Source organism: Streptomyces sp. BBFR51 (assembly GCF_044591655.1).
In the GTDB taxonomy this organism is placed as follows: Bacteria; Actinomycetota; Actinomycetes; order Streptomycetales; family Streptomycetaceae; genus Streptomyces.
Window position 1 is genome coordinate 7,841,346 of the sequence record NZ_CP172448.1, and the last position, 56,035, is coordinate 7,897,380.

At 72.2% G+C, this 56,035-nt stretch carries 54 protein-coding genes (2 of these 54 only partly in view); 32 read left to right on the top strand and 22 right to left on the bottom strand.

Going from position 1 to position 56,035, the window contains the following annotated elements; all coding sequences use genetic code 11:
* Positions 1-432 carry the final stretch of a sugar kinase gene (locus tag ACGH7X_RS35565; protein ID WP_399893524.1) on the top strand. The gene continues 558 nt to the left of window position 1, outside the view, so 432 of the gene's 990 nt are visible here — the last part of the coding sequence; its start codon lies off the left edge, out of view; the stop codon is at positions 430-432.
* A gap of 71 nt (positions 433-503) precedes the next feature.
* Here ACGH7X_RS35565 and ACGH7X_RS35570 read toward each other — a convergent pair whose 3' ends face one another.
* Together ACGH7X_RS35570 and ACGH7X_RS35575 are read right to left on the bottom strand one after the other, a co-directional pair.
* Entirely contained in the window at positions 504-1,154 is a 651-nt protein-coding gene (locus tag ACGH7X_RS35570; RefSeq protein ID WP_399893526.1) for a fascin domain-containing protein, read from the bottom strand.
* Positions 1,155-1,489: 335 nt separating this feature from the next.
* Positions 1,490-1,915 carry a hypothetical protein gene (locus ACGH7X_RS35575; protein ID WP_399893529.1) on the bottom strand — a complete coding sequence of 142 codons (426 nt, stop codon included), beginning with the start codon at positions 1,913-1,915 and terminating at the stop codon, positions 1,490-1,492.
* A 191-nt stretch (positions 1,916-2,106) separates the two neighbouring features.
* On the opposite strand from ACGH7X_RS35575, the gene ACGH7X_RS35580 reads away from it, so the two are divergent.
* On the top strand, positions 2,107-2,643 hold the full coding sequence (locus ACGH7X_RS35580) for a DUF2269 family protein (RefSeq protein ID WP_399893531.1): 537 nt from the start codon (positions 2,107-2,109) through the stop codon (positions 2,641-2,643).
* A 37-nt stretch (positions 2,644-2,680) separates the two neighbouring features.
* Complete coding sequence (locus ACGH7X_RS35585; protein ID WP_399893534.1) at positions 2,681-3,718, top strand: LacI family DNA-binding transcriptional regulator; 1,038 nt, start codon at positions 2,681-2,683, stop codon at positions 3,716-3,718.
* 68 nt (positions 3,719-3,786) lie between these two features.
* Here ACGH7X_RS35585 and ACGH7X_RS35590 read toward each other — a convergent pair whose 3' ends face one another.
* The 4 genes from ACGH7X_RS35590 to ACGH7X_RS35605 all read right to left on the bottom strand — a co-directional run bounded on the left by ACGH7X_RS35590 (position 3,787) and on the right by ACGH7X_RS35605 (position 8,242).
* Positions 3,787-4,656 carry a carbohydrate ABC transporter permease gene (locus ACGH7X_RS35590; RefSeq protein WP_399893536.1) on the bottom strand — a complete coding sequence of 290 codons (870 nt, stop codon included), beginning with the start codon at positions 4,654-4,656 and terminating at the stop codon, positions 3,787-3,789.
* Positions 4,646-5,608, bottom strand: a complete 963-nt coding sequence (locus ACGH7X_RS35595) for a carbohydrate ABC transporter permease (protein WP_399893539.1) — start codon at positions 5,606-5,608, stop codon at positions 4,646-4,648. Before ACGH7X_RS35595 ends, ACGH7X_RS35590 begins: the two co-directional genes overlap by 11 nt.
* Positions 5,605-6,984, bottom strand: a complete 1,380-nt coding sequence (locus tag ACGH7X_RS35600) for an ABC transporter substrate-binding protein (RefSeq protein WP_399893541.1) — start codon at positions 6,982-6,984, stop codon at positions 5,605-5,607. Before ACGH7X_RS35600 ends, ACGH7X_RS35595 begins: the two co-directional genes overlap by 4 nt.
* Positions 6,985-7,150: 166 nt before the next feature.
* On the bottom strand, positions 7,151-8,242 hold the full coding sequence (locus tag ACGH7X_RS35605) for a glycoside hydrolase family 172 protein (RefSeq protein ID WP_399893544.1): 1,092 nt from the start codon (positions 8,240-8,242) through the stop codon (positions 7,151-7,153).
* A gap of 274 nt (positions 8,243-8,516) precedes the next feature.
* Here ACGH7X_RS35605 and ACGH7X_RS35610 point away from each other — a divergent pair, with 274 nt between their 5' ends.
* The 7 genes from ACGH7X_RS35610 (at position 8,517) to ACGH7X_RS35640 (ending at position 16,371) form a co-directional block, all read left to right on the top strand.
* Positions 8,517-9,995 carry an FGGY-family carbohydrate kinase gene (locus ACGH7X_RS35610; RefSeq protein ID WP_399893547.1) on the top strand — a complete coding sequence of 493 codons (1,479 nt, stop codon included), beginning with the start codon at positions 8,517-8,519 and terminating at the stop codon, positions 9,993-9,995.
* Between the two features lie 78 nt (positions 9,996-10,073).
* Positions 10,074-11,708, top strand: coding sequence for a fucose isomerase (locus ACGH7X_RS35615; protein WP_399893550.1), 1,635 nt, complete (start codon positions 10,074-10,076; stop codon positions 11,706-11,708).
* Positions 11,709-11,812: 104 nt separating this feature from the next.
* Positions 11,813-11,977: a hypothetical protein gene (locus ACGH7X_RS35620; protein ID WP_399893553.1), complete on the top strand. Its 165-nt coding sequence runs from the start codon at positions 11,813-11,815 to the stop codon at positions 11,975-11,977.
* A 268-nt stretch (positions 11,978-12,245) separates the two neighbouring features.
* Entirely contained in the window at positions 12,246-13,466 is a 1,221-nt protein-coding gene (locus ACGH7X_RS35625; RefSeq protein ID WP_399893556.1) for an RNA-guided endonuclease InsQ/TnpB family protein, read from the top strand.
* A gap of 45 nt (positions 13,467-13,511) precedes the next feature.
* The gene (locus ACGH7X_RS35630; protein WP_399893559.1) at positions 13,512-14,603 is read left to right on the top strand and encodes a hypothetical protein; all 1,092 of its coding nucleotides are present in this window, start codon (positions 13,512-13,514) and stop codon (positions 14,601-14,603) included.
* 236 nt (positions 14,604-14,839) lie between these two features.
* The gene (locus ACGH7X_RS35635; protein WP_399893562.1) at positions 14,840-15,841 is read left to right on the top strand and encodes an NADPH:quinone reductase; all 1,002 of its coding nucleotides are present in this window, start codon (positions 14,840-14,842) and stop codon (positions 15,839-15,841) included.
* Positions 15,842-15,918: 77 nt separating this feature from the next.
* The gene (locus ACGH7X_RS35640; protein WP_399893565.1) at positions 15,919-16,371 is read left to right on the top strand and encodes a VOC family protein; all 453 of its coding nucleotides are present in this window, start codon (positions 15,919-15,921) and stop codon (positions 16,369-16,371) included.
* A gap of 34 nt (positions 16,372-16,405) precedes the next feature.
* Here the strand turns inward: ACGH7X_RS35640 and ACGH7X_RS35645 are convergent, their stop codons facing one another.
* Positions 16,406-17,206: a thioesterase family protein gene (locus ACGH7X_RS35645; RefSeq protein ID WP_399893568.1), complete on the bottom strand. Its 801-nt coding sequence runs from the start codon at positions 17,204-17,206 to the stop codon at positions 16,406-16,408.
* 245 nt (positions 17,207-17,451) lie between these two features.
* Between ACGH7X_RS35645 and ACGH7X_RS35650 the strand changes: the two genes are divergently transcribed.
* From ACGH7X_RS35650 to ACGH7X_RS35660, 3 genes are all read left to right on the top strand, one after another.
* The gene (locus ACGH7X_RS35650; protein ID WP_399897572.1) at positions 17,452-17,919 is read left to right on the top strand and encodes a hypothetical protein; all 468 of its coding nucleotides are present in this window, start codon (positions 17,452-17,454) and stop codon (positions 17,917-17,919) included.
* Positions 17,920-18,008: 89 nt separating this feature from the next.
* The gene (locus ACGH7X_RS35655) at positions 18,009-18,515 is read left to right on the top strand and encodes a MarR family winged helix-turn-helix transcriptional regulator (protein ID WP_399893570.1); all 507 of its coding nucleotides are present in this window, start codon (positions 18,009-18,011) and stop codon (positions 18,513-18,515) included.
* A gap of 141 nt (positions 18,516-18,656) precedes the next feature.
* Entirely contained in the window at positions 18,657-20,750 is a 2,094-nt protein-coding gene (locus ACGH7X_RS35660; RefSeq protein WP_399893573.1) for an MMPL family transporter, read from the top strand.
* 18 nt (positions 20,751-20,768) lie between these two features.
* Here the strand turns inward: ACGH7X_RS35660 and ACGH7X_RS35665 are convergent, their stop codons facing one another.
* Together ACGH7X_RS35665 and ACGH7X_RS35670 are read right to left on the bottom strand one after the other, a co-directional pair.
* Complete coding sequence (locus ACGH7X_RS35665; protein WP_399893576.1) at positions 20,769-21,194, bottom strand: TIGR03618 family F420-dependent PPOX class oxidoreductase; 426 nt, start codon at positions 21,192-21,194, stop codon at positions 20,769-20,771.
* Positions 21,195-21,339: 145 nt separating this feature from the next.
* Positions 21,340-21,582, bottom strand: a complete 243-nt coding sequence (locus ACGH7X_RS35670; RefSeq protein WP_399893579.1) for a hypothetical protein — start codon at positions 21,580-21,582, stop codon at positions 21,340-21,342.
* Positions 21,583-21,802: 220 nt separating this feature from the next.
* On the opposite strand from ACGH7X_RS35670, the gene ACGH7X_RS35675 reads away from it, so the two are divergent.
* The 7 genes from ACGH7X_RS35675 (at position 21,803) to ACGH7X_RS35705 (ending at position 27,609) form a co-directional block, all read left to right on the top strand.
* Positions 21,803-22,804, top strand: coding sequence for a mechanosensitive ion channel family protein (locus tag ACGH7X_RS35675; protein ID WP_399893581.1), 1,002 nt, complete (start codon positions 21,803-21,805; stop codon positions 22,802-22,804).
* A 157-nt stretch (positions 22,805-22,961) separates the two neighbouring features.
* Complete coding sequence (locus ACGH7X_RS35680) at positions 22,962-23,597, top strand: class I SAM-dependent methyltransferase (protein ID WP_399893584.1); 636 nt, start codon at positions 22,962-22,964, stop codon at positions 23,595-23,597.
* Positions 23,598-23,718: 121 nt separating this feature from the next.
* Positions 23,719-23,907, top strand: a complete 189-nt coding sequence (locus tag ACGH7X_RS35685) for a hypothetical protein (RefSeq protein WP_003978025.1) — start codon at positions 23,719-23,721, stop codon at positions 23,905-23,907.
* Between the two features lie 21 nt (positions 23,908-23,928).
* Positions 23,929-24,636, top strand: coding sequence for a hypothetical protein (locus tag ACGH7X_RS35690; RefSeq protein ID WP_399893587.1), 708 nt, complete (start codon positions 23,929-23,931; stop codon positions 24,634-24,636).
* Positions 24,633-25,598, top strand: coding sequence for a DUF6895 family protein (locus ACGH7X_RS35695; RefSeq protein WP_399893590.1), 966 nt, complete (start codon positions 24,633-24,635; stop codon positions 25,596-25,598). The genes ACGH7X_RS35690 and ACGH7X_RS35695 overlap by 4 nt, the downstream gene beginning before the upstream one ends.
* Positions 25,595-26,515, top strand: coding sequence for a DUF6895 family protein (locus tag ACGH7X_RS35700; protein ID WP_399893593.1), 921 nt, complete (start codon positions 25,595-25,597; stop codon positions 26,513-26,515). Before ACGH7X_RS35695 ends, ACGH7X_RS35700 begins: the two co-directional genes overlap by 4 nt.
* A complete protein-coding gene (locus tag ACGH7X_RS35705) occupies positions 26,512-27,609 on the top strand; it encodes a serine hydrolase domain-containing protein (protein WP_399893595.1) in 1,098 nt (365 codons plus the stop codon). Before ACGH7X_RS35700 ends, ACGH7X_RS35705 begins: the two co-directional genes overlap by 4 nt.
* Before the next feature lie 99 nt (positions 27,610-27,708).
* Here the strand turns inward: ACGH7X_RS35705 and ACGH7X_RS35710 are convergent, their stop codons facing one another.
* The 3 genes from ACGH7X_RS35710 to ACGH7X_RS35720 form a co-directional block, all read right to left on the bottom strand.
* Positions 27,709-29,082 carry a trypsin-like serine protease gene (locus ACGH7X_RS35710; protein ID WP_399893598.1) on the bottom strand — a complete coding sequence of 458 codons (1,374 nt, stop codon included), beginning with the start codon at positions 29,080-29,082 and terminating at the stop codon, positions 27,709-27,711.
* A 196-nt stretch (positions 29,083-29,278) separates the two neighbouring features.
* On the bottom strand, positions 29,279-30,940 hold the full coding sequence (locus tag ACGH7X_RS35715) for an alkaline phosphatase D family protein (RefSeq protein WP_399893601.1): 1,662 nt from the start codon (positions 30,938-30,940) through the stop codon (positions 29,279-29,281).
* Between the two features lie 154 nt (positions 30,941-31,094).
* Entirely contained in the window at positions 31,095-31,901 is an 807-nt protein-coding gene (locus ACGH7X_RS35720; protein WP_399893603.1) for a class I SAM-dependent DNA methyltransferase, read from the bottom strand.
* A 222-nt stretch (positions 31,902-32,123) separates the two neighbouring features.
* On the opposite strand from ACGH7X_RS35720, the gene ACGH7X_RS35725 reads away from it, so the two are divergent.
* The 3 genes from ACGH7X_RS35725 to ACGH7X_RS35735 all read left to right on the top strand — a co-directional run bounded on the left by ACGH7X_RS35725 (position 32,124) and on the right by ACGH7X_RS35735 (position 34,229).
* Positions 32,124-32,804 (top strand): transcriptional regulator, encoded by a 681-nt coding sequence (locus ACGH7X_RS35725; RefSeq protein ID WP_399893606.1) that lies wholly within the window; start codon positions 32,124-32,126, stop codon positions 32,802-32,804.
* 8 nt (positions 32,805-32,812) lie between these two features.
* Positions 32,813-33,790 carry a threonine/serine dehydratase gene (locus ACGH7X_RS35730; protein WP_399893608.1) on the top strand — a complete coding sequence of 326 codons (978 nt, stop codon included), beginning with the start codon at positions 32,813-32,815 and terminating at the stop codon, positions 33,788-33,790.
* Between the two features lie 79 nt (positions 33,791-33,869).
* Positions 33,870-34,229, top strand: coding sequence for a cupin domain-containing protein (locus tag ACGH7X_RS35735; protein WP_399893611.1), 360 nt, complete (start codon positions 33,870-33,872; stop codon positions 34,227-34,229).
* A 7-nt stretch (positions 34,230-34,236) separates the two neighbouring features.
* Here the strand turns inward: ACGH7X_RS35735 and ACGH7X_RS35740 are convergent, their stop codons facing one another.
* From ACGH7X_RS35740 to rhaI, 10 genes are all read right to left on the bottom strand, one after another.
* Positions 34,237-35,598 (bottom strand): VWA domain-containing protein, encoded by a 1,362-nt coding sequence (locus ACGH7X_RS35740; protein WP_399893614.1) that lies wholly within the window; start codon positions 35,596-35,598, stop codon positions 34,237-34,239.
* Positions 35,595-36,452, bottom strand: coding sequence for an AAA family ATPase (locus ACGH7X_RS35745; RefSeq protein WP_399893616.1), 858 nt, complete (start codon positions 36,450-36,452; stop codon positions 35,595-35,597). Before ACGH7X_RS35745 ends, ACGH7X_RS35740 begins: the two co-directional genes overlap by 4 nt.
* A gap of 128 nt (positions 36,453-36,580) precedes the next feature.
* Positions 36,581-37,891: an FtsX-like permease family protein gene (locus ACGH7X_RS35750; RefSeq protein WP_399893619.1), complete on the bottom strand. Its 1,311-nt coding sequence runs from the start codon at positions 37,889-37,891 to the stop codon at positions 36,581-36,583.
* 3 nt (positions 37,892-37,894) lie between these two features.
* Positions 37,895-38,686: an ABC transporter ATP-binding protein gene (locus ACGH7X_RS35755; protein WP_399897575.1), complete on the bottom strand. Its 792-nt coding sequence runs from the start codon at positions 38,684-38,686 to the stop codon at positions 37,895-37,897.
* Between the two features lie 181 nt (positions 38,687-38,867).
* On the bottom strand, positions 38,868-39,512 hold the full coding sequence (locus tag ACGH7X_RS35760; protein ID WP_399893621.1) for a lactate utilization protein C: 645 nt from the start codon (positions 39,510-39,512) through the stop codon (positions 38,868-38,870).
* Positions 39,509-41,002, bottom strand: a complete 1,494-nt coding sequence (locus tag ACGH7X_RS35765; protein ID WP_399893624.1) for a lactate utilization protein B — start codon at positions 41,000-41,002, stop codon at positions 39,509-39,511. Before ACGH7X_RS35765 ends, ACGH7X_RS35760 begins: the two co-directional genes overlap by 4 nt.
* Positions 40,999-41,754 carry a (Fe-S)-binding protein gene (locus tag ACGH7X_RS35770; RefSeq protein WP_399893627.1) on the bottom strand — a complete coding sequence of 252 codons (756 nt, stop codon included), beginning with the start codon at positions 41,752-41,754 and terminating at the stop codon, positions 40,999-41,001. The genes ACGH7X_RS35765 and ACGH7X_RS35770 overlap by 4 nt, the downstream gene beginning before the upstream one ends.
* Before the next feature lie 105 nt (positions 41,755-41,859).
* On the bottom strand, positions 41,860-43,314 hold the full coding sequence (locus tag ACGH7X_RS35775) for a rhamnulokinase family protein (RefSeq protein ID WP_399893629.1): 1,455 nt from the start codon (positions 43,312-43,314) through the stop codon (positions 41,860-41,862).
* Positions 43,311-45,350 (bottom strand): bifunctional aldolase/short-chain dehydrogenase, encoded by a 2,040-nt coding sequence (locus ACGH7X_RS35780; protein ID WP_399893632.1) that lies wholly within the window; start codon positions 45,348-45,350, stop codon positions 43,311-43,313. Before ACGH7X_RS35780 ends, ACGH7X_RS35775 begins: the two co-directional genes overlap by 4 nt.
* 145 nt (positions 45,351-45,495) lie before the next feature.
* Positions 45,496-46,656, bottom strand: a complete 1,161-nt coding sequence (gene rhaI / locus ACGH7X_RS35785; protein WP_399893635.1) for an L-rhamnose isomerase — start codon at positions 46,654-46,656, stop codon at positions 45,496-45,498.
* Positions 46,657-46,933: 277 nt separating this feature from the next.
* Here rhaI and ACGH7X_RS35790 point away from each other — a divergent pair, with 277 nt between their 5' ends.
* The 9 genes from ACGH7X_RS35790 to sigJ all read left to right on the top strand — a co-directional run.
* Positions 46,934-48,451 (top strand): sugar ABC transporter ATP-binding protein, encoded by a 1,518-nt coding sequence (locus tag ACGH7X_RS35790; RefSeq protein ID WP_399893638.1) that lies wholly within the window; start codon positions 46,934-46,936, stop codon positions 48,449-48,451.
* Positions 48,448-49,488 (top strand): ABC transporter permease, encoded by a 1,041-nt coding sequence (locus ACGH7X_RS35795; RefSeq protein ID WP_399893641.1) that lies wholly within the window; start codon positions 48,448-48,450, stop codon positions 49,486-49,488. The genes ACGH7X_RS35790 and ACGH7X_RS35795 overlap by 4 nt, the downstream gene beginning before the upstream one ends.
* Positions 49,481-50,512 carry an ABC transporter permease gene (locus ACGH7X_RS35800; protein ID WP_399893644.1) on the top strand — a complete coding sequence of 344 codons (1,032 nt, stop codon included), beginning with the start codon at positions 49,481-49,483 and terminating at the stop codon, positions 50,510-50,512. The genes ACGH7X_RS35795 and ACGH7X_RS35800 overlap by 8 nt, the downstream gene beginning before the upstream one ends.
* Before the next feature lie 40 nt (positions 50,513-50,552).
* Complete coding sequence (gene rhaS / locus ACGH7X_RS35805; protein WP_399893647.1) at positions 50,553-51,635, top strand: rhamnose ABC transporter substrate-binding protein; 1,083 nt, start codon at positions 50,553-50,555, stop codon at positions 51,633-51,635.
* 62 nt (positions 51,636-51,697) lie between these two features.
* Positions 51,698-52,018, top strand: a complete 321-nt coding sequence (locus ACGH7X_RS35810) for an L-rhamnose mutarotase (RefSeq protein WP_399893649.1) — start codon at positions 51,698-51,700, stop codon at positions 52,016-52,018.
* Positions 52,019-52,103: 85 nt separating this feature from the next.
* A complete protein-coding gene (locus ACGH7X_RS35815; RefSeq protein WP_399893652.1) occupies positions 52,104-53,129 on the top strand; it encodes a LacI family DNA-binding transcriptional regulator in 1,026 nt (341 codons plus the stop codon).
* 142 nt (positions 53,130-53,271) lie between these two features.
* Positions 53,272-54,573, top strand: a complete 1,302-nt coding sequence (locus ACGH7X_RS35820; protein ID WP_399893655.1) for an alpha/beta fold hydrolase — start codon at positions 53,272-53,274, stop codon at positions 54,571-54,573.
* A gap of 55 nt (positions 54,574-54,628) precedes the next feature.
* A complete protein-coding gene (locus tag ACGH7X_RS35825; protein ID WP_399893658.1) occupies positions 54,629-55,372 on the top strand; it encodes a PIG-L deacetylase family protein in 744 nt (247 codons plus the stop codon).
* 49 nt (positions 55,373-55,421) lie between these two features.
* A protein-coding gene (gene sigJ / locus ACGH7X_RS35830; RefSeq protein WP_399897578.1) for an RNA polymerase sigma factor SigJ crosses the window boundary here: on the top strand, positions 55,422-56,035 show its 5' portion. 307 nt of this gene lie beyond the right edge of the window; the window shows 614 of its 921 coding nt (coding positions 1-614); the start codon lies at positions 55,422-55,424; its stop codon lies beyond the right edge, outside the window.

Consider the following 56,035-nt stretch of genomic DNA (forward strand, 5'->3'; position numbering starts at 1 on the left):
GCCGCCACGGTGCTCCGGGACCTGGCCGACCGCGCCGACATCGCCTTCGTCGGCCTGGACGAGGCGCAGGACCTGTGGGGCGCCGATCTGACCGGCACGGACGTCCGCCGGCTGCTGAGCCGCCCGCGGATCCTCGTCGTCAAGGACGGCGGGCGGGGCGCCACCGCGTTCACCGAGCAGGGCGTGTGCACGGTGCCCGCCCTGGCCACGGAGGTCGTGGAGCCGGTCGGCGCGGGGGACGCGTTCGCCGCCGGATTCCTCGCCGGGCTGTGGAGGGGCGCGGACATCGGCCGCGCCCTGCGCCTCGGCCACATCACGGCCGCCTCCGCGCTGAAGGTCGTGGGGGACCACGGGCCCCTGCCGGACGAGGACACCGTCGGTGCCCTGCTGGCACTCACCGACCAGGAGTGGGGCGAGCGGTCCGGCCCGTGACGCGAAGCGCCCACCGGCGCCCGCGTTACGCGGGGCACCGGTGGGTCGCGACGGTCGGACGCGGTGGGGCGTCAGGCGCCGATGTCCCAGAGCACGAACTCCTCCCACGAGCCCGTGATCTCGGCGGAGCGGGCGCGCAGCGCGTACTGGAGCGAACCGGTGTAGCCGTTCTCCATGGTGACGAAGAGTCCGTTCAGCGTGGACTGGAGCGCATAGCGGTCCAGGTCCTCGTTGTAGAAGAGGACGAAGCGCTCCCAGCCGCCCACGCTCGTGGAGCGGGCGCGCAGTACGTTCTGCGCACTGCCGGTGTAGTTCTTCTCCACCGCCACGTAGCGGTTGTTCGCCAGCGACCGCAGGGCGTAGGTCTGGGTGGCCTCGTCCCACTCGAAGGCGTAGCTCTCCCAGGAGCCGCCGAACTCGGCCGAACGGGCCCGCTGGACACCGGCGTTCGGCGCGGCGTAGTTCACCTCGGTGGCCACGAAACGGTCGTTGCGGACCGACTGCACGGCCAGCAGTTCGGGCTCCTCGGCGGCGAGCGGGGCCCGCCGGGCGTCCGCGTCCCCGGTGAGCCGCGCCAGACCGGTGGCGTCCACGGCCTCCCAGCCGGCGGGTGCGCCGGCCGGGCGGTCGGCGTTCGGCGCGGCCGTGACCGCGGGGGCGGCCAGCGCGGAGGTCGCCAGCAGGGCGCTCAGGGACAGCAGGACGGAGGTCGTACGTCTCACGGGAATTCCTCGGCTTTCGTCACACGGATACCGGGGTGGCGAGACAATGAGCCCGCGCGAAACGGCACCTGGACATGACGGCGTCATTCCCCGAATTTCTCCGCACCCCCCACAGGCCGCGTTCGGTGCCCCTCCCCGGGCACGTAGGCAGCCGCCCCGCCGACTCGGCGAAGCGGCTTCAGCATAGTGATGTCGATGTACGACCCGGAACCGATCCGACCGCAATTCGGCGAGGTGGGACCGCAATCGCCCGGCATTACGGATTCCGTGGCCCCCCGTTAATTCCTCGGCAACGTGCCGTTACCGCGGCGGCCGCCGCACCGGACGGGGTGCGGTCAACACGACCTGCTCGTGGCTCCGTCGACGACGAAACCGATCCCGATGCCGAGCATCCAGGTGTCCTTCGCGAGGGCCGTGCCCTCCTGGGTCGGACGCAGACTGCCCTCCTCGCGCATTCCGGGGGTGCGCAGATACAGCCCCACAAGGCCGGCCGAGAAAGCGGTCAGGCCGATTCCCGCGAGGGCCGTCGGAACGACCGGAAGGAGAAGCGCAGCGCCGAGCGTGATCTCACCGGCGGAGAGCAGCCGGACGAAAGTCGAAGGCTGCAGTTTGCCGAGGAACGGATAGGTGTTCTTCGCCATTCCGTGCATCATGGCGGCGGTCTGCTCATCGGCCCCGCGCTTGGCCAGACCGGAGTTGAGGATGAAGGCCCCGGTGGCCAGGCGTGGGGCGACATGCCTGAGTTCGATGGGCAGACGCATGAGAACTCCTAGCGGCGTTTCGTGGAGATACGTCCCAGCCTAGGGTGCACCGGGGGCGTGCGCAGCGCGGGCGTCCGGTGCCTGCTCCGATCGGGGCACGGAGGCGCCCCGCCGCGTACGCCCGGGTCAGTACGCGGGGTTACTCCCGTCGCCGGACGACCCGGCGGCCGCCGACCGGCAGCGTGGACGGGGTGAAACTCAGCCGCCCCGCACGCCGGGCCTTCTTGGTCGTCCATGTCGTCGCCGCAGCCTGCTGGCTCGGGCTCACGCTCGGGCTGCTGGCGCTCGGCCTGACCGCGGCCACCACCGCCTCCCCGGTGACCGTGGAGGCCAGTGTCCGCTGCATGAAGCTGTTCGCCGACTGGCTGCTGCTTCCCCTCGCGCTGCTCACCCTGGCGAGCGGTCTGGTGCTGGCCCTGGGCACGTCCTGGGGGCTGGCCCGGCACCGGTGGGTGTTCACCAAGTTCTGGCTGACGCTGGCCACGACCACCGCCACGGTCTTCGCGCTGCGCCCCGGGGTGAACTCGGCGGTCGCCGCCGTGGCCGCCGGTGACTCGCTGCCCGACGCCGGGGACGTGCTGTTCGGACCGGTGGTCTCGCTGTCCGCCTATGTCCTCATGACGGTGATCTCGCTCCTCAAGCCCTGGGGGCTCACGCGGCGCGGTCGCCGGCTGCGGGCGCGTCCCGCGGGTGTCCGTCCCGCCCTCTCCCGCTCAGGCAAAGGGTGAAATCCTTTTCACGCGCAGGTAGGGTGAGCGGGTGGACATGACCCGGAGTGAGAGGACGCGGACGCAGGTGGTGACGATCCAGGACGTGGCGCGAGCCGCCGGAGTATCCCCGGCGACCGTCTCACGGGTCTTCAACGGCGGCAATGTCACTCCGGCCCGGGTCCAGTCCGTCCAACAGGCCGCGGCGGCGCTCGGCTTCGCGCCCAACAGGCTGGCGCGCTCGCTGCGCAAACAGCGCTCCAGCGTGATCGCCCTGATCATCCCGGACATCGAGAACCCGTTCTTCACCTCGCTCGCCCGGGGCGTCGAGGACGCCGCGCAGCGCACCAGTCTCTCGGTGGTGCTGTGCAACTCCGACGAGGACACCGACAAGGAGCGCCGCTACCTGGAGGTCGCCCTCGGCGAGCAGATGGCCGGCGTCATCGTGGCGGCGGCCTCCCAGGACGAGACGGACCTCGGCCCGCTGATCGCCCGCGGCGTCCCCGTCGTCGCCGTCGACCGCCGCCCCAGGGACGCCGAGGTGGACGCGGTCCGCCTCGACGACCGGCACGGGGGCGAGGCGGCCACCCGGCACCTGCTGCGCGCCGGATACCGCAGGATCGCCTGCATCACCGGACCGCAGGGCGCCTCGACCTCAGAGGAACGCCTGGCCGGTCACCGGCAGGCGCTGCGCGCCGAACTCGGGCCGCGGCCCGCGGACGACACCTACGTGCGCCACGCCGACTTCCGGGTCGAGGGCGGCCGCGCGGCGATGCGCGAACTGCTGTCCCTGCCCGAGCCGCCCGACGCGGTGTTCGTCGCCAACAACCTCATGACCATCGGCGTGCTCGACGCCCTGCGCGAGGCCGGCCGCACCCCGCCCGACACCGGTGTCCTCTCCTTCGGCGACGTCCCCTGGGCGTCGCTGGTGCGGCCGTCGCTGTCGGCGGTGGAACTGCCCGCCTACGAGCTGGGGCGCACCGCGGCCGACCTGCTGCTCCAGCGGATCGAGGGCGGCGAGGCGCCCCTGCAGACCGTGGTGCTGCGCACGTCGCTCCAGGTCCGGGAGAGCACCGGCGGCCCGGCCGGTCACTGAGCACACGCGAGCGGCGCCGCACCGGTCCCCTCGGCCGGTGCGGCGCCGCTCGCGTGTGCGGTGTCCGGCTACTTGATGCCGGACGTCTTGATGGACTCGACGATCTGCCGCTGGAAGACGAAGAAGAGGATCAGCATGGGCAGCGCGGCCACCGTCGCCGCCGCCAGGATGTAGTTCCAGTTCGACGTGTACTGCGTCTGGAACGAGGCGATGCCCAGCTGAACCACCGTCAGGTCCTGGTCGTTGGTGGCGACCAGCGGCCAGACGAAGGCGTTCCAGTTGGCGAGGAAGAAGAAGATCGCCAGCGCGGAGAGGATCGGCCGGGACATCGGCAGCACGATGTTCCAGTAGACCCGCCAGTGGCCGCAGCCGTCGATGACGGCCGCCTCCTCCAGCTCCTTGGGCAGGCCGAGATAGAACTGGCGCAGCAGGAAGATGCCGAAGGCGTTGAAGATCGCCGGGATGATCAGACCGGCGTAGCTGTCCAGCAGGCCCAGCTCACGGGCGACCAGGAACAGCGGGATCAGCACCACGGGCGCGGTGACCAGGAGGGTGGCGAAGATCGCGCCGAAGAGCTTCTCGCGTCCGGGGAAGCGCAGCCGGGCCAGCGCGTAGGCGGCCATCGAGTGGAAGAACAGGGCCGCGATCGTGATCATCGCCGAGATGAAGAAGCTGTTCCACAGGTAGCGCGCGAACGGCACCTCCGTGAAGACGTACACGAAGTTGTCGAAGGTGAAGTCCGTGGGGATCAGCTTGCCGTCGGTCACGGTGTCGCGCGTCTTGAAGGACGACGTGAGCATCCACAGCACGGGCAGGACGCTGATCACCGACAGGACGACGGCCAGAATCGTCAGCCCGGCGCGCGGGGAGAGCGGCCGGCGCCGGCCTGCCTTGGTGCCGGGCTCGCCGGTCCCGGTCGTCAGGGTGTCACTCGCCATCGTCGAACCTCCCGCCTCTCGTGAACTTGAAGATCACCGCGGAGACGGCGACCATGATCAGCACCAGGAACGAGCCCATGGCCGACGCGTAGCCGTACTCACCGAACCCGAAGGCCTGCTGGTAGATGTAGAAGATCGCCAGCGACGTGCCGTTGGCGGGTCCGCCGTTGGTCAGGACGAAGATCAGGTCGAGACCGCCGGTGATGGCGGCGACCGTGGACATCATCAGGACGAAGAAGCTGGTCGGACGCAGCAGCGGCCAGGTGATGGAGCGGAACTGGGTCCACGCGCCCGCGCCGTCGAGCTTCGCGGCCTCGTAGTACTCCTTGGGGATCTCCTGCAGACCCGACAGGAAGATGATCATGTAGTAGCCCATCATCACCCACACCATGACGGCGATGACGCAGCCGAGGGCGAGGTTCGGGCTGCCGAGCCAGGACTCGCCGTCGAAGCCGGCCGCCCGCATCGCCCGGTTGACCGCGCCGGTCTGCTCGTCGAGCAGGAACTTCCACAGCACGCCGACCACCACGAGGCTGATGACGTACGGCAGGAAGAGCGCGGTGCGGTAGACGCCCATGCCGGGCAGCTTCTGCTTGACCAGCAGGCCGAGCCCGAGGCTCACACAGAACAGCACGGGGACGAGGATCACGACGTACAGGCCCGTGATCTTCATGGAGTCCCAGAAGAGCGGGTCGTTCATCATCCGCTCGTAGTTGCCGAGCCCGATCCACTCGTAGCTGCCGAAGCCGCTGACCTGGAAGAAGCTCAGGGCGATGGACAGCACCATCGGGACGGCGACGAAGACCAGCAGCCCGAGGACGTCGGGGGCGAGGAAGAGGGCGGCGGCCAGCCACTCCCGGTGCTTGCGGCTGAGCCCGGGGCCTCTGGACGAGGCCGGTGCCTGCGCCGGGGCCGCGGCGGCCCGGCGCTCCTTCGCGGCGACGCTGCTCATATCAGGCTCGCCCCCTTGTAGCTCTTGGTGTAGGCGTTGATGGACTGGGTGGCCCGCTCGATCTCGTTCTCCACGCCGCGGCCGGCGAGCATGGAGCCCTGGATGGCGTCGGAGATCGCCTTGTAGACCACCGGGGGATAGCGCGGTTCGGCCCGGCCGCCCGGGAAGATCTCGTCCTTGAACTTGCGCATGACGTCCGAGTCGTAGCCGCCCTTGGCGGCGCCGCGCTCCAGGGCGCTGGCGCGGGGTGCCACGTCGGACTTGGCGCCGACGCACCAGTCGACCATCCGGTCGATGGAGTCGTCCTTCATGGACCCCAGCGCCCACACGCAGAACTCGGCCGCGGCCTGCGGGTTGCGGCCCTGCGCGTTGGCGCAGAAGGACCAGCCGCCCAGCGCGGTGACGTAGTCGCCGCCCGGGGGAGTGGGGAGCTTGAAGACGCCGTACGGGTAGTCGGGCGCGAACGCCTTGAAGCTGGAGACGTTCCAGATGCCCTGCTGCCACATGCCGACGTTGCCGCCCTTGAAACCGCCGATCACGTCGCCCGCGGCGGGCACGGTGCGCGGCGCGATGCCGTGGCGTACCGCGTCCTGCCACAGCCGGAGGGCCTGGCGGGTCCCCTTGGAGTCGAAGGCGACGTCGCCCCGCTTGTCGAGGACGTCGCCGCCGCCCTGCCACATCCACGGGTACCAGGTGAAGTTCTGGAAGTAGCCCGGGTTGGTCTCGAAGACGAGTCCGGCCGTGGTGCGGCCGCGCAGCTTGTCCCCGATGTCGAGCATCTGGTCCCAGGTGGTGGGGATGTCGGCCTCGGACAGGCCGGCCTTCTCCCACAGGCCCTCGGAGTAGAACATCGCCAGCGGCTCGACCTCCATCGGGAGGGCGTAGACCTTGCCGTCGACCTTGCGGCTGTCCAGCGTGGAGCCGAAGTCGTCGACGGCCGCCTTCTCCATGTGCGGCGTGAGGTCCTCGAGGACGCCTCCGTTGTAGTACCGCAGGAAGTCGCCGGGGGAGAGCATGAAGATGTCCGGGCCCTCGCCGGTGGCGAAGGCGGACGGCAGCTTGAATCCGTTGAGGTAGGTGGGCTGGGGCAGATAGACGAGGTCGATCTGCGCCTTGTGGGTGGCGTTCCACTTCCCGACCATGTCGGTGAACCACTTGGACTGCGCGTTGATCGCCGGGTCGGGCGAGCGCTGGGGTCCGTAGAAGTTCCAGAACTGGAGGTTGCCCCCCTTCGCCTGGGCCGAGCCGCAGCCGGTGAGCAGGGCCGGGGCCGCGACGGCCGCGCCGGTGCCCGCCATGGCGGTGAGGAAGCGGCGGCGTGAGGTGCCGGCCGGGGATGCGGCCGGCTGCCCGGCTTCGTTGCCGTGCTGGAGCATGCGTGCGCTCCTGTCGGAGTGGGATGGGCCTGGGAGAGCGGATCCTGGGGGGCGGGCCCGGGGTGTACGGCACTCGTCACGAGAACCGCTCACCCCGCGGACTGATCCTGGGATCCCGCGTCCGTGGACGCGGGGGTCTACTCGGGGTCGGACGGCCGAGCGGCGGTCAGTCCACCTCGAGCGTGAGGAGGTCCGGCGTGGCCGGAAGGGACGCGGAAGCCGGTGCGTCCAGGTAGAAGAGCGAGGTGCTGGCGATGTCGTCGCTGGTGTGCCGGTAGCGGTGCGGCAGGCCGTTGCCCTGTCCCGGGCCGATGCCGAGGCTCTGGACCGTGACGCGGAGGTCCTCGGCGAAACGGATGGGGTCCAGGACGTGCCAGCGGTACATCCCGAACCGCTGCTGGCTGCCGTACAGCCCGTCCGGGCGCAGGATCTGGTTCAGGCCCAGGTACGGGGTGGTGTACGCGGTGTAGCCCTGACCGGGGACGTCGAAGTTCCAGGCGCCGCCGAAGTAGTCCTCGGTGCCGGTGCCGCAGATCGTCGGGTACTCGTCGTCGCCGTCGAGGTAGAACTTCAGCTCGCCCTCGCCCCACCAGCCGGGGCTGTTGACGCCCCACGCCATGTACGTGCCCACGTAGCTGCCGGCGCCGGTGACGCCGTCGAGCAGGGTGTGCACCTCGCCGAACGGGACGGGGTGGCTGCGGCGCCACTGGGCGTGGAAGTAGGAGGCGTCCTCGCCGACCTCGTCCAGCTCGTAGTCCACCTGGTAGTAGAGCGTGACCTTCTCGGCGGTCAGGTTCTCCAGGGTGATGCGCGCCGCGCGGCGGAACGGCATCGGCCAGTACGCGTTGAAGCCGCCGTTGGGGTTCGCGGCGACGGGCACCGACGAGACCTGGCTGAAGGTGTTCCACCCGTTGCAGAAGAAGTCGCCGAGCGGGACCTCGACGGCCGGGGTGTCCTCGCCCTCCCAGTACATCCGCAGCAGCGTGCCGCGCCAGGCGCCGTGCGGGTCGGTGGTGCACCACAGGTGGCGGATGGTGCCGGGGCCCTCGATGTCGGCGAGCACCGCCGTCTCACCGGCGGGGATGTCGATGCTGGGAGAGATCTTCCAGCCCGGCCCGAGCCGGCTCGCCGCGACCGCTCCGGTGCCCTGGGTGGCCCGGCCGCCGCCGGCCCTGGCGCCGGTGAAGTTCTCGGCGCTGATGGAACGGCTCACGGCGCGCGTCCTGCGGGAGATGCCGTCGAGTCCAAAGGTCGTCATCGTGTCTTGCCCTCAAGGTGGAGTTGCGGAGCGCGCCGCGGGCCCTTCGGCCGTCGTGGGCGCGGGGAGGACGGGACGCCGTCGTCAAGGCGGCGCAACATCCCTGAAATCCATTTCACCGAAACGTAGAGCGGCCTCCAAGGGGTGTCAAGAGCTGAGACGGATGCACGGTTTCGCGCCCCGGACACCATGCCTGACCCGGTCTTCTGCGGACAACTCGCGCTTTGCGTGCGTTCCCTTGACGCTGAAATCGATTTCTGCAAACGTGCTCGCCATGCCTCGCAACGCAGTCATCGGTGTGGACATCGGCACCTCGAGCAGCAAGGGCGTACTCGTCGGCCTCGACGGCGTCCTGATCCGCTCGGCCGTACGGGAGCACACCCCCGCCAGGCCGGGCCCCGGCCGCTTCGAGATGGACGCCGCACTCTGGTGGGACGAGTTCACCGAGATCGCCCGGGAACTCACCGCCGCCGGCGACGTCACGGTGACCGCCGTCGGCGTCAGCGGCATGGGACCCTGCGTCCTGCTGACCGACGAACACGACACGCCGCTGCGCCCCGCGATCCTCTACGGGGTGGACACCCGCTCGGTCCGCCAGATCGAACGCCTCGAGGGACTGCTCGGCGCCGAGGAGATCATCCGCCGCGGCGGCTCCGCCCTGACCACCCAGGCGGCGGGGCCCAAGATCGCCTGGGTCGCGGAGGAGGAGCCCGAGCTGTACGCCCGGGCCCGCCGCCTCTACATGCCGAGTTCGTGGCTGGTCCGCAAGCTCACCGGCGCCTACGTACTGGACCACCACTCGGCCAGCCAGTGCACGCCGCTCTACGACACCCACGCCTGCGAGTGGTACGCCCCCTGGGCCGCCGAGGTCGCCCCCGGCATCGAACTGCCGCCGCTGCGCTGGTCCGGGGAGGCGGCGGGCACCCTCACCGCCGACGCCGCCCGGCGGACCGGCCTGCCCGCGGGCATCCCGGTCACGACCGGCACCATCGACGCCTGGGCGGAGGCCCTGAGCGTGGGCGCCCAGCGCACCGGCGACCTGATGCTGATGTACGGCACCACCATGTTCCTCGTCCATACCGTTCCCGAGCCCCTCACCAGTGAGTCCCTGTGGGGTACGGTCGGCGCGCTGCCCGGCACCCGCAACCTGGCCGGCGGCATGGCCACGTCAGGGGCGATCACCAACTGGCTGCGGGACCTGTTCGCCGACGGGGACCACGCCGGCCTGACCCGGCTCGCCACCGAGTCCGGCCCCGGGGCCAACGGCCTGCTGATGCTGCCCTACTTCTCCGGCGAGCGCACCCCGGTGATGGACCCGGACGCACGCGGTGTGATCGCGGGCCTGACGCTGTCCCACACCCGCGGCGACCTCTACCGGGCCGCCCTGGAGGCCATCGGCTTCGGCGTCCGGCACAACATCGAGGTCATCGAGGCGGCCGGCGGCGACATCCGCCGCGTGGTCGCCGTCGGCGGCGGTACCCAGGGCTCCCTGTGGACGCAGATCGTCTCCGACATCACCGGCCGCCCGCAGGAGCTGCGCACCACCACCATCGGCGCGAGCTACGGCGGTGCGCTGCTGGCCGCCGGGCTCGTCCAGGACGTCTGCGTCGACGACTGGAACCCGGTCCGCGCGACGGTGACACCGCGCGCCGAGCACACCAAGCGCTACGACGACCTCTACGCCCTCTACCGGCGGCTCTACCCGGCCACCTCGGACGTCGTCCACACCCTGGCGACGCTCCAGGACCGCTGACCGGCCGCCCCCCGTGACCGCTCGACCCGCTCGACCCGCCGGCCCATCACGGCCGGACGCACAACCTACGGAGACCGCATGACCGCGTACACCCTGCCCGTACTCCACCAGGCTCCGGCCGCCGAGCCGGCCACCGTCTACACCGTGACCAGCGGCGATCTCCGTCCCGCCGCCAACACCACCTGCTGGCCCACCCAGGAGAAGCTGGAGAACGACCTCGCGGCGGCCGTCACCGCCCTCGGCCGGAAGGTACGCCGCGGCCACCCGGTCGACGAGGCCAAGGGCCACGGCTTCATCGACAGCCAGCGCGCCGGCATCGAGGTCTTCAAGAACCTGCCCAAGGACGCCCCGCTGATCGTCGTCGAGGCCGTGTGGCAGTACAGCCACCACGTCCTGGCCGGACTGCGCGACCACCAGGGCCCGATCCTGGTCGTGGCCAACTGGAGCGGCGAGTTCCCCGGCCTGGTCGGCCTGCTGGGCCTGGCCGGCAGCCTCACCAAGGCGGGCATCGACTACTCCGTCCTGTGGAGCCCCGACTTCACCGACGACTGGGCGCGAGAGGGCCTGCGCACCTGGCTGGAGACGGGCACCCTCCCTCACGACACCGGCCATGTCCGTGCCCTTCCCGCGCTGGGGGAGGACGCCGAGACCGAACTCGGCACGGCGCTGGCCCGGCAGCTGCGCGAGGAGAAGGCGATCATCGGCGTCTTCGACGAGGGCTGCATGGGCATGTACAACGCCATCATCGACGACGAGTTCCTCAACCCGCTCGGCATCTACAAGGAACGCCTCTCGCAGAGCGCCCTGGTCGCGGAGATGAACAAGGTCTCCGACGCGGAGGCCCAGGCCGTCCGCACCTGGCTCGACGACGCCGGCATGACCTTCCACACCGGCACCGACGAGGCGACCGAGCTGACCGACGCCCAGCTGCTCAGCCAGTTCAAGATGTACATCGCCGCGCTGCGCATCTCCGACGACTTCGGGCTCGACGCGGTCGGCATCCAGTACCAGCAAGGCCTCAAGGACACCGTGCCCGCCAGCGACCTCGCCGAGGGCCTGCTCAACAACGTCCAGCGCCCTCCCGTGCTCAGCCGGGACGGCGCCCGCGAGCTGTACGCGGGCGCGCCGCTGCCGCACTTCAACGAGGTCGACGAGGGCGTCGCCGTCGACTCCCTGGTCACCAACCGCATCTGGACGGCGATGGGCCTGGACCCGGCCACCACGCTGCACGACATCCGCTGGGGCGAGGAGTACGACGGCCGCTTCGTCTGGGTCTTCGAGATCTCCGGCTCCGTCCCCGCCTCCCACCACGGCGGCTACGACAAGTCGTACAGCATGCGCCAGCCGCCGATGTTCTTCCCGCTCGGCGGCGGCACCCTCAGCGGTGTCTCCAAGCCGGGCGACATCGTCTGGTCGCGCGTCTTCCTGATGGACGGCCGCCTCCACGTGGACCTCGGCCGCGCGAGCGCCGTCGAACTGCCCGAGGAGGAGACGCGGCGCCGGCTGGACGCCACCAACCCGCAGTGGCCGATCATGCACGCGGTGCTGCACGGGGTCACCCGCGACCAGTTCATGGCCCGCCACCGCGCCAACCACCTCAACGTGGCCTACGCGCCCGACGCGGCCACCGCCGACAAGGCACTGCGCGCCAAGGCGGCCCTCTTCGCCGAGCTGGGCCTCGAGGTGCACCTGTGCGGGGACGTGGCGCTGTAGTACCCCTGCTCCCTGCTCCCGGCGTTCCGCCCGTCGTCCACGACGGGCGGAACACCCCCACGAACCCGAGGAGTCCCGTATGGCTGAAATGGCAGGTTCACGACATGAACGTGAGCGGGCCCGGCCGGGACACGGCCGCCGGACCGCCCCGACGCCTCCTGCTCCGCACGGAACTCGGCCTGACGGCGACCGGACTGGCCGCGGGCGCCGCGACCGCGGGCGCGGCATCGGCGAGCGTGACCCCCGTTAGCGCCGCCGCCGTCACCTGATTCTTGCGAGGAGGCTCCGGCGTTCACGCCGGGAGGAACCGCATCCGAGTATGGCGACGCGGAGCGTCGCCGAAGCCCGGATACGGGCGCGGAGTGCCCGTATGGCTACCAGCATGACCCGAGGCAAAGCGAACACGTGTGCCTGTGATCGCTGGTCGGGGTGGCGGTTGCGGGATAGGCGGGTGTGTGTGCGGCTGTCGTACGTATGGTCCTTCGCAAGGTTCGGGACGGCACAGTGTCCTGGCCGTGGCCGTGAGGGGGGGGCGAGATGGCGCAGGTGGGGGCCGATGAAAAGGGCGGGCATGCCCGGTACACGTACCGGTTGCGGGTGTCGTCGACTGCCCGTACCGCTCTGGAGGCGGAGTGGGGCCGGTGCCGCTGGCTGTGGAACGAGTGCGTCGCCAAGTCCAGGGCCGTGCACCTGCACAACAGGGCGACCGGCGAGAAGACCACGTGCGGCCCGGCGCAGCTGGACAGGATGCTGACCGGGGCCCGCGCCCGTACGCCGTGGCTGCGGGAGGGCTCGTGCGTTCCCCAGCAGCAGATCATCCGCGACTTCGGCCGCTCCCGTGCCAAGGCGCAGCAGGACATCGCCGGGCGTCTGCCCGTGGCGCGCCGGGCCGGGATGCCGACGTGGAAGACCAGGCGTGAGGCGTTGGCGACCCTGAACTACACCCGGCGCGGGTTCCGGCTGAAGGACGGCCGGTTGCACCTGGCGGGCGGGATCACCGTGTCGGTGGTGTGGTCGCGGGAGTTGCCGGCCGAACCGTCCTCGGTACGCGTCTACCAGGACAGCCTCGGGCACTGGTACGCCTCCTTCGTCGTCCCCGCCCACGTCCAGCCCCTGCCGAAGACCGGCCGCGTGCTCGGCGTCGACTGGGGTGTCAGGGAGACGGCGACCACGACGTCGGACGCGCACGACCTGCCGCACCCCGAGTATGGCGGGAGGATGCGGGTGAGACTGGCCCGGTACGACCGGATGATGGCCCGCCGCAGGCCGAAGAAGGGGACGTCCGGGTCGAGGGGCTACCGGACGGCGAAGACGCTGCGGGCGAAGGCCCACAAGAAGGTCGGCAGACAGCGTGCGGACACCGGCCGCAAGTGGGCGAAGAAGGTCGTCCGCAACCATGACGCCGTCGCGGTCGAGGACTTCTGCCCGAAGTTCCTGGCCAGGACAAACATGGCCCGCAAGGCTGCGGACGCCGCGATCGGTGCCACCAAGGCCGCTCTGATCGAGATGGGACGCAAACACGGGCGGGACATCCGCCTGGTCCACCCCGCGTACACCACGATGGACTGCGCGCGGTGCGGAGCGAGAGCCAAGCACGCACTGCCGCTGGGTGAACGCACCCACACCTGCACCGCCTGCGGAACCGTCTCCCCACGGGACAAGAACTCCGCACGCGTCATGCTCGTCCGGGCTGGTCTCAACCCGGCTGGTGCCGATGGCGGAAGACCTCCTGGAGCGCCGCTCCAGGAGGCAGCCTGAGCCAGGAATCCCCTCCCTTCACGGAGGGGAGGATTCAACACGGTCATGTTCCTCGACTACGGCAAGGACAACGCGAACAGCCCGGACGGGTCCGTCCACGCCCACGGCCTCGACCACAACTGGCGTGACACCTTCGACCCCGACCCGGACCCCACCGACCTCTACCTGGCCCGGGTGCCCGCCGACTCGGTCCAGGACCGGTCCACGTGGCAGTTCTACGCCGGTGACGGCGGCGGCACCGTGCGGTGGACGTCCGACATCGACCAGCGGGTGGCGGTCCTGCACGACCGGCGCGTCTACCAGAACGTGGGCACCCCGGGCCGCGTCAGGGACCTCAGCGTGATCAGCCAGGGCGGCGTCGTCTACAACAAGCCGCTGAACCGCTACCTCTACACCTCGTGGACGGAGTACACGTCCTCGTTCTACGAGGCGGCCAGCCCCTGGGGCCCGTGGAAGCGCTTCACCCCGAAGGACTTCGGCGGCTATCCCTGGACGCACACCAAGCACGGCGGCTACGCCACGACCATCCCGTCCAAGTACATCGCCGCCGACGGCAAGTCGATGTGGCTCCAGTCCAACGTCTGCCCCTGCGGCGGCGGTTACCCGGGCGGCGACTTCTGGGCGTACACGTACTCGCTGCGCAGGATGTCCCTCACCCCGTCCGAGCCCACCACGCCCGGCAACGCGCCGGACGGCTCGCGCAACCTCGCGCGTGAACCCGGCACCGTCCCGGTCGAGCGGGCCACGCACTTCGGCACCGCGGTCTACAACGACGGCAACCGGAGCCAGAACGAGGACGACTGGAACGACGAACGCAAGCCGACGAGTTGGTGGGGCTACACCTGGCCGCGCGAGTACCGCGTCAACCAGGTGGCGTACACGACCGGCACGATGTTCGGCGACGGCGGCTGGTTCGGCGCCGCGCCCCGGATCCAGGTCCGCCGCGACGGGGTCTGGACGGACGTCGAGGCCCAGCGCGTCACCCCCGCCTACCCGACGTCGTCGGCCGCCGGCACGAACCGGACCTACGTCTTCGACTTCGCCACCACCAGCGGCGACGGCGTACGCGTGATCGGAGGCAGCGGAGGCACGCAGACCTTCACCTCGATCGCCGAACTGGAGGCCTACCACCGTTAGGGGGTGTCGTTTGGATCTTGCCGGGGTCGCGGGGTCTGGCACGCCCATCTGCGGCGTTGTCGTCGGTTGTCGACGCTCCGCGTCGCCGCCCTCCTCCGCCTTGCAGCTGCACGCACCAGACCCCGCTCGGGTCGGCAACAACGCACCGTTGCCTGGAGCCGGCCTGATCCAAACGACACCCCCTGGCGGGGCGGCCCACGGCTGCGGCGCCACCGGATGGTTCGTAGCATGAGGCCATGAACGGCACAGTCCCCGACGTGATGCGGGCGGCGTACATCGACGCCGTCGGACCGGCCGACGCCATCCGCCACGGGGAACTGCCCGTGCCACCGGTGGGGCCCACGGACGTGCTCGTGCGGGTGGCGGTGGTCGCCGTCAACCCCGTGGACACCTTCGTGCGGTCCGGGGCGTACGCCACACCGCTTCCGTCGCCCTTCGTCGTCGGCCGTGACCTGGTGGGTGAGGTCGCGGTGGCCGGGCCGGGCGCCGCGGGCTTCACCGCCGGGCAGCGGGTGTGGTGCAACAGCCTGGGCCACGCGGGCCGGCAGGGCTCCTTCGCCCAGTACGCGACGGTCGCCGCGGAACGCCTCTACGCGGCGCCGCCCGGCGTCGACCCGGAACATCTCGTGGCCGCCGCCCACCCGGCGGCCTCCGCCTGGCTGGCACTGTTCCGGCACGGGCGGCTGCGGGCGGGGGAGAGCGTGTACGTCGGGGGCGGCGCCGGGAACGTGGGCGCGGCCGCGGTGGCACTCGCCTCCCGGGCCGGCGCCCGCGTCGTCGCCACGGCGCGAGCCGAGGACACCGCGGCGGTCCGGGAGCTGGGCGCCGCCGAGGTCCTCGACCACCGGGCGCCCGACCTCGACGAGCGCGTGCGCCGGGCCGCCCCCGACGGCTACGACGTGCACCTGGACACCTCCGGGCACGGGGTGCTCGCCGACGCCGTGGACTCGCTGGCGCGGGGCGGGCGCCTGGTCGCGATGGTGGGTCTGGGCGGAGGGGCCGCCGCACTGCCGGTCAGCCGGCTCTACACCAGGGACGCGAGCATCGTGGGCTTCGCCATCAGCAACGCCACGACCGCCGACCTCGCCGAGGCGGCGCGGGGCGTCGTGGGCGCGCTCGCGGACACGCCGTGGCGTCCGCGCATCGCCGACCGGCTGCCGCTGTCGATGACGGCCGAGGCCCACCGCAGGCTGGAGGCCGGGGAGGTACGGGGGCGTCTGGTCCTCACGCCTCCTTGATCGTCTTTCCGGCGCGGCGAGCGCGGTCCATGATGGAGCTGGTGGACAAACCCGTCACAAGAGCGTGAGGTCCGCGAATGCGCCGTGAAGACCTGCCCGCACCGGAGTCGGGCCTGCTGCTCACCCACTTCCTCACCGTGGCCGACGTGCCGCGCTCGCGTGCCTTCTACGCCGAGGTGCTCGGCGGCGAGGTCGTGCTCGCGGAGAACCCGTGCATCGTCAAACTGGCGAACAGCTGGCTCATCATGAACCCGGGCGGCGAACCGACGCCCGACAAACCCGACGTCACGCTGCGCCCGCCCGACGACCCGGGGACGGCCACGAGCTTCCTCAACATCCGGGTGGCCGACATCGAGCGCTGCTACCGCGAGTGGAGTGCGCTGGGCGCCGAGTTCCTCACCCCGCCGATCGACCGGAAGGCCGAGCTCCGGTGCTATCTGCGCGACCCCGACGGCTACCTGATCGAGGTCGGCCAGGCCACCGGACTGCTGACCGGCATCCTCGCCGATCCGCCCGCGGGCACGGGCTGACACGCGGGGCACGGCGTCCCGCGGCGCCGGACGCTCACGGCTGCGGACGCACGGTCAGCAGCTGCTGAGCGTGTCCCACCGGGCCGTCCACGTCGTGCAGCACGGTGCTGGTGATGCCCTGCCCGGTCGGCCCGAAGACGACGGTGGTGTCCAGGCCCGTCCAGCGGCCGTGCGGCGCGCGGTGCAGGTGCAGGGTCAGATCGACGTTCGGGAACATCCACTCGGCCGGTGACTGCCGTACCGCGATGCCGTTGGCGGTGTCGACCAGGGCGACGTACGAGGCCAGCGGGCTCGCGCTCTCCCCGGCGACCAGGTCGAGCCCGGTGGAGACCCAGGCGGTGGTGCGGCCCGGCCGGGGCGGGGCCAGCGGGCGTACGTCCAGGGAGGCGATGTAGCCGCCGGGCCACTGGGAGGCCATGGTCCAGGGCGCGAGCGTCTCCGGCGCGGTGAGCCGGTCGGCGCCGCCACCGGCGACGGCGCTCGTGTCCACGTCGGCGAGGAGCCAGGCCCTGGCCCGCGCCACGGACCGGCCCGCGATGAGCACGGTCGCCTCCACCAGCTCGATGGTGCGGCCCGGCCGGAGCGTCTCCACCCGTATCTCGCACTCGTCCAGCGCGGGGCGGCCGAGGATGTCGAAGCTGATCCGGCTCAGTGACATGTCCGCACCGGCACGGCCCGCCAGATGGCGGTCGACGGCGTGGACGATCAGACCCCCGAGCGGACTGAAGTGCTGCTCGTCCGCGCTCCACGCCCCGCCCGCGTGCGGGGTGGGCTTGTAGCGGTGCTCGTCGATGCGCTCGTAGTAGCTGTCCGGGGTCGCTGTGCTGGTGTTCAACGGGCTGCTCCTGGAACGACGACGGTGACGAGTGGGGGGCCCTGGACGCGGGCCGCCGGGGCCGCGACCAGGATAGTTCGGCGTTGAACGGGCCCGCGCCCGAGTGGTGCGGGCCCCGCCGGCGGCCCAGGCTGGTGCGGAGACGGAGGAGTACCGGCATGGCGAAGAAGCGCGACGAGAACCTCACCGGGCGCACCGAGGCCGGCGGTGCACAAGCCGTCCGCGCCGGAGAAGAAGTGGGCCCCATGGACGGCGACGACCCGCGCCGGCGCCCCGAGGGCGTGAGCGACGAGACGGTCGAGGCCCTCGGGTCCCTGTCCAAGGCGCTGGAGACGACCGAGTGCGCCCGCGGGCACCTGTTCGCCTTCCACCAGCTCACCGGTTCGGCGGACTTCGAACTCGACCGCACGGTCGAGCTGCTGCGCGCCGCCGGGCACCCGGAGTGGGCGGAGCGGGTGCGCACCGAGATCCTTGGCCGCAACGTCATCCCCGGACACTGGACGTACCAGGTCGTCGAGGCCTACGACCGCACGTACTACCAGGCGTTCAGGGATCTGGAACGCGAGGCGGCGGGGCGCCTCGCGGGGGGCCGCGAGCACCTGTACGAGGCGGAGCTCAAGGAGGCCCGCCGGACCCGGAACCACCCGGACCACACGTCCCGCCCCGACAGCCCCGGCACCCGCGCGCCGGACGGTGTCCAACCGCCCGGGTAGACGACGCGCCGGACCCCGGCCGCCTCGGCCCGCTCGGCGAAGGAGCGGACGCTCCCCGGCCCAGATCGAGCCTTCTATACGCTGATCGCGTGGCGACAGCGAACCAGCGCGGACAGCACGCGCACGAGCGGGGGACCGGCTCCGGCCCCGAGGCGGGCGACCTGCACGTTCTCGCCGCACAGCTGAGGCGGACGAACGGCGAGATCAACCGCCTCGTGCACGGCTTCGCCGGCACCCACGGGCTGCACGCCACCGACGTCCAGGCGCTCGCGGCGATCCTGGACGCGCGCGAGCCCATGACACCGGGGCGGCTGCGCGAGCACCTGGGGCTGACCTCGGGCGCGGTGACGGCGTGCGTGGACCGCCTGGAGCGGGCCGGGCACGTGCGCCGGGTCAGGGAGAGCGCCGACCGCCGGGTCGTCCACCTGCACTACGTGCCGGAGGCCCGGGAGGCGGCCCGGACGTACTTCCTTCCGCTGGCCGAGGCAGCCGCCGCCACCCGCTCGCGCTTCGACGACGGCGAACTTGCGGTCGTCGTCCGCTTCCTCGCGGCGCTGAACGAGGAACTGCGCCACGTGCGGTCGCACGAGGGCTGAATTCCCCGGCCGTGTCGCATCCCGGGGAGCGGCCGGGGAAGACGTCGGTGTGTCACGACGCCCCCCAAGTAACTCGATGATTGAGATTGTTTATGATCGAGTCACTTTCCGTGCCGCTGGAGACCTGGAGACCCGACACCGATGTCCGCCCCCTCCCGACGGGCCCGATGGCTCGTCCCCGCCCTCCTGCTCCTGGTCTGGCTCGGCATCGGCGGGGCGCTCGGACCGTACGCCGGAAAGCTCGGCGAGGTCGCCACCAACGACCGGGCCGCCTTCCTGCCCCGCAGCGCGGAGTCCACCCAGGTCATCGACGCGCAGCAGGCCTTCCAGCAGGACGAGACGCTGCCGGTGATCGTCGTGTGGACCGCCGACGACGGCGGCTCCGTCACCGGCCACCGGGCCCAGGCCACCCGCGCCCTCGCGTCGGTGGCGGGCGGGCCCGGGGTGGTCGGCCCCGCGTCGCCCGCGCTGCCCTCCGACGACGGCGAGGCACTCGAAGCCGTCGTCCAGCTGAGGCCCGACCTCGGCGACGCACTGCCCGACGCCCTGGCGCGCATCGGCGACGCCGCCGAGCAGGTGCCCGGTACGCGGGCGCAACTGGCCGGTCCCGCGGCCTCCCAGGCGGACCTCTCCGACGCCTTCTCGGGCATCGACGGACTGCTGCTGGGCGTCGCGCTGATCACCGTGCTGGTGATCCTGCTCCTCGTCTACCGAAGTGTCCTGCTGCCCCTGGTCATCATCCTCGGCGCCGTCTTCGCCCTGGGCCTGGCCTGCGCGATCGTCTACGCGCTCGCCGAGCGCGACGTCGTACGCGTCGACGGGCAGGTCCAGGGCATCCTCTCCATCCTGGTCATCGGCGCCGCCACCGACTACGCACTGCTGCTCACCGCCCGCTTCCGCGAGGAACTGGCCCGCCAACCGGACCGTTTCGCCGCCGTACGCGCCGCTCTGCGCGCCTCCTGGGGGGCCGTCGTCGCCAGCGCGGCGACCGTCGCCCTCGCCCTGCTGGCGCTGCTGCTGAGCGACCTGACCAACAACCGCGCGCTCGGACCCGTCGGCGCCATCGGCATCGTCTGCGCCGTGCTGAGCACGCTCACCTTCCTGCCCGCCGTCCTGGTCCTGCTCGGCCGGGCCGCCTACTGGCCGGCGAGGCCCGTACGGACCGGCGACCCGGAGGCCGGGCACCGGCTCTGGCACCGCGTCGCCGAACTGGTGGACCGGGCCCCGCGCCGCATCTGGGCGATCTCGCTGGCCGCGCTGCTCGCCTGCGCCGCCTTCGCGCCCACGCTGACCTCGAAGGGCGTGCCCCTGGACGAGATCTTCGTGAACGACACCCCGTCGGTCGCCGCGCAGGAGACCCTGGCCCGGCACTTCCCCGGCGGCTCCGGCAACCCGGCCGTGATCATCGCCGAGGCCGACCGGCTGGACCCCGTCCTCGCGGCCACCCGCGACACCCGCGGCGTCGCCTCCGCGGCACCGGTGACCGCCGCCGGCCGCCCCGGCGGCGGTGAGCCCAAGGTGGTCGACGGCCGGGTGCGGATCGACGCGACGCTCCAGGCGCCGGCCGACAGCGACGCCGCCAAGAGCGCGGTGGCCCGCCTCAGGTCGGCCGTCCACGACGTGCCCGGCGCGGACGCCCTCGTCGGCGGCTACACCGCCCAGCAGTACGACACCCAGCGCACCGCGGAACAGGACCGCACGCTCATCGTGCCCGTGGTCCTCGCCATCATCCTGGTCATCCTGATCGCCCTGCTGCGTTCCCTGCTGATGCCCGTGCTGCTGGTGGCCACGGTGGCACTGAACTTCCTGGCCACGCTGGGCGTCTCGAGCCGGGTCTTCACCCACGTGTTCGGTTTCAGCGGCACCGACGCCTCCGTCCCGCTGTACGGGTTCGTCTTCCTGGTCGCCCTCGGCGTGGACTACAACATCTTCCTCATGTCCCGGGTCCGCCAGGAGGCGCTGCACCACGGGGTGCGAGAGGGCATCCTGCGCGGTCTGACCGCCACCGGCGGCGTGATCACCTCGGCCGGGGTCGTGCTCGCCGCCACCTTCGCCGCGCTCGGGGTGATCCCGCTGGCCTTCCTGGTGCAGATCGCCTTCATCGTGGCGTTCGGCGTCCTGCTGGACACGCTGGTGGTGCGCTCCCTGCTGGTCCCGGCGCTCGCCCGCGACATCGGCGCCGTCGCCTGGTGGCCCGGACGACTCGGGCGCCGGACCCCGGCCGGGGAGGGGTGACACGCCCCGCCGGGGACGTCACGCGTCCGGAGGTCCCGCGAGGGGGCGCACCGTGCCGAGGAAGCGCCGTACGTCGATCTCGATGACCACCCGCTCCGGGTTCGCCCGGGGCTGCCGGTAGCGGGCCGCGTACCGGACCTCCGCGTCGCGCACCGCCCCGGCGTCGTCCCGCACGGAGGCGACGCCCTCCAGCGTGGACCAGCGTCGGCCCTCCACCTGCCCCACGGCGACGAGGGCACCCTCGGCCCGCCGCACATTTCGTGCCTTCGCGGTGTCCCGGCTCGTGATGACCCGCGCCGTGCGGGTGGCGTGGTCGTACGTCACCCCCACCGGGACCAGGTGCGGCGTTCCGTCGGCCCGCCGCGTCGACAGGAAGCACACCCGGCGCTCCTGCCAGAACCGGACGAACTCCTCGTCCGCGTCGTGCCGTTCCCCGGTGTCCATCCGATCTCCTCGCGTGCGCTGTCTGCGACCCGTCCGGGACAGCATCGCCCGGCGGACCGCACGCCCGCTCGCCGGGGTCCGCGCGAACGCGCACCCGGGGCGTGGAACGGACGGGGAGCGGGCGGGGAGCGGGCGGGGAACGGACTCAGGCGGCGTCCCGGTCGGACGCCGGCAGCTCGGCCGGTCCGGGGCGCCGGTCCGGTGAGTCGTGGGTGGGGGAGTCGTGAGCCGGGGAGTCGTGGCCCCCGCCGCCCGGAAGGAGACGCAGATGCCGGCGCCGGGCGTGCCGGGGCGGCCCAGGATCACCGAACAGCCGGTCCTCCATGTACGTCATGGTGAACAACAGCAGCGCCAGTCCGGGCAGTAGTACGACGGCAACGGTAACCACGCCGTTCCCCTCCGCTGTGGGATGACCTCCTGCGAGTGCCCCGGCGGGCGGCGGTGATAGCCGGTCACGAGTGAAGATGACGTAACTGTCGGACATAAGGCGCAAGTGAGGTAACGGGTGATGGGTGACCCCGACGGGCCGGGCGTCATGTTCGGCCGGTGCCTGGGTAGGCGGCTCCGACGGCAGACAAGTCGTCCCGAGAAACGGAGCAGCAGAGTCGATGTCGCACACCTCCCCACCCGCCGAGCCGGTCACGAATCCGCAGCTGGCGGCCTCGTGGTCGAACTGGATCGGCGACCACACCACGGCACTGATCGGGATACCGCTGCGCATCGCGCTCATCGTCGTGATCCTGCTGGTGGTGCGCGCGGTGGCCAAGCGGGCCATCACCCGCGTCGTCCAGCGGGTCCTGGAACCGTCGGCGGGCGAGACCGACCGGAGCCGTCCCCGCAGGCCCACCCGAGGCGCGGCCGTCCTGCACCGCGACCGGAGCCGGGCGCGGCAACGCCGCGAACAGCGGGCCCGCACCATCGGCTCGGTGCTCAGCAGCGCCGTGACCATCGTGCTGTTCATGGTCGGCGTGGCCATGGTGCTCGACCAGGTCGGCATCGCCCTCGGCCCGCTGCTGGCCAGCGCCGGAGTGGTCGGCCTGGCGATCGGATTCGGTGCCCAGAGCCTCGTCGCCGACTACCTGTCCGGCCTGTTCATCATGGTCGAGGACCAGTACGGCGTCGGCGACTCGGTCGACCTCGGAGAGGCCGTCGGCGAGGTGGAGCACGTCGGCCTGCGGCTGACCCACGTGCGCGACCTCAACGGCGGTCTGTGGCACATCCGCAACGGCGAGATCCTGCGGGTCCGCAACGACAGCCAGGAATGGGCGCGTGCCGTCCTGGACGTCGCCGTGGCCCACGACGCGAACCTCGACACCGTCTACCGAGTGCTGGAGGACACCGGCCGCGCGCTGCGCGAGGAGCCGGACTTCGCGGACGTACTGCTGGAGGACCCCACGGTGTGGGGCGTGCAGTCCCTGGACGCGGAGGGCGTGCTCGTGCGCCTCGCGGTCAAGACCGTGCCGCTCCAGCAGTGGGGCGTCACCCGCGAGCTGCGCCGCCGGGTCAAGGACGCGCTCGACCAGGCGGGCGTCGAGATCCCTTTCCCGCGGCGCGCGGTATGGGTGCGCGCGGACGCCTCGGAGGGCGAGTCGGACGCGCTGACAGGCTGATGCCCTGATGCCCTGATGCCCTGACGCCAGAAACCGGGTTTGCCGAACCGGCAAAGAACTTTGGTGTCCCCTGCCCGGCCGGTGCAGCCTGCACGCGGGGCGCGCGGACCGTCGTGCGCCCGCCGAGCAGCCGACCGCGCCCGCCCCAGGAGGCACCATGACCGACACCCCCGCGCAGGCTCCCGCCGCGGAGTTCTGGGAAGCCCGCTACCGGGACACCGACCGCGTCTGGAGCGGGCGCCCCAACGAACTGCTGGTCCGCGAGGCGAGCGACCTGGCGCCCGGCAGAGCGCTGGACCTCGGCTGCGGCGAAGGGGCGGACGCCGTGTGGCTGGCCTCGCGGGGCTGGCGGGTCACCGGCGTGGACATCTCCGCCACCGCGCTGGAACGCGCCGCCGGGCACGCCGCCGAGGCCGGGGTCGGTGACCGCGTCGCCTGGGAACGTCATGAGCTGGGACGGTCGTTCCCCGGGGGTTCCTTCGACCTGGTGAGCGCCCACTACCTGCAGTCCCCGGTCGCGCTCGACCAGCGGGCCGTCCTGGACGCCGCCGCGCGGGCCGTGGCGGACGGGGGCTCCCTGCTCCTCGTCATGCACGCCGGCTGGCCCTCCTGGCAGACCGAACCGCCCTTCGACGCGGTCTTCCCCACCCTGGAGGGCGTCCTCGCCGAACTCGCCCTGCCGCAGGGCGAGTGGACCGTCGAGACCAGCCGTACCGTCCGCCGGCCGAGCGTCTCGCCGGACGGCCTCGAAGGTTTCCGCGAGGACAACGTCTGGCGCCTGCGCCGGGCATGACGCCTGCCCGATTTGTTGAAGAAGTTATCTTCTGAGAATTTTGAGAAGAGAGGCATGCTTTGTGACTTCCCGGACACCCTTGGGTGTGAAGGCCATTTGGCTACCAGAGGGAGATGGTGAAATGCCTTCCAAGGACAAGGTGCTCGAGGAAGTCACCCGCACCGAGAACATCGACATCGACGCGGCACTCGACCCCGCCGAGCCCGACGGAGTCTTCCGCGACAGCCGCGAGTGCGCCGCGCTCGCCCTGCAGTCCGGAGGCACCAGCCTGCTGCTCTCGCCCCCGACCCCGCGCCCGAAGAAGGGCTGACGGACCGACGGGAGCAATGAGATGGAGCAGTCGAGCACGTCGGCCCTGCTACAGGGAACGGTGCTGGAACTCGCTTCCGACGTGGTCTCCGCTCTTCGGAGCGGAGACCACGTGCGAGCGGGGAGCACCCTGACGGGAGGCGGCGCCGGCGAGGGCGTCGCACGGGCGGCGGTACGCGTTCTGGGCGCCGACACGCTGTTGCCCGGCGTCCTGTTGCGCGTTCCCCCCGACCCCGCACAACTCGCCGTGTTCAAGGACGCCGTGGCGGCCCATCCGCCGCGCGAAGACGCGGCACCCACCGTCGTATGGAGCCACTGGGCCATGGCCCGCGCCCTGCGCCGGACCGAACAGCCCCTGACCGGCCCGCTCGCCGACGAGCCGGGCGCCGAACCCGGCGCCGACTGGCTCGACGACGCCGGCTGGCAGTTCCTGACCCACCAGCTCGCCGTCCTCGCCCCGCTCGCGCTGCCCGGCGAGGAGTGCGCCGTGACCCGTGCGGCACGCCGCCGTCCCGTGGACGTCGCCCGCGGCTTCGTACGGGCGGTACGCCGCCGCGACTGGCAGCAGGCGGCCGGCGCCGGACGCTGGCTCACACTGCTCGACGGCGTGCCCGACACCCTCGGCCTCGAGGCGGGCCTCGACTTCGTACGCCTCATGGGCGGCTCGGACCCGCGGGTGGCCCTGCAACTGGAGGCGGCGAGGCTGATGCCGGCCGGAGTCCTCCTGTGAGCGTCCGTGACGTCGAGGAGGTCGAGGAGGCCGCACTGGATTGGGTGTGGGCCCACCGCGACCGCTTCGCGCTCGGCGACGACGCGCTGGCGGCCGACGGCCAGGTCAACCGGACGTGGAAACCCCTGGGCGAGCTGACCCAGGTCTGCGCGTCCGTCTCCCTGTGCACCCCACCCGGGGACCCGCTGCACACCCGCGTGTCCGAGCTGCTGGACTTCGCCTGGCAGCAGACCCACCGGGGCGAACTCTTCCCGCTCATGCAGTCGCTCGAACCGTTCGCCACCTACCCGCTGGAGGTGTACGCCGCCTTCGCCTCCGCCGGATTCCGGCACCCCGGCTACGAGGCGTCCGCCGCCGTCGTGGCCCGCACCCGAGGCTGGCGGCTGACCGAGCAGTACCCCACCCGCCGGCTCGGTGTGATCGAGGCCGAGCGGCGCAGCGGCATCCACCCGCACGGGCACGTCCCGCAGGCACTGGGCCGCACCTGGCTGGGCGGCCTGCCGGAACCGTGGACCTTCGAACGCGCGGCCGGTTACGCGCTGACCCACGTCGTCTTCCACCTCACCGAGTGGGGGCGCGCCGCCCAGGGTGTGCCGGCGGACCTGGCGGACTATCTGCTGCACTGGCTGCCGCCCTGGCTCGACACCTGCCTGGAGGCCCGGATGTGGGACCTCAGCTGTGAGCTGCTGGCGGTGGCGGCGAGCCTGCCGCGCCCGCCCGGGCCGGCCGTCCTCGAGGACGCCTGGCACCGGGTCGCGGCCGCCCAGGACATCTCCGGCGCGGTCCCCGAGGAGGGCGCCGCCCAGGACGCCGCCGGGGCGGACCCGGGACCGGACCCCTACGACTTCACCGACTGCTACCACTCCACCCTGATGGCCGCGTTCGCCGCGTCCCTCGCCACCGCGCGTCCGCGGGGGACGCGGGACGCCGGACAACACGCCGGACAAGGAGTGCCGGGATGACGGACACCCGCCTGATCCACCGCGTCGGAGCCGGTGCCCTGGAGTGGCTGTGGGCCCACCGCGACGGCTTCCGGCTGGAGCCGGACGTGGACCCCGAGATCGGTTTCCTGGAGCGCTTCAAGCCGATCGGCGAACTCGCCCTCATCTGCACGGTGCTCTTCCGCGAGGGCGTCGCCGGATCCCGGCAGGCCCAGCTCGCACGCCAACTGCTCGACCACACCTGGCGCGAGACCCTGGACGGCGGCCGCATGCTGGTGCGCGGCCAGCGCGTCGAGCCCTTCTCGCCCGTCCCCTTCGAGGTGTACCTGCCGTTCAGGGAACTGGGCTACAGCCAGCCCGAGGTGGAACGGGCCACGCTCCTCAACCACCGGCTGGACAGCTGGACGCGCTTCCCGGTGACGCCGACCCGGCGCCTGGGCCTGTCCGCCTTCCAGCGCCGCTTCGGCCTGACCGCACGGCCGCCCGAGGCCGACCTGGTCGCCACCACCTGGCTGGCCGGCACCCCCGAGCCGTGGACGGTCGAGGGCCACACCGCGTACGACATCACGCACACGGTCTTCCACCTCACCGACTGGGGCGAGAACCCCGGCGGGCTGCCGCCCTCCGTCGCCGACTACCTCGCCACCTGGCTCCCGGTCTGGATCGACGACTGGCTGGACCTCGAACGCTGGGACCTGCTCGGCGAACTCCTCGTCGTGGACGCCTGTCTGCCCCGGCCCACCCTCGACGAGGCCGCCTGGCAGGGCTTCGCCGCCGCGCAGCAGCCCGACGGCGCCATGCCCGCCGCACGCACGATGCCCGAGGGCGACCCCGACACGGTGTTCGACATGGTCTACCACCCGACGCTGGTCGCCGCCTTCGCCTCCCTGCTGGCCACGTCCCGCGCGCTCACCGAGCTGGCGCACACCGCGTCGTGACGGGCCGTCGCACGCCCTGGCCGGGCGCACCCGCCGACGAGGAGGAGTACGCCCCGCCACGGTCCGTTGCGTCGGTGTCCGCACCGGCCGACGAGGCGGCGCTGCGCGAGCGGCTGGCCGCAGCCGTCGACGCCTGCGACGCACCCGACGTCGTCTTCGCCGTCTCCCGACGCGGCCGGCGCGTCCTGTGCGGCGGCGGCACCGCCGAGCCGCCCGCCGTCCCCCGCGAGGACCTGCGCTACGAGATCGGGTCGGCGTCCAAGACGTTCACCGCGCTGCTGCTGACGCGCCTGATCCGGCGCGGTGTGCTCACCGGCGGCGAGACGGCCGTCACCTGCCTCGACCCCGGCCGGCCCGCCGGCCCGCACCCCGTGACGCTCGCCCACCTCATCACCCACACGTCGGGGCTGCCCGCCCTGCCGGCCGACTTCGTGCGCCGGGGCCTGTCCGCCTGGCGCACCAACCCCTACGCCCGCTACCCGGCCGAACTGCTGACCGACGCCTTCCTGAGCCATCGGCCCCGGCACCGCCCCGGAACCCGCTGGCACTACTCCAACTACGGCGTCTCCGTGCTCGGCCAGGCGATCGCCGCGACCACCGGCACCGCCTGGGAGGACCTGATCACCGGTCAGGTCCTGCGCGCGCTCGGCCTCAGCGGTACCGCCCTGCGCGCGGAGGGTCCCGAGACCGACGCCGTGGGGCACCGCAAGGACGGCCGCACTCCCGTGCCCGCCTTCGACGCGGGCGGCTTCCAGGCGGCCGGAGCCGTCCGGTCCACCCCGAACGACCTGCTCACCTTCCTCGAGGCCCACCTGGACCCGGCCCGCTCACCGGCAGCCGGCGCCCTGCGGGCGGTACGCGTACCGGTGCTCGCGCGGGGACTTGGGCACCGCCACGTGCACACCGTGGGATGGTTCCGGCACCCCACGGACGGCGGACCGATGTACTTCCACAGCGGCGCCACCCTGGGCCAGCAGGCCTTCCTCGGCTTCCGGCCCGACACGGACACGGCCCTGGCCGCGGTGTGCTCCCGGCGGTTCCGCGCCCGGGACCCGTTCATCGCCACCGCCTACGGGCTCCTCGCCGACGGATAGCGGCGGGACACGCGTGGGCGCGGGACATGCGTCGGCGCGGGGCCGCGTCGAGCGGCCCCGCGCCGTACGTCCGCACCCGGGCGGCCGTCCGTCCGCCCGTCAGACCCGCTGCCACAGGGCCGGCGTGCTCGCCGGCGACCCGACGCCCTGCGCCTGGTGGCTCTGCAGACACCGGTAGCGCGCGCCGTCGTAGGACACGGTGGTGCCGACCTCGTAGACGCGGCCCGCGGCCCACGCGTCCGCCGCCGCGTTGTCCTGCGGAGCGGGAGTCTGCTCCGCGGCTGAGGTGGTCTTCAGGGTGAGGCCGAAGTCGCTGAGCAGCGGATTGATCGGCTGGTAGAAGGTGGTCCCGCCGTTCGTGCAGTCGCCGGAGCCGCCGGACGTGGTGCCCTGCGCCTGGGTCCCGGAGACGAACGGCCCGCCGGAGTCGCCGGGTTCGGCGCACACCGTCGTCTCGGTGAGCCCGTCGACGGTGCCCTCCGGGTAGGTGACACTCGTGTCGTGCTGCTGGACCGTGCCGCAGTGCCACCCCGTGGTCGAGCCGGAACGGCACACCGAGGCACCCACGAGCGCTTCCACCGACCCGGCGATCTGGATCTTCTCGCCGTCCTGCGCCTTCACGTCCGGCGTGGCGGTCCAGTCCGAGTTGACGCCCACCCAGGCCATGTCCTTGCCGGGGAAGGTGGAGGCCTGGAAGGTGCCCTGGTCGGCCTCGTTGAACCCGGTGGTGGTGGCGCCCGGGTCGCCGCAGTGCCCGGCCGTGGCGAAGCCCTCCTGGTCGTCCTTGGTGACGGAGAAGCCGATGGAGCAGCGGGCCTGGTCGTTGATGTAGTAGGCGTCACCGCCCACGAGGTCCTCCAGCACCCGCGGCTGGTCCGGCGAGACACGGACGCCCACACCCTGGCCGGTCACCCGGGCCGCCTCCAGGAAGGCGGTCGCGGCCGACTCGCTGGTGGCCTGGACCGTGACCCGGTTGGTCCTCACGTCGACGTACCAGACCGGCGTCTGCCGGGTCCGGGTACGGACGGCGGCGGCGTCCAGCTTCTCCTTGACCGCGCGCAGTTCGGCCAGGTTCTTGCCGACGACGGCCGCCTTGGCGCCCTGGGCCTCGATGGCGGCGGTGTCCGCGGAGTCGGTGGTGGCGACGGTCAGCTCGGCGGCGGTCGCGCCGTCGACCCAGGCCCCCGCGAAGCGGTCGCCCAGCGTGTTGCGCAGCATGCCCGCGCGGGTGCCCGCCTCCGCCTCGTTGACCAGCCGGGCCGCCGCCTGCTTCGGCGTCAGCCCCAGGTCGCGCTCCATCGCGCGCAGCATCCGCGCCGGCGGAGCACCGGTGCCGGTGGTCCGGGCGGCGGGCTGCGGCCCGGGGGCGGGCGGCGGGGCGGCCGACGCGGCCGAGGGGAGTGCGGTCAGGACCAGGGCGCCGAGCGCGGTCAGGGCTGCGCGGCGGCTGCGCGCGGCATGTCTGCCGACCATGCGATGTGCCTCCTTCGAGGGCTGTACGAGACAGCGGGGATCAGTGGGTGACCGTGGGACACGGTGTGAGTGCGACGAAGTCACAGGCCTTGCCGGAAAGATCCGCGGCGATGCGGGAGGCCCGCCTCTTTCCCGCGATGGGGGACGCCTTGGGCGGCAAGTGCAGTACGCGGGCGTACAGCCGCGTGTTCCGGGATCAGGCGGGTTTCAGTCCCGGTTCGCCCGCCTCGGTGACGAAGGACGCGGCCGTGGTGACGGCGGCGCCGGGCGTGCTGATGGCGGGGACCGTCCGGAAGTCGAGGTGGGTCGCCAGGCGGCCGAGTTCGGCCCGGACGTAGCCGCGGTTGCCGTTGTAGAACTTCATGTGCGGGTTGGCCCGCAGGTACAGGTCCCAGTTGGCGGGCTGCGCCACGCCGTCCCGGCCGCTGGCCACCGAGGTGCAGGTGACCTCGGTGGCGACGGTGGCGGACGCCGGGTCGTCGAAGTCCTCCTTGACGTCGAGGGCGTAGCCCACGTGCACGTCGCCGGTGAGGATCAGCCAGTTGTCGACGCCGGCGGCCTTCGCTCCGGCGACGACCCGGTCGCGCGAGGCGCGATAGCCGTCCCAGGCGTCCATCGAGAGCGCGGCGTCGGCCGTCACGTCGAACTTGCGCTGGGAGAAGCAGACCTGCTGGGGCATCACGTTCCACAGCGCGGTCGAGCCCTTCCAGCCGTCCAGCAGCCACTGCTCCTGCGCGGCGCCGGTGATGGTGCGCGCCGGATCGTCCGACTCGGCTCCGGGAGCGTGCGGCCGGTCGTCGTAGGCCTGGTCGGAGCGGTACTGGCGGGTGTCGAGGATGTCGAACTGCGCGAGCGTGCCCCAGTGCAGCCGGCGGTACAGCCGCGCGTCGGGACCCTGCGGCAGCTGGGCGGCGCGCAGCGGCTGGTTCTCCCAGAACGCGCGGTAGGCGGCGGCCCGGCGCAGCAGGAACTCCTCCGGCGGGATGTCGTTCTCCGGGATGCCGCCGGCGTAGTTGTTCTCGGTCTCGTGGTCGTCCCAGGCGACGACGAACGGGTGCGCGGCATGCGCGGCCCGCAGGTCGTCGTCGGCCTTGTAGAGCGAGTAGCGCAGCCGGTAGTCCGCGAGGGTCATCGTCTCGCGGTTGAACACGTCGGGCAGCGTGATGTCGGTGTAACGGCGCTCCCCGCCCTCCGAGTTGACCGCGTACTCGTACAGGTAGTCGCCGAGGTGGAACACCACGTCGACGTCGTCCTGGGCGACATGGCGCAGCACGGTGTAGTAGCCGTCCATGTAGGCCTGGCAGGCGACCGCCGCGAGCTTCAGCGACGAGGTGGCGCTGCCCGCCGCGGGCGCGGTGCGGGTGCGGCCCGCGGGGCTGAGCCAGGCGCCGGCGCGGAAGCGGTAGTAGTAGACCGTCCCGGGTGTCAGGCCCTTCACGTCGACGTGCACGCTGTGCGCGTACTCGGCGTGGGCGTCGGCGGTGCCCCGGAACAGGACGGCCGCGAAGTGCTCGTCGAGAGCCATCTCCCACTCGACCGCGACCCGCTCCGTGCCCATCCCGCCGTCCTCGAGGAACGGCTCGGGCGCCAGCCTGGTCCACAGCAGCACCGAGTCCGGCAGCGGATCGCCGGAGGCGACGCCCAGGGTGAAGGGGTCCTTGCTGATCCGTGCGGCGCGTTCGGGGGCGGCGACCGCGCCGCGGGCCGGCAGGTTGGTGGAGAAGGCGAGCGCGGCGGCGGCCGCGGTCACCGTGAGGAAGCGCCGGCGGCCGAGGTGCCGGGCGGCGGCGCCCATCACGGCGTCGTGCGGGGAGAAGGCGTGCTCGGCCAGTGCGCTGGGACGGCCCGTGGGCGCCATCTGGTGTCCTCTCGTACGGGGCGTGGCTGTCCGTACCGGGGACCTGTCGCGCGACGGCGTGGCCCCCGGATGCGCGGACCCCGCATGTTAAGCAGACAAAACGCCTGAAACGGGCAGGGCTTGCGGAGTGATCACACAGGAGGAGGTACGCGGCCTACGGCAGCGGCGGCAGCGGCGATCGGCTGACCCGGATCTTGGACTGGCCGTGCGGCCGCTTCTCCCAATCCTCCATGAACCGCGCGTGCAGACCGTGCTGGGCGGCCAGCGTGAGCAGGGTGTCCGTCCGGTAGTAGAAGTCCTCGCGCAGCACCTGGTGCTCGGTGCCCTCCGTGCGGTCGAAGGTGAAGTCGAAGAACCCGGTGTCGGTCAGGACGCGGCCGACGTGCCGGAGGCACTCGTCGACGACGCTCAGCGGCGAGTGCGAGAAGACGCTGTGGGCGTGGACGACGTCGAAGTGGTCGTCGGGCAGGAACTCCAGCCGGAGGTCCCCGGTGATGGTCAGGTGGGGCAGCTTGGCCTGGAGGCCGCGCTCGGTCAGGGTCTTCTTGGCGGCGATCAGGATGTCCGGCGAGATGTCGATGCCGTAGTAGTGACCGGCGTCGAGGTGGTCGATGAACCGCCAGCCGCCGCGCAGGTTGCCGCAGCCGATGTCGAGCATGCGGTGCCCGGGGCGCAGCCCGTGCTCGATCAGGTAGTCGAACTGCATCCGGCCGAGCGCCAGCCAGCGGTCGTGGGTCCGGCTGCCGACCGCGGCCTGCGGGTCGCGCCGGGTGTCGGAGGCCATCACCGCCCGGTAGTAGCCGACGTGGTCGGGGTGCTTGATCCGCAGCCACGCGTCCCGGCCCGCCCGGCGGACGTAGGGGCCGACGCGCTCGGGATGGCGCAGTGCGTACCCGACCTTGTGCGTGAGCGCGGCGCGGTTGTCGCGCAGCTTCTTCGGGGACTTGGCGTCCTTGGGCATGACGGAACGACCTCCGTACGAGGGTCTCGGACAGTGAGGGGTGCCGGGAAGGGTGCCAGACCCGGCGCCGCGAAAAAAGGACCGCGAGGAGGGTGAGGGTGGGGGGCGGAGGCGAGGGCGAGGGTGAGAACGGGAAGCCCTGCGCGGCCAAGCGTTGGACTGCCAGTCTAGGCTCTGGACGTGTAGTCTTGTCCTCCCTGGAGTCCGAGCAAGGAGCCCCTGATGAGCGAACCGGCGCCGGAGGCCGAACGCGACGCCGTCCTCGCCGCGCTGCGCCCCGTGGTCGAGGGCATCGCCGCGACGTTCGGGCCGGTCTGCGAGGCGGTGCTGCACGACTACCGGCACCCCGAGCACTCGGTCGTGGCCGTCGCAGGATCGGTCACCGGACGGACGGTGGGCGGGGCCATGAGCGAGATCGGCATGCGCGTACTGGCCCGCGGCGACGAGGCGCGCGACGAGCTGAACTACGTCACACGCACGGCCGAAGGCACGCTGCTGAAGTCCTCCACCATGGTGCTGCGCGACTCCACGGGCGCCGTGTTCGGTGCCCTGTGCGTCAACCTGGACGTCACCGCGGTCGACCGGGCCCACGCCCTGCTCGGCGCCCTCGCCGGGACCGCCGGCATCCCCGTCGAGCCGCCGGCCACCACCTTCGGCGACGACATCGACGCGGTGGTCGACGCCATCGTGGACGCCCATCCGCTGCGCCGGGACACCAGCTGGGCGGCGCTGGACCGGGACCGGCGCCTGGAGCTGTTCCGCGACCTGGACGCACGCGGCGTGTTCGCCGTCCGCCGCTCGGTCGAGCACGTCGCGGCCCGGCTCGGCATCTCCCGCGCCTCCGCCTACCACTACCTCTCCCAGGCCCGCGCCGTGCCCGGCCCGGCCGCCGACACCCCCTGAGGACACCCGTGACGACCACCACCCCGCCGGTCACCCTCGACGACGTCCGTTCCGCCGCCGCCCGGATCAAGGGTGTCGCGCACCGCACCCCGGTGCTCCGCTCGCGCACCCTGGACGCCCTCGTCGGCGCCGAGGTCCACCTCAAGTGCGAGAACCAGCAGCGGGTCGGCGCCTTCAAGTTCCGCGGCGCCTACAACGCGGCCTCCCGCCTCACTCCTCGGCAGCTGGCCCGCGGCATCGCCGCCTACTCCTCCGGCAACCACGCCCAGGCCGTCGCCCTGGCCGCCCGCGAACTGGGCACCACGGCCGTGATCGTCATGCCCGAGGACGCGCCGCCCTCCAAACGGGACGCCACCGCCGGCTACGGCGCCGAGATCGTCACCTACGACCGCTACACCGGCGACCGCGTCGCCGTCGCCGAGGCCCTGGCCGCCGAACGCGGGCTGACCCTGATCCCGCCCTACGAGCACCCGCACGTCATCGCCGGGCAGGGCACCGCCGCCCTCGAACTCCTCGAGGACACCGGTCCGCTGGACGCGCTGATCGCACCGGTCGGCGGCGGCGGACTGATCGCCGGCAGCGCCACCGCGGTCAAGGGCCTGCACCCCGGCACCCGGGTGATCGGCGTCGAACCCGAGGCCGGTGACGACACCCGGCGCTCCCTCGCGGCCGGCCGGCGGGTCACCGTCCCGGTCCCGCGCACCATCGCCGACGGCCAGGCCCTGCCCACCCCCGGCGAGCTGACGTTCTCCCTCAACCGGCGGCTGCTCGACGGCATCGTGCTGGTCTCGGACGACGAGATCCGGGACGCCATGCGGTTCGCCTTCGAACGGCTGAAGACCGTCCTGGAACCGAGCGGCGCCACCCCGCTGGCCGCCCTCCTGAGCGGCCGGATCGACGCCCCGCCCCGCCGGATCGGCGTGATCCTCTCCGGCGGCAACGTGGACGCCGCGCGCTTCGCGGAACTCTGCGGCGCACCCCCCTGACCACCCGCGTCCCCCGGATGGCGCCGCCGAGTTGACAGGCGGACGATGGAGTGGTGGGGCCAGGGAAAGGAGAAGCGTCATGTTGCAGGCAAAGACGCTCGACAAGCCCGACGAGCGGCGCGATTTCCCCCGCGGGCACATCGAGGCCGTACACATGGAAGGACTCGACTTCGCCGTCGCCACCTTCGAACCGGGCTGGCGCTGGTCGGAGTCCGTGGCGCCGATCGCCGGCACCGACAGCTGCATGATCCACCACAACTGCTACGTGGTCGAGGGACGCATGCACGTCCGCATGGACGACGGCGCCGAGAGCGAGGTGGGCCCCGGCGACGTCTTCGTCTGCTCGCCCGGCCACGACGCCTGGGTCGTCGGCGACGGACCGTGCGTCGTGTACGACTTCGCCGGTGACATGGCGAAGCAGTACGCCAAGGCCGACTAGCGTCTCGTCACACCGGCAGCAGCCGGGTCACCAGCGCGCCGAGTTGGCGGACGTCGCGGCACTCGTGCATCTCCACCAGCTCGGCGTACACGGGCGCGGCCGAGTCACCCGTGCCCCAGCGGGAGCGCTGCTCCGGGTTCAGCCAGTACACGCGCCGGGAGCGCCCGGCGATCTGCCGCAGGGCGGCGAGGTTCGGGTCGCTCATGTTCGTACGGGCGTCGCCCAGCACGAAGACGGTGGTGCGCGGGCCGACCGCGTCGCCGTAGCGCTCCGCGAACTCGCCCAGCGCGACGCCGTAGTCGCTGCTGCCGTGCCAGCCCGTCAGCCGCGCCTCGGCACCGATACGGGTGCCCAGCCCCTCCGGGTCGGCGGCGCCGTGCACGAGCAGGCCGCTCACCTCGTCGATCCGGTTGACGAAGGCGAACACCCGCACCTTGGTGAACTGCTCGTGCAGCGCCTGCACCAGCAGCATGGTGAAGTCCGAGAACCCCGCCACCGACCCCGACACGTCGCACAGCAGCACCAGCTCGGGCCGCACGGGACGGCGTCGGCGCAGCACCGGCTTCATCGGCACCCCGCCCGTCGACAGCGAGCCGCGCAGCGTGCGCCGCAGATCGATGCTCCCGCGGGAGGCCCGGCGCCGGCGCGCCGCGAGGCGGGTGGCGAGCTTGCGGGCCAGCGGCTGCACCGTCCGGCGCAGCTCGGCCAGCTGCGCCTTGCCGGCCAGCAGGAAGTCGACGCGGTCGGGCGTCGGGGCCACCGCCCTGCGCGCGACCTCGTCCCGGCCCCGCCGTTCGGCGACCCGGCGCCGCGCCTCCGCCGCCACCATCCGCCGGAACGCCTCGATACGGCCCCGGATCTCGTCCTCCAGCAGCCGGTCGGTGAACCCCGGAGCGCCGCCCCGGGCCCGCACGCCGTCGCGGACCCGGGCCATCAGCGTCTGCGGACGGAGCCGGTCCAGGGTCTGGTGCGCGGACCAGCCGTCCGAGCCGGCGGAGGAGCCGTAGGAACCGAACCCGTCCACCGCCTCCCCGGCCAGTCGCGCCAGCAGCGTCCGGTCGTCGTCGGCGAGCGCGGCGGCCAGCCGGTCGCGCAGCTCCTCCCGGTCGGCCGCCCCCGGCTCCGGGCCGCCGACCCCGCGTGGAAAGTACAGGTCGAAGACCGGGTCGAACACCTGCCGCTGTCCCGCCGAGTGCAGCAGCGTCGCCGCCAGGCCCTCCCGCAGCAGCTCCCGGTCCGCGAGACCGAGCGCCTCCACCGCCCGCGCCGCGTCCACGCTCTCTCCGGTGCCGATCCGGACGCCGTGCGCCCGCAGCGCCGCGACCAGCGACGTCAGCCGCTCGGCCAGGCCCGCCCCGGTGGTGGTCACAGCGCGTCCAGGTCGAGCTTGGCCGCCGCCTTCAGTACGTCGTCCTGGTGCTTGAGGACGACGCCGAGGGTGTCCCGCACGACGGTCTCCTCCAGGGTGTCCGCGCCGAGCGCCAGCAGGGTGCGGGCCCAGTCGATCGTCTCGGCGACCGAGGGCACCTTGCGCAGGTCCATCGCGCGCAGGGCGCCCACCACCCGCACCAGTGAGGCGGCGAGGGCCTCGTCGAGTCCGGGCACCTTCAGCCGCACGATCCGCCGCTCCAGCTCCTCCTCGGGAAACCCGATGTGCAGGAACAGGCAGCGCCGGCGCAGCGCCTCCGAGAGCTCACGGCTCGCGTTGGAGGTGAGGACGACGAAGGGACGGCGGGTCGCGCTGATCGTGCCCAGCTCCGGGACGGTCACCTGGAAGTCGCTGAGCACCTCCAGGAGCAGCCCCTCGACCTCCACGTCCGCCTTGTCGGTCTCGTCGATCAGCAGCACCTTGGGGTCGTCCCCGCGGATCGCGGTCAGCAGCGGTCGGGTGAGCAGGAACTCCTCGCCGAAGATGTCCGTCCGGGCCTCGTCCCAGCTCTCGTCGCGGCCCGCGCTGATCCGCAGCAGCTGCTTGGCGTGGTTCCACTCGTACAGCGCCCGGGACTCGTCCACGCCCTCGTAGCACTGGAGCCGCACCAGCCGCGCGTCCGCGACCCGCGCGACCGCCTTGGCCAGTTCGGTCTTGCCCACCCCGGCCGGGCCCTCCACCAGCAGCGGCTTGCCGAGGCGGTCGGCGAGGAAGACGGTCGTGGCGACCGCCGGGGACGCCAGATAGCCGGTCTCGGCCAGTCGCGCGGAGACGTCGTCGACGGAAGTGAACACCGGGGGCCTCCAGCTCGGGCAGCAGCGCTTACCCGCCCTATCCAAGCGCTTGTTCACCGCCGCTGTCACGCGAACGGCGCAAGGGAGGGACGACCGTCACAACGGCCGTCCCTCCCCCTGCCGTCCGCTCACGCGGCCAGCGTCACCGCCCCGACCGCCGGCGTGCGCAGCACCCGCCGGGCCGTCCCGAGGCTCGTCCCCAGCGTCACCGCCGCCGTCACCGACACCATCGTGAGCCACACACCGAGGAACTGGTCCGGCAGCACCGCGTCCGTACGGACCACGGTGAACGGCACCACACCGGCCAGCGCGGCCACCGTGCCGAAGAACACCCCCGTGACCGTGAGGATCACGCTCTCGACGCCGACCACGCCCAGCACCTGCCCGGGCGTCGCCCCCGCCAGCCGCTGCTGACCGAACTCACGCGAGCGGTAGGTCGTCGCCGCGTACAGCGAGTTGACCAGCATCACACAGACGAACACCGCGATGATGCCGACCACCGTGAGGTTGAGCGTCTCCAGGTTCTTGGCGTCGACCGACTTGACCAGACCCGAGGCCTTCACCGCGTCGCTCTCCACCGCCTGCATCGTGACCGTCACCGTCGACACCGCCGTGAACAGGATCAACGACACCAGGATCCCGGCCAGATGACTCGCCCGCTCACGCAGGTTGCGCACCGCCAGCCAGCCGCTCGCGCCGCTCAGCGGCAGCCGGTTCAGCACACCCTTCAGCAGTCCCGGCGACAGCAGCGCGAAACCGACCGACAGCAGGATCGCCCCGTAGGCGGGCGCCGCCATCAGCGCGTCGTCCGTCGCGGAGAACAGGAAGGTGGAGCAGGAGCCCGCGGCACCGGTGGCCAGCGCGGCGTAGGCCACGAAACGCTTCGCCCCGGCCCGCTCCCGGCTGCCCCGCGTCACCCGGCGCACCGCCAGGAACGCGGCGCCCGCCGAGGCCAGCAGCGTGATGTCCACGCCACTCAGCAGCGCGATCGGGCCGAAGGAGTAGTCGACGGACTCCGCCACCTGGCCGCTGTCCTGGAACATCGCCAGCAGCGCCCGTCCACCGAGCATCGCCGGGCCGATCGCCAGCGCCGCGCCCACCAGGGCCACCGCCAACGCCTCGCCCACGACCATCCGCTTGATCTGCGCCGGGGTCGCCCCCGAGCAGCGCAGCAACTCCAGCTCGGCGGTGCGCTGCCGGACGTTGACCGTCAGCGTCGAGGCCACCGCGAAGAACACCAGCAGCGTCCCGTAACCGCCGACGACCCCCGCCGCCAGGCCCAGCGTCCCCGAGCTGACCGGGTCGACGCCGTCCTGCCCGGCCGTGTCGTGCATCGAGTTGAACGTCATGACGACGGCCGCCCCCAGGAAGGCGGACAGCAGCGTCGCGAGGAACCGTCCGGGGCGCCGCCGGATCGACCGAAGAGCCAGTACGAACATCGCTCACACCCCCGCCGGCACGTCGTCGCCCAGGTGCGCGAGCCGCTCCGCGACCGCGTCCGGCGACGGCGCGTCCATCCGCCCCGCCAGCCGGCCGTCGGCGAGGAAGACGACCGAGTCGGCGTACGAGGCGGCGACCGGGTCGTGCGTCACCATCACCACCGTCCGCCCATGCACCCGCACCGCCTCCTGGAGCAGCAGCATCACCTGCCGCGCGCTGCGTGTGTCCAGCGCGCCCGTCGGCTCGTCCGCGAAGATCACCCTCGGTTCGGTGACCAGGGCCCGGGCGATCGCCACCCGCTGCCGCTGACCGCCGGAGAGCTGGTCGGGACGGTGGCCGAGCCGGTCCCCGAGGCCGACCGTGGTCAGGATCTCCCGGGCACGCCGGCGGTCCACGCGCCGCCCCGCGAGCTTGAGCGGCAGCACCGTGTTCTGGGCGACCGTCAGCGTCTCCAGCAGGTTGTACTGCTGGAAGACGAACCCGACCCGGCCGCGCCGGAACTTCGTCAGCTCCGCCTCACCGCCACCGGTCAGCTCCTTGCCGTCCACGCAGACGACGCCGCTGTCCGGCCGGTCCAGGCCCGCCGCGCACTGCAGCAGCGTGGACTTGCCCGAGCCCGACGGCCCCATCACCGCGGTGAACGTGCCGCGCCCCAGGCTCAGCGTCACGCCGTCCAGGGCGGTCACGGCGTTCTCCGCCGAGCCGTAGGTCCGGGTCACCTTGACCAGCCGGAGGGCCTCGGGGGCGGGGCCCGGGTCGTGGTCGCCGCGTGCGCCGGAGCGGAACATCGTCATCACCTTCCGTGCGGCCACGCCCTGTGCGGAGCCTCGTCGAAGACGCTACGGAGCGCGGGGCCGCGTGACACTGGGTGCAGAACCCGTATCGGGGGGTGTACTCAGCGACACCCCCGGGCGGCATGCGTCACGATGATCGCCATGACGGACGGAACAGCGTGGCTCGCCGAAGCGCAGTGACTCACCCCGCGACCAGCACCACCTCCAGGGTGCGCGGACCGTGCACCCCCTCGACCCGGTCCAGCTCGATGTCACTGGTCGCCGACGGACCGGAGATCCACGTCAACGGGCGGGCCGGGTCGAGGCGTTCGAGGGCCTGCGGGACGGAGGAGACCACCTGGTCGGGCACCCGTACGACGCAGATGTGGTGGTCGGGGACGAGGGTGATGCGGCGCCGGCCCTGATCGGGGGAGCCGTCCAGGACGATCGTCCCGGTCTCGGCGACGGCGACGGCACAGCCGGTGACCACGCTGTCGACCCGGTCGAGTTCCGGGGCCGTACTCGCCGCCAGGTCCTGGACGAGGGTCGCGTCGACGGACTCCAGCCACGCCGTCGGCAGCCCCGGGGGAACCACCACGCTCCCCGCACCGCGCGCGGACAGGAGACGGGCGAGCAACTCGGGCACCTGCCCGTCCGCGCACCGGTGCACGATCGCCCGGTAGTCCGCCAGGTTCTCCGCGAGCAGCTCCACCGTCTCGGCGACCGTCCGTCGCCCGTGCTCGCGCAGATAGTCCCGCGCGACCGCCTCCTCGTACGGCGTGTCGTCACCCGGCACGTCCGCAAGCGCCCGCCGGACCCGGCCCAGGATGCGTTCCCTGCTGCTCACTTCGCTCCGCCCTTCCCACCGCGCGTGCGCTGCCACCAGTCCCGGAACGGCTCCGCGGGCACCGCCGGAAGATCCCGGCTGCCGCTCCACGCCCGGCCAGGGCCTGGCAGCGTGCGCGGGTGCAGGCGGCGGGTGCGCGACGCCAGCCGCTGGCCGGTCCGCAGCGCGCCCGGGTGCGTGAACGCCCACTGCGCCGCCCGCATCGCCGCCCGCTCGGCGGCGTGTCCCTTCGCCGGCTTCAGGACGACCCGGTTGCCGTGCCGGACGGCCGGCCCGCCCTGCACCACCCGCTCCCGCAGGTGCACCAGCACCTCGGGGATGTCGATGGCGACCGGGCACACCTCGTAGCAGGCGCCGCACAGCGAGGACGCGTACGGCAGGGAGGCGTCGATGTCGCTGCCCGTGCCCCGCAGCTGAGGGCTCAGGATCGCGCCGATCGGGCCCGGGTACACCGAGCCGTAGGCGTGTCCGCCGGCCCGCTCGTACACCGGGCAGACGTTCAGGCAGGCCGAGCAGCGGATGCAGCGCAGCGCCTGACGGCCGACCTCGTCGGCGAGCGTGTCGGTGCGGCCGTTGTCCAGCAGCACCAGATGGAAGTTGCGCGGACCGTCCTCGTCGGTGGTGCCGGTCCACATGGACGTGTACGGGTTCATGCGCTCGGCGGTCGAGGAGCGGGGGAGGGTCTGGAGGAAGACCTCCAGGTCCTGCCATCTCGGCACGATCTTCTCGATCCCCACGACCGAGATCAGCGTCTCGGGCAGGGTCAGGCACATCCGGCCGTTGCCCTCGGACTCCACGACCACCAGCGTGCCGGTCTCCGCCACCACGAAGTTGGCGCCCGAGACGCCGACCTTGGCCCGCAGGAACTTCTCCCGCAGGTGCAGCCGGGCCGCCTCGGCGAGTTCCGCGGGAGTGTCGGGCAGGTCCTCGGGCGCGGGACGGCCCCACTCGCTCATCTCGGCGCGGAAGATGTCGCGGATCTCGCCGCGGTTGCGGTGGATGGCCGGCACCAGGATGTGCGAGGGCCGGTCCTTGCCCAACTGCACGATCAGCTCGGCGAGATCGGTCTCGTAGGCGTGGATGCCCCGGGCCTCCAGCGCCTCGTTGAGAGCGATCTCCTGCGTCGCCATCGACTTGACCTTGACGACCTCGCGCTCGCCCGTGTCACCGCCGTCGGCCTCCTCGACCAGCCGGGCGACGATCTCGTTGGCCTCGTCCGCGTCGGCGGCCCAGTGCACGGTCCCGCCGGCCGCCGTGACCGCCTCCTCCACCTGCACCAGATACCGGTCGAGATGGCGCAGCGTGTGGTCCTTGATCTGCTTCCCGGCCTCGCGCAGCGCCGCCCAGTCGTCCAGCTCCGCCACCGCGCGGGCCCGCTTGTCCCGGATGGTGTGCGTGGCGTGGCGCAGATTGCCGCGCAGCGTCGCGTTGCCCACCGCCTCCCGCGCCGCCTCGGGAAAGGCGGGCATCCCCAGATACGTCCCGCTCATACGGCCGCCGCCTCCTCCGTGCCCGCCAGGATCTCCGCGATGTGCACCGGCCGCATGCCCGAGCGCAGCCGTGTCATGGTTCCGCCGATGTGCATCAGACAGGAGTTGTCGGCCGCGCACAGCACCTCCGCGCCCGTGGACTCGGCGTTGCGCACCTTGTCCGCGCCCATCGCCGCCGACACGTCGGAGTTCTTCACGGCGAAGGTGCCGCCGAAGCCGCAGCACTCCTCGGCACCGGGCAACTCCACCAGCTCCAGCCCCTTGACCGCCTCGAGGAGCCGCCGGGGCCTGTCGCCCAGACCCAGACTCCGCAGTCCGTGGCAGGTCGGGTGGTACGTCACCGTGTGCGGGTAGTACGCCCCCACGTCCGTCACGCCCAGCACGTCCACCAGGAACTCCGTCAGCTCGTACGTCTTGGGCACCACCGGCGCCAGCGTGGCCGCGAGCGCGTCCCCGCGCCCCTCGGCCCGCGCCCGCTCGCCCATCCGCGGATACAACTCCCGCACCATGGCGCCGCACGAGCCCGAGGGCGTGACGACCGCGTCGTAGTCGGCGAAGACGTCGGCGAAGTGCCGGGCCAGCGGCTCGGCCTCGTGCCGGTAGCCGGTGTTGTAGTGCGCCTGCCCACAACAGGTCTGGGCCATCGGGAAGTCGACCTCGACACCCAGTCTGGTGAGCAGCTTCACCACGGCACGGCCGGTGTCCGGATACAGCGTGTCGTTGACGCAGGTCAGGAACAGAGCGACACGCATCGCGGCTCCTCGTGTTCGATGGGTTCTATGGGTTCTATGGGTTCGATCATCGGATGAATGATGAATGCAGGGTAGTCGCCGGGACGGGCGCGGGGGAGACCCGGTTCACCGGTCGGCGAGTCGGGCCTCGGCCGCCCGCCAGCGGGCCGTGCCGCCGCGCGGCTGGTACCGGGTCAACGACTGGGTGTGCGTCAGCAGTCGGCGCATCCCGGTCAGGTCGCCGACCAGCCCGTCGGCGCGGGCCTGCACCAGGACGTTGCCGAGCGCGGCGGCCTCCGTCGGGCCCGCCACCACCGGCAGCCCGCAGGCGTCGGCGGTCAGCTGGCACAGCAGGGCGTTGCGGGTGCCCCCGCCCACGACGTGCACGACGTCCACCGGGTGCCCGGCCAGCCGCTGGGCGTCCTGGACGGCCCTGCGGTGGGCCAGCGCCAGCGAGTCGAGGATGCAGCGGGTCACCTCGGCGGGCGCCCGGGGCACCGGCTGCCCCGAGGCACGGCACGCCTCGGCGATCCGCTCCGGCATCCGGCCCGGCGCGAGGAACGCCGCGTCACCCGCGTCCACCACCGACCGAAGCGCCGGCACCCGGGCCGCCTCGAGCAGCAGCGCGCCCAGATCGGCCTCGCCCCAGGCACGTACGCACTCCTGGAGCAGCCACAGCCCCATGATGTTGCGCAGATAGCGGACCGTGCCGTCCAGGCCGAGTTCGTTGGTGAAGTTGGCGGCCCGGCTCTCCTCCGTCAGCACCGGAGCGGTCAGTTCGAGGCCGGCCAGCGACCAGGTGCCGGTGCAGATGTACGCGAACCGCTCGTTGGAGGCCGGTACGGCGGCCACCGCGGAGGCCGTGTCGTGCGAACCGACCGCCGTCACCGGCACCGGTCCCGCCAGGCCCGTCTCCTCCAGCACCTCCGGCCGCAGCAGCCCCGCCGGGTCGCCGGGCCGGCGCAGCGGCGCGAACAGGCCGAGGTCGATCCCCAGCCGGGCCGCGACCTCGCGGGACCAGTCGCGGGTGCGGGGGTCGATCAGCTGGGTGGTGGAGGCGTTGGTCAGCTCCGTGCCCTGCTCGCCGGTCAGCCAGTAGGTCAGCAGGTCGGGGACCAGCAACAGCCGCCGGGCGGCGGCGAACTGGGCCGTGCCGCGGGCGGCGACGAGCTGGTACAGGGTGTTGAAGGGCGCGTGCTGCAACCCGGTCGCCCCGTACAGCTCCGCGGCGGGCAGCGTGGCCCACACCTTCTCCGCGACGCCCTGGGTGCGGGCGTCGCGGTAGTGCACGGGGTTGCCGAGCAGCGCCCCGTCCGCGTCCAGCAGGCCATGGTCCACAGCCCAGCTGTCGACGCCGACCGAGTCCACCTGGCCGGCCGCGCGCAGTCCGTCCAGCACGCCGGCGTACAGCGCGAGGATGTCCCAGCGCAGCCCGTCGGGCGTACGGATGGGCCGGTTGGCGAACCGGTGCGCCTCGGTCAGCTCCAGCCGGTCGGGGTCGACGCGGCCGACCATGACACGCCCGCTGGACGCGCCGAGGTCGACCGCGGCGTACGCCTTGACGCCCACGGCACCGCTCATCGCAGGAACGCGGCGGCGACGCCGGCGTCGACCGGGACGTGCAGGCCGGTGGTGTGGGTCAGGTCGCCGCCGGTCAGCGCGAACACGGCGTTCGCGACGTGCTCGGGCAGCACCTCGCGCTTGAGCAGGGTGCGCTGCGCGTAGAACTCGCCCAGCTTCTCCTCCGGAACCCCGTACACCGCCGCGCGCTTGGCGCCCCAGCCGCCCGCGAAGATCCCGGAACCGCGCACCACGCCATCGGGGTTGACCCCGTTGACACGGATGCCGTGCTCGCCCAGCTCGGCGGCGAGGAGACGCACCTGGTGCGCCTGGTCGGCCTTGGTGGCGGAGTAGGCGATGTTGTTCGAGCCCGCGAACACGGCGTTCTTCGACGCGATGTAGACGATGTCGCCGCCCAGTTCCTGCGCCGTCATCACCCGGGCCGCCTCGCGCGAGACGAGGAAGGAGCCCCGGGCCATGATGTCGTGCTGGAGGTCCCAGTCCTTGGCCGTGGTCTCGAGCAGCGGCTTGGAGATGGAGATCCCCGCGTTGTTGACCACCAGGTCGACCCCGCCGAAGGCGAGCACGGCCGACTTGAACGCCTCGGCGATCTGCTCCTCGGAGGTGACGTCGACACGCACGGCGACGGCCTTGTCGTCCCCGCCCAGCTCCTCGGCGACTGCCGCCGCGTTCTCGGCGTTCAGGTCGGCGACGACGACGCACGCGCCCTCGGCGGCCAGCCGCCGCGCGATCGCCTTCCCGATCCCGCTGCCCGCGCCGGTCACGAGGGCGACACGCGTGGCCAGCGGCTTGGGCCTCGGCATCCGCTGGAGCTTGGCCTCCTCCAGCGCCCAGTACTCGATGCGGAACTTCTCCGACTCCTCGATCGGCGCGTAGGACGACACCGCCTCCGCCCCGCGCATCACGTTGATCGCGTTGACGTAGAACTCGCCGGCCACCCGGGCGGTCTGCTTGTCCTTGCCGAAGCTGAACATGCCCACGCCCGGTACCAGCACGATCGCCGGGTCGGCGCCGCGCATCGCGGGGGAGTCGGGCTCGGCGTGCCGCTCGTAGTAGGCGGCGTACTCCTCGCGGTAGGCGGCGTGCAGCTCCTTCAGCCGGGCGACGGCCTCGGCCGGCGGGGCGGCCGGCGCCACGTCGAGGACCAGCGGCCGGACCTTGGTGCGCAGGAAGTGGTCGGGGCAGGAGGTACCGAGCGCGGCGAGCCGCGGGTGCTCGGCGCGGGCGAGGAAGTCCAGCACCACGTCCGCGTCGGTGAAGTGCCCGACCTGCGGCCGGTCCTGGGAGGCCAGGCCACGGACGTACGGCGCCAGTGCCGCCGCCCGCTCCCGCCGCTCGGCCTCGGGCAGCGCCACGTACCCGTCGACGACCGGTCCGAACGGCTCGGCCTTCCCCCGTTCGGCGAGGAAGGCCTCCGCGGTGCGGATGATGTGCAGCGAGTTGCGCTCGCACTCCTCGGAGGTGTCGCCCCACGCGGTGATGCCGTGCCCGCCGAGCACGCATCCGATCGCCTGCGGGTTGGCCTCCTTGACGGCCGCGATGTCCAGCCCCAGCTGGAAACCGGGCCGCCGCCACGGCACCCACACCACGGTGTCGCCGAAGCACTCGGCGGTCAGCTTCTCGCCGTCCGCCGCGCAGGCCAGCGCGATCCCCGAGTCCGGGTGGAGGTGGTCGACGTGGGCTGCCTCGACGAGCCCGTGCATCGCCGTGTCGATCGAGGGCGCGGCGCCGCCCTTGCCGTGCAGGCAGTAGTCGAAGGCGGCGACCATCTCGTCCTCGCGCTCCACGCCCGGGTAGACGCCCTTGAGCGCCCGCATCCGGTCCAGCCGCAGCACGGCGAGCCCCGCCTCGGTGAGCGTCCCGAGATCCCCACCGGACCCCTTGACCCACATCAGCTCCACATCACCCCCGGTGACGGGATCGGTCTCGGTGCCCTTCGCCGACGCGTTGCCGCCGGCGTAGTTGGTGTTGCGCGCATCGGCGCCGAGCCGATGGGAACGGGCGAGCAGGGCCGCGGCTTCAGGGTGAGATGTCATGACGGTGCCTTTTCGATCGAGGGGTGGTGACGCGCCCTGCAAGGGGCGCGGGGCTGCATCTGTGTGCGGCTCCGCCGCGCGGGCGCGACCAGCCACAACGGGCCCGCAGTCCGCGAACAACACAAACCCGGCAGACGCCTACGGACTAGGCTCCCCACCCCGCCTGCTCGCCACCAACCCGCTCGGCAACGACCTTCTCGCCCCAACCGGACGCCCGGTACGCCTTCATCGGCTCGGGGTCCAACCCCGACTCCTCCCGCACCTCCCGAAGCAGCGGCCGCACGTCCGTGTTGTACGCGTCCATCAGCACGGCGTTCGCCTCGAGCACATCCCCCGAGCCCTGCGCGGCGGCCAGCGCCGCCGCGTCGACCAGCAGCGCCTTCGCGGTGGCCTCCTGCACGTTCATCACCGACCGGACGATGGCCGGAATCTTCGCCTCGATGTTGTGGCACTGGTCGAGCATGAACGCCACGTCGGAGGTGAACCCGCCCCCGCGCACCACCTCGTACATGATCCGGAACAACTGGAACGGATCGGCCGCACCGACCATCAGGTCGTCGTCCGCGTAGAACCGCGAGTTGAAGTCGAACCCGCCGAGCTTCCCCTCGCGCAGCAGCGTCGCCACGATGAACTCGATGTTCGTGCCCGGCGCGTGGTGCCCCGTGTCCACCACGACCTGCGCCTTCTCGCCCAGCTTCAGGCAGTGGGCGTACGCCGTGCCCCAGTCCGGCACGTCCGTCGTGTAGAACGCCGGCTCGAAGAGCTTGTACTCGAGGAGCATCCGCTGTCCCTCGCCGAGCCGCTCGTACACCTCGGCAAGACCCTCGGCCAGCCGGTCCTGCCGGGACCTGATGTCGTCCTGCCCGGGGTAGTTCGTGCCGTCGGCGAACCACAGCTTCAGGTCACGGGAACCCGTGGCGTCCATGATGTCGACGCACTCCAGCAGGTGGTCGACCGCCTTCCGGCGCACCGCGGCGTCGGGATGGCAGATGCTGCCGAGCTTGTAGTCGTCGTCCTGGAAGGTGTTGGAGTTGATCGCGCCGATCCGGACACCCCGGTCCTCGGCGTGCCGCCCCAGCGCGGCGTAGTCCTCGACCCTGTCCCAGGGGATGTGCAGGGCGACCGTCGGGGCCACGCCGGTGAACTCGTGGACCTTCGCGGCGTCGTCCAGCTTCTCGAACGGATCGCGCGGCACACCGGCTTGGGCGAAGACCTTGAACCGGGTGCCGGAGTTCCCGTACGCCCACGACGGCGTCTCGACTGCCTGGGTCTTGAGCGCGGCCTTCACCGCGGCGAGCTCGGTCACTTCGGCGCTCCTGTGACATCGGGTCGTGGCCAGCGTGTAGCACGACCATGTGTGAAACGATTCAGAACGCGAAGTTATGAGCCGCCAGGTGAGGTGTCAACCCTTCTGGCCGACCAGGCTCTCCGTGACTCGGTCGTGACCTTCGACTATCGAAAGTTTTTCGACCCGGAACCATTGACGTGACATACCCTCGCTGCCTAACGTCCCCGGCAACCAAGTTGAAACCTTTCACGACGCCGTGAGGGCCGTCCCGCCCGGTGTCGTCGAGGAGCCCCCAATGACCCACCCGTCCGACACGGGTACGGCCCCGGTTCTGGCGCTCAGGGACGTCTCCAAATCCTTCGGCGCCGTCCGCGCGCTGCGGGACGTCTCCCTGGAGCTGTTCCCCGGCGAGGTGCACGCCCTCGCCGGCGAGAACGGCGCCGGAAAGTCCACCCTCATCAAGACGCTCGCCGGAGTGCACCGCCCTGACGCCGGCCAGGTGCTGCTCGACGGTGCGCCGGTCGTCTTCCACGGGCCCGGCGACGCCCGCGACGCCGGTATCGCCGTGATCTACCAGGAGCCCACGCTCTTCCCGGACCTGTCGATCGCCGAGAACATCTTCATGGGCCGTCAGCCCCGGCGCGCGCTGGGCCGCATCGACCACCGGGCGACCCACGACGCCACCGCCGAGCTGATGCGGCGCCTCGGGGTCGAGCTGGACCCGGACCGGCCCGCGCGCGGTCTGTCCATCGCGGACCAGCAGATCGTGGAGATCGCCAAGGCACTCTCCTTCGACGCCCGCGTCCTGATCATGGACGAGCCGACCGCGGCCCTCACCGGCAGCGAGGTCGCCCGCCTCTTCGGCGTCGTACGCACCCTGCGGGAACAGGGCGCGGCCGTCCTGTTCATCTCCCACCGCCTGGAGGAGATCTTCCGCATCTGCAAGCGGGTCACCACCCTGCGCGACGGGGCCCGGATCGCCGGCGAGCCGCTGGAGGGCATGACCGAGGACGACCTGGTGCGCCGCATGGTGGGCCGCGACCTGGACGAGTTGTACCCCAAGCAGGAGGTCACCCCGGGCGAGAAGGCCCTCAGCGTGCGCCGGCTGACCCGCGAGGGCGTCTTCACCGACGTCTCCTTCGAGGTCCGCCGGGGCGAGATCGTCGCCCTCGCCGGACTGGTCGGCGCCGGACGCACCGAGGTCGCCCGCGCCGTCTTCGGCGTCGACCGCTGGGACGCGGGGGAGGTGGAGGTCGACGGCAGGCCGCTCGTCAACGGCGCCCCCTCCACGGCGATGGCCGCCGGGCTCGCCCTCGTCCCGGAGGACCGCCGCGCCCAGGGCCTCGTGATGGACATGTCCATCGAGCGCAACATCGGCCTCACCGGGCTGCGTACCACCGTGAAGGCCGGACTCATGGACCGCGGCGCCGAACGCAGCCGCTCCCTGGACTGGGCCGTCAAGCTCCAGGTGAAGTACGCCCGCATCGCCGACACCGTCGCCACCCTGTCCGGCGGCAACCAGCAGAAGGTCGTCCTCGCCAAGTGGCTGGCCACCGGCCCCAAGGTGCTGATCGTCGACGAGCCGACCCGGGGGATCGACGTCGGCACCAAGGCCGAGGTGCACCGGCTGCTGAGCGAGCTGGCCGCCGACGGCGTGGCCGTCCTGATGATCTCCTCCGACCTGCCGGAGGTCCTCGGCATGGCCGACCGCGTCCTGGTGATGCACGAGGGCCGCCTGACCGCCGAGATCCCCCGTACCGACGCCACCGAGGAGACCGTGATGGCCGCAGCCACGGGGAGGGCCGCCGCATGACGGTCACCGCACCCGACCAGGCCCCCGTGGCCGACGTGCCCAAGGCCGGCGCCACCCGGCTGGTGGACCGCATCTTCAAGATGCGCGAACTGGCCATCCTGCTCGTCTTCCTGGTGATGATCGCCATCACCCAGGCGGGCAACAGCGAGTTCCTGTCCGAGCAGGGCATCAAGGACCTGCTGCTGAACGCGACCATCCTGATCCTGGTCGCCACCGGCCAGTCCCTGGTCGTCATCACCCGCAACGTCGACCTGTCCGTCGGCTCCACCCTCGGCATCAGCGCCTTCGCCGCCGGCAGCTACCTCCAGGGCGGCGGCAACCCCGTCGTGGCCGTGCTGCTCGCGGTGCTGATGGGCGTCGGCGCCGGTCTGCTCAACGGTCTGCTGGTCAGCCTCGGCCAGGTGCCCGCCCTGGTGGTCACCCTCGGGACGCTCTACATCATCCGCGGCATCGACTCCATCTGGGTCGGCTCCCGCCAGATCACCGCGGCCGACCTGCCCGGCGGCTTCGTCGACTTCGGCTCCGGCGGACTCTCGGCCGTGCCCTGGCTGGCCATGATCGCCCTCGTGGTCCTCGTCGCCACGGCGTACTACCTCAAGCACTTCGGCAGCGGACGCGAGCTGTACGCGCTCGGCTCCAACCCGGAGGCGGCCCGGCTGGCCGGCATCCCCGTCCGCAAGCGCATCCTCGCCGCGTACACCTTCTGCGGCGCCTTGGCCGGACTCGCCGGCGCCCTCTACCTGGCCCGGTTCGGCAACGTCGACTCCGGTACCGGCAACGGCTACGAACTGACCGTCGTCAGCGCCGTGGTGGTCGGCGGCGTGGTCTTCACCGGCGGCTCCGGCAGCGTCTACGGCGCGGCCCTCGGCGCGCTGCTGCTGACCTCCATCAACAGCGTGCTGCCCGCCCTCGGCGTCAGCTCCGTGTGGGTGCTGGCCATCAACGGCATCCTGCTCATCCTCGCCATCGCCGTCGACCGGATCGTCGCGCTGCGGGTGGCCAACGCCCTGAAGAAGAGGAACGCCCGCCATGGCTGACAGCTCCCTGACGCGCGCCGGCCGCTGGTCCGCCTCGTTGAGGTGGGACGGGGCCGTCGGCGGCCTTCTCGTCGTGGTCCTGCTGCTCTCCTTCGGCTTCGTCGACGGGTTCGGCAACGCCCTCAACCTGTCCTTCCTGATCGGCAACACCCTGCCGATCGCGCTCATCGCCCTGCCGATGACCCTGCTGGTCGTCTCCGGCGAGATCGACCTCTCGGTCGCCTCCACCGCCGGACTGTCCGGCGCGGTGATGGGGGCGCTGTGGAACCAGGGCATGACCATCGAGGTGATCATCCCGATCTGCCTGCTGCTCGGTGTCGTGTGCGGTCTGGTCAACGGCCTCCTGGTCACCCGGCTCGGGCTGCCCTCCCTCGCCGTCACCATCGGCACCATGGCCGCCTACCGGGGCATCGCGCAGATCGTGCTCGGCTCCGACGCGGTGACCGACTTCCCCTCGCAGTACCTGGACTTCGCGGCCGGACGCATCGGCGACACCTTCGTTCCGTACGCCTTCCTGCCGTTCCTCGCGCTGCTGGCCATCGCCGTGATCGCGCTGCACGCCATGCCGTTCGGCCGGTCGCTGTTCGCCATCGGCGCCAGCGAGGAGGCCGCGCGCTTCGCCGGCATCCGGGTCAAGCGGCAGAAGCTGGTCCTGTTCACGCTGACCGGCCTGATGTCCGCGCTCACCGGCATCTTCTGGGCCCTGCACTACGCCAGCGCCCGCTACGACAACGCCACCGGCCTCGAACTCTCCGTGGTCGCCGCCGTGCTGCTGGGCGGCATCGACTTCGACGGCGGAAAGGGCACCCTCGGCGGCGCGATCGCGGGTGTGTTCCTGCTCGGCGCGCTGCAGAACGTCATGAGCCTCGTCAACGTCTCCGCACAGTCGCAGATCGTCGTCACCGGCGTCCTGCTCGTCGTCTCCGTGCTGGGCCCCCGGGTCGCACGGCAGATCTCCGTCGCGCGGGCCGGACGCAGGGCGGCATCGGCGCCCCTGTCCAAGGCGCCCGCGCCGACCCCGTAACCCGTAACCGGCTCTGCCCATCCCCGATAAGGAACCCACCATGCGCAAGTCGACCATCCGCCGCACCTGCGCGGCCCTCGCCGCCGTCACCTCTCTCGCCCTGGCGGCCACCGCCTGCGGCGGCACCACGAAGGAGGACGTCAAGAACGAGGGCGGCTCGGCCGCCGCGGCGGGCAAGGCCGACCCGAACGCCGAGACGAAGAAGGGGCTGACCGTCGGCTTCCTGCCCAAGCAGGTCAACAACCCGTACTTCACCGTCGCAGACAAGGGCGGCGAGAAGGCCCTGAAGGAGCTGGGCTCCAGCTACAAGGAGGTCGGCACCTCCAGCGGCACCGACACCGCGGGCCAGGTCTCCTACGTCAACACGCTCACCCAGCAGCAGGTCGACGCCATCGCCGTCTCCGCGCAGGACCCGGGCGCGCTGTGCACCGCGCTCAAGCAGGCCATGAAGAACGACATCAAGGTCGTCACCTACGACTCGGACACCAACCCCGAGTGCCGCAACGCCTTCATCTCCCAGGCGTCCGCCGACGACATCGGCCGCACCCAGGTGCAGCAGATGGCCGAGCAGATCGGCAACAAGGGCGAGATCGCGATCCTCTCCGCCGCGCAGACCGCGACGAACCAGAACGCCTGGATCGAGATCATGAAGGACGAGCTGAAGGACCCGAAGTACAAGGACATCAAGCTGGTCAAGGTCGCCTACGGTGACGACGACGCCCAGAAGTCGTTCCAGCAGACCCAGGGCCTGCTCCAGGAGTACCCGGACCTGAAGGGGATCATCTCCCCGACCACCGTCGGCATCAAGGCCGCCGCCCAGTACCTGTCCGGCTCCAAGTACAAGGGCAAGGTCAGGCTGAGCGGCCTCGGTACGCCCAACGACATGCGCAAGTACGTCAAGAACGGCACCGTCGAGGCGTTCGAGCTGTGGGACCCGGCCAAGCTCGGCGAACTGGCCGCGCGCACCGCCGTCGCCCTGTCCTCCGGGCAGATCACCGGCAAGGAGGGCGAGACCTTCAAGGCCGGCGGCCTGGGCGAGTACACCATCGGCAAGGACGGCGTGATCAACCTCGGCAAGCCCACCGTCTTCACCGCCGAGAACATCGACCAGTTCAAGTTCTAGTCGCGACTTCTCGGCTTCTCGACTTCTCGAGTTCTCGGCTTCTCGTACGGGAGCGGTACTTCATGCAGCGCGTCTGTTTCCTGCTCAAGGTTCGCCAGGACCGCATCGCGGAGTACCGCGAACGCCACGCCGCCGTGTGGCCGGAGATGTGCGAGGCACTCTCCGCCACCGGCTGGCACAACTACTCGCTCTTCCTGCGGGACGACGGCCTGCTCGTCGGCTACCTGGAGACCGAGGACTTCGCCGCCGCCCAGGCCGGCATGGAGGCCACCGAGGTCAACGCCCGCTGGCAGACGGAGATGGGCCCCCTCTTCGAGTCCCTCGACGGAGCCCGCCCCGACGAGGCGATGAAGCCGCTCACCGAGGTGTTCCACCTCGCCTGAGGGGCTCTTCCCGGGGCGCCGCGGGTAATGTGAAGGTTCTGCGGCCGCCCCCCATACCCAGCTCGACCTCGGAGGTCCCTGCCCGATGGCCCATTCCGTGGGTATCAAGGACGTCGCCCGCGTCGCCGGAGTATCCGTGGGCACGGTCTCCAACGTCATCAACCGCCCCGACACCGTCGCGACGCAGACCCGCGCGCGCGTGCTGTCCGCGATCGACCGGCTCGGCTACGTCCGCAGCGAGTCCGCGCGGCAGCTGCGCGCGGGCCGCAGCCGGATCATGGGACTGCTCGTCCTGGACATGGGCAACCCCTTCTTCGTCGACGTCGCGCGGGGCGCCGAGCGGGCCGCCCGCGAGGCCGGGCTCGGCGTGATGGTCTGCAACAGCGCCCAGAACCCGGGTGAGGAGGCCGAATACCTCTCGCTCTTCGCCGAACAGCGGGTTCGCGGTGTGCTGCTCACCCCGGCCGACGCCACCGGACGCAACATCGAGGGCTTCAGGCGCCACAACATCCCCTTCGTGCTGGTCGACCGGGTCGCCGAGGGCACCACCGAGTGCTCGGTCTCCGTCGACGACGTCGCGGGCGGCGCGCTGGCCGTGCGCCACCTCGTGGACGCCGGGCACCGCTCCATCGCCTACGTCAGCGGTCCGCCCGGCCTCAACCAGGTGCGCGACCGCCGCACCGGCGCCCTCAGCGCGCTCGCCGAGGCCGGGCTCGGCCCCGACGCACTGCGCGAACTGCCCACCGAGCGGCTCGACGTCGCCGCGGGCCGGGACGCCGGCGCCCGCCTGCTGGGCCTCGCCGACCGGCCGACCGCCGTCTTCTGCGCCAACGACCTGCTCGCCCTCGGTGTCCTCCAGGCCATGTACGCCGCCGGAGTCCGCGTCCCCGAGGACCTCGCGATCGTGGGCTACGACGACATCGAGTTCGCCGCCGCCGCGGCCGTCCCGCTCACCTCCGTGCGCCAGCCCGCCGTCACCATGGGCGCCATGGCCGCCGAACTGCTCCTGGAGGAGACGGAACTGGAGGGCACCGACCGGACCCACCCGCACCGGAGGGTCGTCCTCCAGCCCGAACTGGTGGTGCGACGCTCCAGCCTCGCCGCCCGCTGACCGGTCATTCAGCACGATTTCATGATCCCGGGGGTCGGCGGCCGCAGGACCGTGTGCTGAACTGGGACACGGCCGAAAGAATCGGCCGTCGCATCCGTCCGTCAGACCCGCACCGTCAGATCCGTCCGCCCCGGGAGCCCCCTTGAGCGTCAGCTACCGCCAGCCAGGCGTCGTCCTCACCGACCGCCGTTTCACCGTGCCCCTCGACCACGCCGACCCCACCGGGGAGACGATCGAGCTGTACGCCCGCGAGGCCGTCGCGAGCGACAAGGCACACCAGGACCTGCCGTGGCTGGTCTACCTCCAGGGCGGCCCCGGCTTCGGGGCGAACCGTTTCATCGGCCGTCCCGCCTGGCTCGGCCGCGCCCTCAAGGAGTACCGCGTGCTGCTCCTGGACCAGCGCGGCACCGGCGCCTCCACGACCGCCAACCGTCAGACGCTCCCGCTGCGCGGCGGCCCCGCCGAGCAGGCCGACTACCTCGCCCACTTCCGCGCCGACGCCATCGTCCGCGACTGCGAGGCCATCCGCCCGCAGATCACCGGCGGCGCCCCCTGGACCGTCCTCGGCCAGAGCTTCGGCGGCTTCTGCACCGTCGCCTACCTGTCGCTGGCCCCCGAGGGCCTGAGCGCCGCTCTGATCACCGGCGGTCTGCCCTCCCTCGACGCCCACGCCGACGACGTCTACCGGGCCGCCTTCCCCCGCATCGAGCGCAAGGTCGTCGCGCACTACGCCCGCTATCCGCAGGACGTCGAACGCGCCCGCCGCATCGCCGACCACCTGCTCACCCACGACGTGGTCCTGCCGAACGGCTACCGGCTGACCGTGGAGGCCTTCCAGTCCCTCGGCATCATGCTCGGCGGCAGCGAGGGCAGCCACCGCCTGCACTTCCTGCTGGAGGACGCCTTCGTCCGCACCCCGAACGGCCACGAGCTGTCCGACGCCTTCCAGGAGGAGGCGCAGGGCCTGCTGTCCTACGCCGGACACCCGCTCTACGCCCTCGTCCACGAGGCCTGCTACGGCCAGGACGCGCGGCCCACCGACTGGTCCGCCGAGCGGGTGCGCGCCGAGTTCCCGCGCTTCGACGCCGCCAAGGCCCTGGCCGGCGACGAACCGCTGCTCTTCACCGGCGAGTCGGTCCACCCCTGGATGTTCGACTGCGACCCGGCACTGCGCCCGCTGCGCGAGACCGCCGAACTGCTCGCCGCCCGCACCGACTGGACGCCCCTGTACGACCCCGCCCGCCTCGCCGCCAACGAGGTGCCCGCCGCCGCGGCCGTCTACCACGACGACATGTACGTCGACACCGTGCACGCGCTCACCACCGCCCGTGCGATCCGGGGCCTGCGCACCTGGGTCACCGACGAGTTCGAGCACGACGGCGTCCGGGCCGGCGGCCCGCGCGTCCTGGACCGGCTGCTCGCGCTCGCCCGCGACGAGGCGTGAGCGGCGAGGCCCGAAATCCGGGTGCGGCGCCGGCGGCCCGGGTTAGTGTGCGGGCATGACGGAGCCGACGATCACGCAACTGGAGCCCATGCCCGGGGACTGGCGCCGCGCCCTGGCCGTCGTGGCCCACCCGGACGACCTGGAGTACGGCTGCTCGGCGGCGATCGCCGCGTGGACCGACGAGGGCCGCGAGGTCGCCTACGTGCTCGCGACCCGGGGCGAGGCCGGCATCGACACGCTGGCGCCCGCGGAGTGCGCCCCGCTGCGTGAGCGGGAGCAGCGGGCGAGCGCGGCCGTCGTCGGGGTGAGCGAGGTGGAGTTCCTCGACCACAAGGACGGTGTCATCGAGTACGGCACCGCGCTGCGCCGCGACATCGCCGCCGCGATCCGCCGGCACCGGCCCGAGCTGGTCATCACCATGAACCACCGGGACACCTGGGGCGGCGTCGCCTGGAACACCCCGGACCACGTGGCCGTCGGCCGGGCCACGCTCGACGCGGCGGGCGACGCCGGCAACCGCTGGATCTTCCCGGAGCTGACCGACCAGGGCCTCGAACCGTGGGACGGCGTGCGGTGGGTCGCGGTCGCCGGCTCCTCCTCGCCCACCCACGCGGTGGACGCCGCGCCGGGTCTCGAGCGCGCGGTGCGCTCGCTGCTCGAACACCGGACGTACATCGAGGTGCTGACCGACGAGGACCCGGAGACGTACGTGCGCGGATTCCTCACCGGCTTCGCCCAGGCCGCGGGGGAGCGGTTCGGTGGAAAGCCGGCCGTGACCTTCGAAGTCTTCGGACGGTAGCGGCGTGGCGGGGGAGCGGGACGAGCGGGACCAGCGGGGGGAAGACGGCGTGCATGGTGTGCGGGGCGCGCAGGCGCAGCAGCGTCTGGCGGAGCGGTTCGAGGAGCACCGCGGGCAGCTCAAGGCGGTGGCGTACCGCATGCTCGGCTCCCTGGCCGAGGCGGAGGACGCCGTGCAGGAGGCCTGGCTGCGGCTCGACCGCACCGGCGGGGACCGCGTCGACAACCTCGGCGCCTGGCTGACCACGGTGACCGGCCGGATCTGCCTGGACCTGCTGCGTTCGCGCACCGCCCGCCGCGAGGAGCCGCTGGCCGAGGGCTTCGACACCTTCGTGCCGGACCCCGTGGTGCGGGCGCTGCCGCGGACCGATCCGGAGCAGGAGGCCCTGCACACCGACTCGGTGGGCATCGCGCTGCTGGTGGTGCTGGAGACCCTGGAGCCGGCCGAGCGGCTGGCGTTCGTCCTGCACGACATGTTCGCCGTGCCCTTCGACGACATCGCGCGGGTCGTCGAGCGCAGCCCGGCCGCCACCCGGCAGCTGGCCAGCCGGGCCCGGCGCCGGGTGCGCGACGCGACCCCCGCCGCCGAACCGGACCTCGGCCGGCAGCGCCGGGCGGTCGAGGCGTTCCTGGCCGCGAGCCGCGCCGGTGACTTCGAGGCCCT

Excerpts from the sequence above, each read along its gene's own strand:
- ACGH7X_RS35575 (WP_399893529.1), bottom strand. The coding sequence starts at position 1,915 with ATGCGTCTGCCCATCGAACTCAGGCATGTCGCCCCACGCCTGGCCACC.
- ACGH7X_RS35585 (WP_399893534.1), top strand. The coding sequence starts at position 2,681 with ATGACCCGGAGTGAGAGGACGCGGACGCAGGTGGTGACGATCCAGGAC.
- ACGH7X_RS35590 (WP_399893536.1), bottom strand. The coding sequence starts at position 4,656 with ATGGCGAGTGACACCCTGACGACCGGGACCGGCGAGCCCGGCACCAAG.
- ACGH7X_RS35595 (WP_399893539.1), bottom strand. The coding sequence starts at position 5,608 with ATGAGCAGCGTCGCCGCGAAGGAGCGCCGGGCCGCCGCGGCCCCGGCG.
- ACGH7X_RS35600 (WP_399893541.1), bottom strand. The coding sequence starts at position 6,984 with ATGCTCCAGCACGGCAACGAAGCCGGGCAGCCGGCCGCATCCCCGGCC.
- ACGH7X_RS35605 (WP_399893544.1), bottom strand. The coding sequence starts at position 8,242 with ATGACGACCTTTGGACTCGACGGCATCTCCCGCAGGACGCGCGCCGTG.
- ACGH7X_RS35610 (WP_399893547.1), top strand. The coding sequence starts at position 8,517 with ATGCCTCGCAACGCAGTCATCGGTGTGGACATCGGCACCTCGAGCAGC.
- ACGH7X_RS35615 (WP_399893550.1), top strand. The coding sequence starts at position 10,074 with ATGACCGCGTACACCCTGCCCGTACTCCACCAGGCTCCGGCCGCCGAG.
- ACGH7X_RS35620 (WP_399893553.1), top strand. The coding sequence starts at position 11,813 with ATGAACGTGAGCGGGCCCGGCCGGGACACGGCCGCCGGACCGCCCCGA.
- ACGH7X_RS35625 (WP_399893556.1), top strand. The coding sequence starts at position 12,246 with ATGGCGCAGGTGGGGGCCGATGAAAAGGGCGGGCATGCCCGGTACACG.
- ACGH7X_RS35630 (WP_399893559.1), top strand. The coding sequence starts at position 13,512 with ATGTTCCTCGACTACGGCAAGGACAACGCGAACAGCCCGGACGGGTCC.
- ACGH7X_RS35635 (WP_399893562.1), top strand. The coding sequence starts at position 14,840 with ATGAACGGCACAGTCCCCGACGTGATGCGGGCGGCGTACATCGACGCC.
- ACGH7X_RS35640 (WP_399893565.1), top strand. The coding sequence starts at position 15,919 with ATGCGCCGTGAAGACCTGCCCGCACCGGAGTCGGGCCTGCTGCTCACC.
- ACGH7X_RS35650 (WP_399897572.1), top strand. The coding sequence starts at position 17,452 with ATGGACGGCGACGACCCGCGCCGGCGCCCCGAGGGCGTGAGCGACGAG.
- ACGH7X_RS35660 (WP_399893573.1), top strand. The coding sequence starts at position 18,657 with ATGTCCGCCCCCTCCCGACGGGCCCGATGGCTCGTCCCCGCCCTCCTG.
- ACGH7X_RS35665 (WP_399893576.1), bottom strand. The coding sequence starts at position 21,194 with ATGGACACCGGGGAACGGCACGACGCGGACGAGGAGTTCGTCCGGTTC.
- ACGH7X_RS35675 (WP_399893581.1), top strand. The coding sequence starts at position 21,803 with ATGTCGCACACCTCCCCACCCGCCGAGCCGGTCACGAATCCGCAGCTG.
- ACGH7X_RS35680 (WP_399893584.1), top strand. The coding sequence starts at position 22,962 with ATGACCGACACCCCCGCGCAGGCTCCCGCCGCGGAGTTCTGGGAAGCC.
- ACGH7X_RS35685 (WP_003978025.1), top strand. The coding sequence starts at position 23,719 with ATGCCTTCCAAGGACAAGGTGCTCGAGGAAGTCACCCGCACCGAGAAC.
- ACGH7X_RS35690 (WP_399893587.1), top strand. The coding sequence starts at position 23,929 with ATGGAGCAGTCGAGCACGTCGGCCCTGCTACAGGGAACGGTGCTGGAA.
- ACGH7X_RS35700 (WP_399893593.1), top strand. The coding sequence starts at position 25,595 with ATGACGGACACCCGCCTGATCCACCGCGTCGGAGCCGGTGCCCTGGAG.
- ACGH7X_RS35710 (WP_399893598.1), bottom strand. The coding sequence starts at position 29,082 with ATGGTCGGCAGACATGCCGCGCGCAGCCGCCGCGCAGCCCTGACCGCG.
- ACGH7X_RS35715 (WP_399893601.1), bottom strand. The coding sequence starts at position 30,940 with ATGGCGCCCACGGGCCGTCCCAGCGCACTGGCCGAGCACGCCTTCTCC.
- ACGH7X_RS35720 (WP_399893603.1), bottom strand. The coding sequence starts at position 31,901 with ATGCCCAAGGACGCCAAGTCCCCGAAGAAGCTGCGCGACAACCGCGCC.
- ACGH7X_RS35725 (WP_399893606.1), top strand. The coding sequence starts at position 32,124 with ATGAGCGAACCGGCGCCGGAGGCCGAACGCGACGCCGTCCTCGCCGCG.
- ACGH7X_RS35735 (WP_399893611.1), top strand. The coding sequence starts at position 33,870 with ATGTTGCAGGCAAAGACGCTCGACAAGCCCGACGAGCGGCGCGATTTC.
- ACGH7X_RS35750 (WP_399893619.1), bottom strand. The coding sequence starts at position 37,891 with ATGTTCGTACTGGCTCTTCGGTCGATCCGGCGGCGCCCCGGACGGTTC.
- ACGH7X_RS35755 (WP_399897575.1), bottom strand. The coding sequence starts at position 38,686 with ATGACGATGTTCCGCTCCGGCGCACGCGGCGACCACGACCCGGGCCCC.
- ACGH7X_RS35765 (WP_399893624.1), bottom strand. The coding sequence starts at position 41,002 with ATGAGCGGGACGTATCTGGGGATGCCCGCCTTTCCCGAGGCGGCGCGG.
- ACGH7X_RS35770 (WP_399893627.1), bottom strand. The coding sequence starts at position 41,754 with ATGCGTGTCGCTCTGTTCCTGACCTGCGTCAACGACACGCTGTATCCG.
- ACGH7X_RS35775 (WP_399893629.1), bottom strand. The coding sequence starts at position 43,314 with ATGAGCGGTGCCGTGGGCGTCAAGGCGTACGCCGCGGTCGACCTCGGC.
- ACGH7X_RS35780 (WP_399893632.1), bottom strand. The coding sequence starts at position 45,350 with ATGACATCTCACCCTGAAGCCGCGGCCCTGCTCGCCCGTTCCCATCGG.
- ACGH7X_RS35790 (WP_399893638.1), top strand. The coding sequence starts at position 46,934 with ATGACCCACCCGTCCGACACGGGTACGGCCCCGGTTCTGGCGCTCAGG.
- ACGH7X_RS35795 (WP_399893641.1), top strand. The coding sequence starts at position 48,448 with ATGACGGTCACCGCACCCGACCAGGCCCCCGTGGCCGACGTGCCCAAG.
- ACGH7X_RS35800 (WP_399893644.1), top strand. The coding sequence starts at position 49,481 with ATGGCTGACAGCTCCCTGACGCGCGCCGGCCGCTGGTCCGCCTCGTTG.
- rhaS (WP_399893647.1), top strand. The coding sequence starts at position 50,553 with ATGCGCAAGTCGACCATCCGCCGCACCTGCGCGGCCCTCGCCGCCGTC.
- ACGH7X_RS35810 (WP_399893649.1), top strand. The coding sequence starts at position 51,698 with ATGCAGCGCGTCTGTTTCCTGCTCAAGGTTCGCCAGGACCGCATCGCG.
- ACGH7X_RS35815 (WP_399893652.1), top strand. The coding sequence starts at position 52,104 with ATGGCCCATTCCGTGGGTATCAAGGACGTCGCCCGCGTCGCCGGAGTA.
- ACGH7X_RS35825 (WP_399893658.1), top strand. The coding sequence starts at position 54,629 with ATGACGGAGCCGACGATCACGCAACTGGAGCCCATGCCCGGGGACTGG.